Source organism: Prochlorococcus marinus XMU1419 (assembly GCF_017695955.1).
Classification (GTDB): domain Bacteria; phylum Cyanobacteriota; class Cyanobacteriia; order PCC-6307; family Cyanobiaceae; genus Prochlorococcus_A; species Prochlorococcus_A marinus_AD.
In genome coordinates this window covers 112737-169086 of sequence record NZ_JAAORO010000002.1, presented here as the reverse complement: position 1 = coordinate 169086, position 56350 = coordinate 112737, and the positions used below count along the sequence as shown (strand labels likewise).

The following is a 56350-nucleotide window of genomic DNA, read 5'->3' as shown; positions in this document are numbered from 1 at the left end:
CCATTTAAGTGGCTAATTGTTGTTAACTTTACGAGATTCTTATAGCCAGTATGATTTTTTGCTAAGACCACCAAATGATACCTTTTTTCTTTTTTAGGTTGAGGATCATCAATAGATCCATTAATTACATACATTTCATTACCAATAATTGGTTTTATTCCTTTCTCCTTACACTTCTTGACTAAATCAAGCACTCCATACATTACGCCATGATCGGTCAAAGCAATAGAATCCATCCCAAGATCAGAAGCTCTATCAACAATTTTAGAAATTTGACTTGCTCCATCAAGTAAACTGTAGTCACTATGATTATGAAGTGAAACGAAACCCATACCCTATCAATTTATATATATAAGATAGAGAAAATTTCAAAAAGATCTATAGTTTGTGATTACAAATTAATTATTAATACAAATTCATAACAAAGGTTTATTCTTTATTACCTGAGCATCAATTTCAAAAACATTGGCAGCATTTAATATTTTATCCTCTTCCAACACATTACCAATAAGTTGAAGACCAATGGGTAACCCTTTTTTATCAAAACCACAAGGAATACTAATAGCTGGGAGTCCAGCTAAATTGGCAGGAACAGTTAACAGATCAGACAAATACATTGAAAGAGGATCATTTGCAAAATCTCCTTTCAAAAAAGCTGTTGTGGGACAAGTCGGAGTTAATAAAATATCTGCTTTCATAAAAGCATTATCGAAATCCTTTCTAATTAGTGTCCTAACTTTTTGAGCTTTTTTATAGTAGGCATCGCTATATCCAGCTGACAAAGCATAAGTACCTATCAAAATTCTTCTTTGAACTTCATCACCAAATCCCTCAGCTCTGCTTTTGGAAGTCATATCTAGAAGATTAGAACCTTCGTTCGATCTGTAACCATATTTAACTCCATCATATCTAGCTAAATTTGCAGATGCCTCTGATGGCGCAATTACATAATATGTTGCAATTCCGTCATTAAATCTAGGACATTCAACTTCGATAATTTCGGCTCCTAAAGCCTTAAATCTCTCAACTCCAGAAAGCACAGATTCTTTAACTTCTTTATTAAGACCAGGATGTTCAAAGCATTCTTTAATGATTCCAATTTTTAAATTCTTTATAGATTTATTTAAATCAGTTAAATAATTTGGTACGGGTTTATCAAGACATGTTGAATCCAAGGGATCATTTCCAGATATTGAATAAAGGATTTCAGCAGCATCTGAGACAGAATTTGTAATTGGCCCAATTTGATCAAGAGAGCTAGCAAATGCTATCAGTCCCCATCTACTTACTCTTCCATAAGTAGGCTTAAGTCCAACAACACCACAAAAAGAAGCTGGCTGTCTAATTGATCCTCCAGTGTCAGAGCCTATAGCAGCTGAACATAATCCAGCCGCAACTGAAGCAGCACTCCCTCCTGAACTTCCTCCTGGAACTCTATTAATATCCCAAGGATTAGATGTAACGCCAAAGACAGATGTTTCTGTTGAACTACCCATTGCAAATTCATCCAAATTTGTTTTTCCTAAACAAATACCACCTGAAGACCATAATTTACTTGATGCAGTGGATTCATATGGAGCGACAAAGCTTTCAAGCATTTTGCTTGCACATGTAGTTACAACTCCTTTAGTACAAATATTATCTTTTATTGCTATTGGTATTCCCGCAAGAGGTGGAAGTATCTCTTCATTCTCTATTAATTTATCTATATATTTTGCTTGATTAATAGCATTATCTTTTGTTGTAGAAATGTAGGAGTTTATTTGGGTGTCATAAGAATCGATTTTTGAAAAAAAATCATTTACTAATTCTTTAACAGAAGCATTTTTACTATTAATTTCCTTTCTTAAAGATTTAAAATCCATTTCTTATCTTCGTATATATTAACTATTATCAAATAGTTAAAGGTTCTTCTTTTTTGCAACGAACAAAACTATGCTTAATATTTGTTGAACCTTCATCTGACAGATCTTTAATAAAAGAAAACATGTTTTCCTTTAAACTACGTTTTGTAATAAATGGGCCATACCAATACGTAACGTTTGGTTGATTTGTCTCAATTTTAGCCCACCAAGCTAAGCCGAGTTTGTTTCCAAAATTTCTAATCAATTTTTAGTTGGTTTTAAAAACCTTCGATTCTTGTCAAATTCTATACAATTTTGTAGTAAAAGTTCAATAAATTTTCATTAATCATATAAATATATTGAAACAACGATATTTTAATTAAATCTAAGAAAATTCAACTTTAACTAATAAATTTATTTACTTGTCAAGTGAAATAGAGATATTGCTGCTGCAACTGAGGCATTTAAGCTTGATGTTTTCCCTTTCAGAGGAATCCTTAATAAAAAATCGCATTTTTTTTGAGTAAGCAAAGAAATACCTTTATTTTCAGACCCGACTACCACTACCATAGGACTTTTTTCATGAAATTTTGAGATCGATAAATGACCATCTCCAGATAATCCAATAACAATAAAACCATTTCTCTTTAGCTCATCAAGTGCTCTATTTAAATTAACAACTCTACTTACTGGCAAATGCTCTATAGCGCCTGCAGCTACCTTGGCGACTGTCCCTGTTAAGCCAGCAGATCTCCTTTGAGGAATGATGATGCCCTTGCAATCAAATGCCTCTGAAGATCTTATGATTGCACCTACATTATGTGGATCAGTAATTCCGTCTAAGGCCAGGATAATTGGATTTGCTGAATTTTGCTTTGAAAAACAGATTAACTTTTCTAGGGATATTGTTTTAGAGCATGCTAATTGCAACGCGACACCTTGATGAGAAGCACCAAAAGTTAATTGTGAAAGCCTGTTCCATGAAACTTCTTCAATGAGGACTCCTTTTGATTTAAGTTCCTTCAGTAAAATATAGAATTTCTCTGAAGAAAAGATTTCTGATGTACACCAAATCCTATTTATAGCTCTTTCACTATTAAGTGTTTCATAAACTGAATGTTTCCCCCATATCCAATCATCAAAATTTTTTTTATTAAAGCGTTCTTGATTCATATTCTGGGCTTTATTAGAAGCCTCTTTATTATTTTTATCTTTTGGCTTTATTCTTTTATTAGATAAAAAGTTATTTTTGTGTTTATCAATTTTTTTTGAATTGTTAACATTCTCATTTTTAGTAGAATTGTTTAAAAGAATATTACTTTTTTTTGATGAACTTGTATCTTTATAGTAAGAATTAGAATAAGAATTTTTGTTGAAGTGTTTGCTATTTTTTTCAGAAAAATTCTTTTTAGAAGTATTTTTCATAGAGTCATTGCATTTTTAATTCAAGATAATCAAAAAGAGTTGATAATCTTTGAGGATCTTTTAGAAACAGCCACCCAATAAGAGTTTCAAAACCAGTTGCTTTAGAATATACGACAGGGTTTGAGGACTTTGGGTTTCTCTTCGTTTTATTTCTAGCACGTCTAATTAAATCCATTTCATTTGCATTTAATAAATGTTCAATATCATCTAAAGATTTTGATTGAGATATTGCCTTTACTTCGTTAACTACTGATAAATGGAGTTCTTTTGATTTTAATGGAAAATGAACATGTCTTAGTCTTTGATGAAGTTCCCATACCGCATCCCCAAGCCAAGCAAGTTGAATGACACCAATTTCATCAGGTGAGCCATGTGGAACTAAGTTTTGAATCCAATAATTCAATTTTTGAAAAAAGTTAATGCATCTTCAAGACTAGACTTTAAGTTAAGAAAATCTCCTAAACGTACAAGTTTAATTGTTTGAGCGACTCTCGAGTTTCCAACAACCGAGAAGCCTAACTTCAACTTTTTACATTCTTTAGCAGTTTGGACAAGAGCACCAAGACCCGAAGAATCTAGAAAATCAATTTTTGTAAGATCAATAACGAATGGTAACTCATTTTTTAAATTATTAGTAATAAAAGACTTAAATTGTTTTTCTGAGAAGGCGTCAAGCTGACCTTTAAAGGTAAAAACAATAATGTTTGTTTTTATATCTAGGTTTCCTCTTAAAGAAACCGTAAGCTTCTGGAAATCTTCTATGATCAAGTTCCTCCCAAAAATAATATATCAAATGTAATTATCAAATCAAAAGAAAACAATATGTCAACATCTATCTAACATTAGAGAAACAAATTTTTTAAATAAATAATCTGAATCATGCGGACCAGGTCCTGCTTCTGGATGATATTGAACACTAAATATTGGTTTATTATTTACCTCTAATCCAGCAACAGTATTATCGTTAAGATTGTAGTGAGTAATTTTCACTATTTCTTTTGAAAGAGAATTAGGATCAATAGCAAAACCATGATTCTGACTAGTTATCTCAATTTGATTATTATTCCCACAAGGATGATTTAGTCCGCGATGTCCGAATGGAAGTTTATAAGTTGAACCACCCAAGGCCAATCCAAATATTTGATGACCGAGGCAAATACCGAACATAGGTATTTCACCATGTTCAATAAGTGATCTCGCCAAATCTATGCCCTCAGTAACGGTAGAAGGATCGCCAGGCCCATTTGAGAAGAATATCCCATCAGGCTTATTAAATAAGACATCTTCTAAAGTAGAGCTAGAAGGTAACACTAAAATTTCACAACCATGAGAGACTAGTCGATTTAAAATTGATTTTTTTATTCCAAAATCAATGGCTACTATTTTTAATTTATTAGGCTTTTCTGAAAGTTTTTGTCTAATGTCAAAATCTGTTTCTGTCGTATTTTGCCAAAAATATTCTTGCTTTGTGGAAACTTCCTTTGATAGATTTAATCCCTCCATTTTTGGGGTTTCATAGATTATTTTTAAACAACTTTCTACAGTTTTATCTTCAGAGGTAAGAGCTCCATTCATCGAGCCATAAGATCTTAATACTTTAACAAGGGCTCTTGTATCAATTCCATAAAGACCTATTATATTTTTCTCAACTAACCATTGATTAAGATTCTTTAGTGATCTCCAATTACTATTATTTGATGAATAATTTCTAACAATTATCCCTTTAACAGTAATATCAGATTCTGAATCTTCAAGATTAATACCGGTATTTCCAATTTCTGGATAAGTGAATGTTAATATTTGTCCATAATAACTTGGATCAGTAATAACCTCCTGATATCCTGTCATTCCAGTATTAAAAACTATTTCGCCAACAGCAGTACCAGAGGCGCCAAAAGAAAATCCAGGAAAAACAATTCCATTATTTAAAACTAATTTTGCATTTTTTTTATATGGATTAATCATTAATTCGTAATTGATTCATCAACGGTTAAATAATTTTTCAACAACAAAAATTTTTTCCAAGGAGTTCCTTGACTAATTGAAAGCAATGCTTTTTTAAATCCTTCGTGCAAATCATCCTCGATACTGGATACCCATAGGACTAAAGCTGTATTCAAAGCTACAACTTCCTTGTGCGACTTTTGTCCAGAACCATCTAAAACAGACTTTAATATTTCTTCGCTTGAATTAATATCAGAAACTACAAGGTTTTCATTAGAAATATTTTCATGATTAAATTCTGAAATATTTATTTTTGAAAATCTTAATTCCCCTTTCTCAACAAATATCAGTTTATTCTCTCCTTGAAGTGAAGCCTCGTCAAGACCGCCATGACCATGGACTACTACTGCTCTGTTCATACCCATTTTTAAAAGTGCATTTGCCATTGGCTCCAATAGATCCTCAGATGCAACCCCAAGTACTTGCGCATTGGGTCTTAACGGATTTACCAATGGTCCAAGTTGATTAAATACAGTTCTAATTCCTAGAGACTTTCTCAGTGGTGCAAGCTTTATTAAAGATTTATGCCATACGGGTGCAAATAAAAAAGTTATTCCAATTTCACTGACGGCAGAAATTACTTTTTCTAATGAACAATTTAAATTCAAACCAAGATTCATTAAAACATCTGCAGACCCAACTTTTCCACTAGCACTTTTATTCCCGTGTTTAGCTATATTTGCACCACAAGATGAAGCTACAAATGCTACTGCAGTGGAGATATTAAATGTATTTGCCCCATCACCTCCAGTACCACAAGTATCTACCATATATAAATTTGGTCTTTTTAAAGGCAACTTGCAAACATTTAAGAGTTCCTCAGCCATAGATGATAATTCAACACCAGTGCAACCCTTAGCTCTCAAAGCACTTAAAAAAGCTCCTGTTTGAACATCAGATATTTCATCATTAAGCCATCTTTGCATTAACGATCTAGAGTTTAAATCATCAAGGTTTTTCCCCTCCAACAAAATATTAAGAAGATCGGGGTTAGATAGTTTAGAAGACATTTAATTATTGAAGAAAACTATGTTGAAAAATTCAATTTGAAGTGTCAAATCCTGATCCAACTAAATCTTTATTTGTATTAGTGGGCCGGAAGCTTTTTGACCAAATAATTTTTGTTTTTGAAAAAAGATCATTTTTATTGATTTTCCAAAATTTTAAAATCTTTTCTATATCCTCCTTAATTTCAATTTCACCTGGGAAATTAGTATAACGATTTATTAATCTAGCTAAATTAATAAAGTCTAGATCTACTGGTTTATCTTTAGCGATAAGAGAATCTACTATATTCTTGTCTGTTGCATGTAGTGGATGAGTTTGTTCGTTACTCATGAATAAATACTGAATCATTTATAAAATTAGCTCACATATTTAAAAATGAAACATTATCTTAATCATATTGGCAAAATTAAATGGAAAATTTAAAGTTAAATATAATTATAAAATACTTGAAACCTTACAAAAAAGAATTTTTGTTAGGTGCTTTAGCACTACTTTTAGTTAATATTTTAAGCGTCGTAATCCCCTTAGAAGTAAAAAATATAATTGATAAATTACAAAATGGGTTCTCCACAGATTTTGTAATTTCTAAATCTTTGTTGTTAATTATTTTGGCAACATCCATGGGTTTAATAAGATTATTTTCAAGGCAAATTGTATTCGGAGTAGGTAGGAAGGTTGAGGTAAATCTTCGTCAGAAACTATTCGATCACTTACTTATCCAGGACCCAGATTGGATACAAAAGAAAGGAAGTGGAGACATTATCACTAGAGCCACGAGTGATGTTGAAAACATAAGAAGGCTTTTGGGTTTCACGGTATTAAGTTTGTGCAACATAGTTCTTGCTTATTCATTTACAATTCCATCAATGTTTTCTATAAATAAAATTTTAACTATATCTGCATTATTGATCTTTCCATTAATCCTTGGAATTGTAAGCTTATTTGGGGGTAGAATGGTCAAACAAAGAAAAGCTCAGCAAGAATCATTATCCAAACTTAGCGATCTTATACAAGAAGATCTTTCTGGAATAAGCGCAATCAAAATTTATGCTCAAGAAAATGCTGAGAAGCAAGAATTTAATATTTATAATAATGCTTATCAAAATTCAGCGATAAAACTTGCAAGAACAGCAAGTACTCTATTTCCTTTGCTGCAAGGTATTTCTTCAATTTCTTTATTAATCTTATTAGGATTAGGAACATTTCAACTTGAAAGTGGATTTATTACTATAGGTGGTTTAGTAGCTCTAATTCTTTACGTAGAGAGGCTTGTTTTCCCAACTGCTCTCTTAGGTTTTACCTTAAACACTTTTCAACTAGGCCAGGTAAGTTTAGATCGCGTAGAAGAAATCCTTGAGAAAAATCCTAATATTGTAGATAAATTAAACACAAAATATTTGAAGAAAAAGATAAAAGGATTATTAGAAGCAAAAGGTTTAACAATAAAGTATCCAGGATCAAAATTCAATTCTCTAAATGGATTAAATTTTAAAATTTATCCAGGAGAACTTATTGCAATAGTAGGACCTGTTGGTTGTGGCAAAACAACATTAGCAAAGTCTCTCGGCAGGACAATTGAAATCCCCGACGGACAATTATTTTTAGATGAAATTGACGTAAAAAATATTAAATTAGTAGATCTTAGAAAAAGTATTGCAATTGTACCGCAAGAAGCATACTTATTTACTTCTACAATCTCAGAAAATCTACGTTTTGGAGAACCAACAGCTTCTAATGGACTTGTTAAAAAAAGTGCCAAAAAGGCTGGTATGATTGATGATATCAATAATTTCCCTCTAAAATTTGAAACAATTGTTGGTGAAAGAGGCATTACACTAAGTGGTGGCCAGAGGCAAAGAACGGCACTTGGAAGAGCTTTACTTGTAAATTCTCCAATTGTCGTTCTTGATGATGCTTTAGCAAGTGTTGACAATAAAACAGCCGCAAAAATAATTGATGAAATGCGAGAAAGAAGTAATAAAACAATTTTGATGATTAGTCACCAACTATCTGTTGCTGCGACTTGTGACAGGATTTTAGTTATGGATAAAGGAGAAATAGTACAACAAGGTAATCATAAAGATTTAGTAAAAAAGAGAGGGCTATATAAAAAACTTTGGGAAAGAGAATTAGCCACTAAAATTGTTAAGAGCTAAACGTGATTCCTTAACTTATGATGTGTAAAAATTTAAAACATGTTTGAATTTCTTAAAAAGATTATGAATAATACTGAGCAAAGTTTAATTAAAGATTTAAATTCAGTTCATAAAATACTAAAGACAGATATTAAAAAAAATCCTAATCCTCAAGAAGATGAAATAATATTTGGATGCGGTTGCTTCTGGGGAGCTGAAAAATGTTTCTGGAAACTTCCAGGAGTTGTCACAACTTCTGTTGGATATGCTGGTGGAGAAAAGGTCAACCCAACTTATTATGAAGTGTGTTCAGGTCTGACTGGACATTCAGAAGTTGTAAGAATTATTTGGAATAAAAATGAAATAGATATAAGTGATTTATTAAAAATGTTTTGGGAATGTCATGACCCTACACAAAAAAATAGACAAGGTAATGACATAGGGACTCAATATAGGTCTTCAATATATTATAAAAATGAGAATAATAAAAAAATTATATTAGCGAGTAAAAAGCAATATCAAAAAGAACTAAATAAAAAAAATCTTGGTTTAATTGAAACAGAAATTAAAATGATTGATACTTATTTTTTTGCCGAAGAGTATCATCAACAATACCTTGCTTTACCTGGCAGTAGGCAATATTGTTCTGCTTCACCTACAAAAGTGAAGTTAGGAGAATTTCCTGGAAATAACTATAAATTAAAAGACTATATTTGGGAAAACTTTAATTGGGAAGTTGATAAATGTGTATTGAGATCTGATAACAAACCTATAAAGAATAACATTTAAATCAATCTTATAATTATAGTAATAATACGGGGCGTAGCGCAGTTTGGTAGCGCACCACTTTGGGGTAGTGGGGGTCGTGGGTTCAAATCCCGCCGTTCCGATCAATTATCATCATTTATGAGGGATTTATAAAGTTTATATGAGCTTATCCCGACAGCAATGAAAGTAAAAGATGAAAAAAAGGCTAACACCATTATGGTAAGGTTTGAAACTTCAACTTCACCTAATTGAAATGAGATAAAAATGTTCATCTGATGCTAATTTTGAGACTTTAATATAATAGAAAAATTTTTCATAACCAACTATAAATTCATAAGAATGACAATACTAAAAACAACCCGATAGATAATAAATAATTTCAAACCATTTGTAGAAAAATACTTTAATAAAAAATCGATAGCAAATAATGAAGATAAAAATGTTGTTAAAAGACCAACTATAAGCGGTATAAATCTCAATGAAGAAAACTCATTAAAAGAAAAAATTAACTCAACGATAGCTGCAAAAGAGATTGCCGGTATACCTAAAAGAAAAGAGAATTTTGCAGCATCTCCTCTTTCCCAACCTGATACTAGACCAGTAGAGATTGTAATACCAGATCTTGAGACGCCTGGAATAATAGCAAACGCTTGAGAAAGACCTATCAAAAAACTATCATAATAAGAAAAGTTTTTTAAGTTTATATAACCTTTTTTCGATGTGTCCGCTAAATACATAAAAATACTCATTAATAAAGAAACTATTGCTATTGAAAAATTTGAACGAAGAACCCTATCAAAAAAATAAGGGAAAAAAAGTTTTATGCTCCCACCAAGAAAAATAATTGGGATAGTTCCTAACAAAATTGACCTTAATAATCTTCGATGTGATAAATAATTAAAAGATTTTCTTGAATATAGACTTCTTAATTTGAAGAAATCATTCCTAAAATACCAAACCAAAGCTAAAACACTTCCAACTTGAATTATTGCAGATGTAGAAGTTCCGGGATCATCAATTCCAAAAAAAAGTGATACAACCTTTAAATGAGCAGTACTACTTACGGGAATAAATTCAGTTAAGCCTTGAATTAAGCCATATAAAATAAATTCTAAATATTCCAAAAACTAATATTAATTACCTTTTTTATTAATAGCAATTTAAAAAATATAATTTACATTTAATAAGTAAAAGCTAATATAAAAAAATGAAGAAGAGTTCGATCTTAATAGCATTATTTTTCTTTTCATTTTTCTCTTTCTCAGATTATGTAAAAGCCAGTTACTGGTTAATAATTGGAACTTACAGACAAGGACCAGGGGGTAGACCAGAGGTTAGTGGAATAACAAGTCCCTCATTACACTCAATTCCCATGAAGGATTTGGATACTTGTAAAAAGGCAGGAGAAAAAATTACTAATGTAATATATAAACCAGTTTGGCAGTTTGATAGCAGGTGGACATGTATATTTAGCGGCGAGACTAAATAAATCTACCTTTTTACGTCGTGGGCACAACCATCACCTTTATAATTTTCACTTTCGTAAAAATCATTTTTTGTCCCAAAGTATACTGTTAGCAATACAAATGGCAAACTCAAAATAAATAAAATAGTTGTTAAATCCATAATGAAATACTTAATTTAATAAAACTATAAAAAATTTAAATAACCAATAATTAAATGCCGCTTCAATAATCTGTAGGACCTTTTATACCAAGATAAAAGAAGGCACCTAAACCAACTAAAAGTAAAACTCCAGCAATAGCTGCAGAAGGAACAAAACCTCCTATCGCAAAAGAGGAAAAATAATTCATCACTAGAAACTAAAAACTAGTTTGATAATATCAATAAAAAAATGGTATTTGTAAAAAATTTTGACTCGAAGACAATTAAATTTTATGTCGTTTATGCTACTAAGGTTGAATCTTCACTATCAGCCGATACTCTTATTCTTTCTTCTAACTTAGGGCCATATAATTCATTTCCCCAAATTTCAACTCTAGAATCAACAGGAGCCATAAATGTAAGTATGTCAGTAGGAAACAAAACTCTCTCCAAAAAAAAGTTTGATGGCCCAATGCATCTTAAAACTACCATCCTATTACCTTCATTTTTGTATGAAAACTCAACCATTCCTTAAAAATCAAAAAATAATTACTATTTAACACCATCTGTTGCCACTAATAATGTATAAAAAATAACTAAAAAACTTTTTAAAAAATAACTAGAAATTTAATCCAGCTTCAATTAAGTTTCTTTCTTGATCTATTAATAACAATGCATAGGGATTTAAAACATCAAAACTTTTATGAGGAATAGAAACGTTGAGCATTCTTAAGAAATCAGATAATTTTTCTTCTTGGAGTGCATTTCCTTTTTGTAAAAACATCTCTTGTTCTTGATTTGACTTCCACATATTCATATATTCAAACTCCAAAGGCTTTAATTGCCAAATATTATCTATTAATTTCCAAACATCTAAATATTCTTTTAAATTTCTTTGTATTTTTAGCCTATAAGAGGATTCATGAGTGCTTAAATTCATATTAATTATTTGTTGATCATTAAGATCTATAGATAAAGGCTCGACTCCTAAAAACCATCCCTCAAGAATTAATAGATCAGGTTTATCAGATCTCCAATGAGATCTATCCCCTAAGCCATTTCTTAGAGATTTATCAAAAACAGGAACGTTTAATTCTCCATTTTTCTTCCAACTTAATAATTTTTCATACATTAAGTTAACTGAATGACTTCCAGGAAAACCTCTTGAAACATTCCAAGGATTATTCTTAATTGCTAATTTCATTTCATCTGAGGGAAGATAAAAATCGTCAATTGAAATAACAGCTATCTTAAAATTTAATTTTAGTGATATTGCTTCAAGCCAATTACCTAATGTTGTTTTGCCAGTTCCGGGGAGAGCTGAGAGCCCAATTATTTTACGATCAAAGAAATTATTATGAAATTTATAGGCCTGAGATAAAAGTGGTAAAGCTAAACCCCAAATCCAATCATCATTTACCTTATTATTCCAGAATTTATTAATTAAAAGTTTATTTTTATGATTATTGCAAAAATCTATCCAATCATCCAGGGAGTCCCAACCAATATCAATAATTAACTTTTCAAATTTATCAAGAGGAAAATTAATATCTAAATCTTTCATATTTCTAATTTAGTTCTCGCTTATTTATTAATTTATTGATTTCATTTTTCCAACCATATCCATTTGGTTCGGAAGCCAGAATAAATTCCAAATCTTTTAATTGATCTAGTAAATTTAAGTTAGGTCCATCTATTCCTGGTATAACTATTTTAATATCTGAGTTTAAAAGTAAAGGCAAATCATTTGGAGAATCGCCTAGACCTATAATTTCAATATTATGAACATTTGAATATTTTTTAAGAGCATTTATTGCTTTACCTTTATTCGATTTTGTAGATAATAAGTGACTCATTCTATTGCCCTTAAAAATATCAACATTGAATTTTTTACAACAGATATTAATTTTCTCTTCTAAATAACTTGGCGGATTTAAAAAAGGCATGCTCCAGTGTCTATCACGCATTAAGTTCAATGAGTTGCCTACTAAACCTGTAAGCTGAGTGGCTTCTTGATCAGTGAGATTATTAAGAGGAGTAAGTTTGTAATCAATTTCTTTAGAAATAAAATTTAAGATTTCTTCAAGAGATTCGTATTTTATTCCCAGAATAATTTCTCCATTTACTCTTTTAAGAGATTCACCATATATTGCAGCACCATTCTCAACAATATAAGGATCCGTCAAGTTAAGTTCCTTTCTAATAACTTTTACTTCAGAAGCAGTTTTGCTTGTACAAAGAATTACGGGAATAGATAATTTTTGTAATTTTTTTATAGTTTCTTTAGCAGGTGATAAATCATATGAGTGATCCATTAAAGTACCATCTACATCACTTACTACCCAAATAGAAGAATTTTCTATCATTTTTATAAAGCACTAAGCCAAATTACTTGAAAAGGATCAAGACTAATATTTTTGCAATTGTATTTAGTGGATGTTAAAAAATCATGGGTATTGAAATCATTATCAATTATTTTTGGTAAATCATTATCATTCAATTGATAATTAATTTTATTTTCAGTCATATTATGGATTGCAAAAACTGACTCAGGCCCTTTGCCTCTTTTGATTACAACAATATCACTTCTACCATTAGACAAACATTTCATTTGTGAACAAGGGTGAAATTGCTTTAATTCTGATCGGACATCCATAGCATTACGAAGATATTTTAAGTTTTTATTAGCATTAGATTCAGGATTATTTAAAACAGCTGAAAGATTTTCTGATTTAAACTTTTCTCTGTTTAGATCTCTTCTTTGACCTGTCATAGAAAAACTTTTGATATCATTTTCTGAAGCTAGTAATGCTGGTAAATAAAATGCAGGAACCCCTTTCAGAGCCATTACTAATAGTTGACTCAAAATAAATCTCTCATATTGAAATCTTTTAGCATCTCTACTGGAGTCTTCCATTGCACTCCACCAACTAATATTCAATTCATAAGGTTTATCATCACCATTTGATAAACGTCTATGACTTACTAATCCTCCTCTTTTCTCACAATTAATTAATAAATTCTTAATTCTCTGCTCATTCATTAAACCCTCAAGAGCTCTTAAACCAACACCATCGTGCGATGCAGTGAAATTAAATAAAGTAGTATCTTCAGGTAATATGGGCCAATCAAAAATCCATGAGTTTAGAATATCAGCTCTTGAAGTAATAATTGCCTCTAGGAGAAGAGGAGGTAATGGGAAATTATATGCCATGTGGGCTTCATCATCAGAAATGAGATAAGATAGATTCTCCTTCTGAGGAACATTGGTTTCTGTTATTAAAACGCCATCATCAAGAAGATTATTTAAAAGAACTCTTAGGAGTTTCACAATTGAATGTGCTTTAGGTAAATGTAAGCACGTAGTCCCTGACTCTTTCCAAATAAAACCTACGGCATCAAGCCTTAACCATTTAATTCCATTAGATAAATAAGAAGTAATTAAATTTAAGAACTCAAGAGTCATTTTAGGATTATGCCAATTCAAATCAATTTGATCTGGCCCAAAAGTTGTCCAAACTTGTTTAGGGCCATCATCAGTATTTATTTGAGAAAACAAAGAGGAGCTTCTAGGCCTAACTACATTTGACCAGTCAAGATTTTGTTTCGGTGAAAAAACATTTGATATACCCGGTTCTTGGGATTTAATAAATTGCTGAACCCATGGATGAGATGATGAAACATGGTTTAGTACTAAATCAGCCATCAAATCATGATTTTTAGAAATACTTTTGAGATCATCCCAACCACCAAATTTTTCTTCTAAGGAATCATAACTTGAGACTGCGAAACCTCCATCGCTTGTGGATTTCAGAAAAGGAAGAATATGTACAACTTTAGAAAGACTGCCAAAATGTTTACTTAACAACTTTCCAAGAGTTATTAATGTTGCCTCGCCATTTTTATAAATACTATCTGCATAAGTTATCAAAACTGAATGAGATTCATTCCACCTTTCTTTATCTCTTATTTCTTCATAAGCAGATTTCTCTGAGAAATCATCTAAAATCTGCAATAATTGGTTTGAAATAAAATTAATTTCTTCTGTAGTATGATTTGAATAAATTGTTTTTAACAATTTATCAATTTTTAATCTATCTAATTTTTTCTCTGAATCAATTTGCTTCACTTTGAAAAAATCATCGAAGTATTAATACCATTCTGCACATCAATTAGAAAATGGACTTTCAACAAGGTTTAATCACAACAATACATGAATATGGAGTTACAGGAAATTTACTTAAAGAATTAAACAAAAGTCTTAAAAGAAGATCAACTAGCATTTTAATACCTTGTTTATATGAAGAGTTTGAGCGTCCAGCATTAAAAGATATAAGAGAAGTTTTAAAAAACCTTACAGGCTTGAATGAACTAGTTATTGCTCTCTCTGCAAAAACTGTTGAGCAAGTTAAGTCAGCAAAATCTTTTTTTGACTCTATGCCATTCCCAGTTCACGTTCAATGGACTAATTCTCCCTCTGTAATTGAGCTATTAAAAAGCCAAGAAAAAAATGGATTAGAACTTTTAGGAACTCCAGGTAAAGGATGGGCTGTATGGCAAGGAATAGGAGTTGCGACTAGAAAATCAGAAGTTGTTGCTCTTTTTGATGCTGATATAAGAACTTTTAGTCCTTTATATCCTTCAAGAATGATCCTTCCACTTCTGGATGAATCATATGGAATATCATATGTAAAAGCTTTTTACAGCAGATTATCTCTAGAAACAAATCAATTGCAAGGTAGAGCAACAAGATTATTCGTGGGTCCCTTGTTAGCAAGTCTTGAGCAGTTAGTTGGTAAGGGTCCGTTTTTACAATATCTTCAATCATTTAGATATCCTTTGGCAGGTGAGTTTGCTTTTACTAAAGACCTTGCTATGAATTTAAGAATACCCTGTGATTGGGGTTTAGAGATAGGTTTATTATCAGAGGTTTATAGAAACGTAAGGACCTCCAAAATAGCCCAGGTTGACCTAGGTTTATTTGATCACAAACATAAGAATATTGGAGATTCTTCTAAAGAAGGATTGCAAAAAATGTGTACAGAAATACTTTCAAGTGTTCTAAGAGGTCTCATGGAGCATCAAGCCGAGACCTTAACTAGCACTCAACTTGCAACTTTAGAAGTTCTCTACAAAAGAGTTGGAGAAGATCGAGTAAAACAATTTGGATTAGATTCAGCAGTTAATCAACTTCCATACGATAGGCACGAAGAAGAATTATCAGTACAAAAGTTTGCGAAACTATTAAGACCTGCTACGGAAGATTATTTGGCTTGTCCTACGACACTTCAATTACCAAGTTGGTCAAGAGTTCTATCTTGCGAGAACAAACTGCAAGAAGATTTAGCTTTGGCGGGGTCAAAAGACATAAAGATAAATGAAAAAGAATTAATTAAAAACTTCTAAAGCAAAAAATACCTCTGAGCCATTGGGACTTCATCAAGTGGTTCACAAGTAAGAAGTTCTCCATCAGAAAAAACTTCATAAGTTTGAGGATCAACTGAAATATTTGGTAGTTTACTATTTAGTTTTAAGTTTGATTTATTGATATTTCTTGTATTTTCTACGGCTATACATTTCTTTTGTAAGCCTAATTTATTTGGAATATTTTGTTGAATTGAATTTTTACTTAAAAAGGTAAAAGAACTCCTAATTAGAGATTGGCCGAAACTTGCAAACATAGGTCGACCATGTACGGGACCTGGAGTAGGAATTGAAGCATTTGCATCACCCATTTGGGACCAAACTATAGATCCTCCCTTAACAACTAATTCAGGCTTTACCGCAAAAAAGGAAGGTTTCCATAGTACCAAATCCGCAATTTTACCCTTTTCTATAGACCCAACATGTGTATCAATACCATGAGCTATTGCAGGATTAATTGTGACTTTAGAAATATATCTCTTTACTCTATAATTATCGTTTCTATCAGAATCCTGAGTTAGAGGCCCCCTTTGGACTTTCATTTTATGTGCGGTTTGAAAAGTTCTTGTAATTACTTCGCCAACTCTTCCCATAGCTTGAGAATCACTAGCAATAATTGAAAAGGCACCTAAATCATGCAAGATATCCTCAGCTGCAATAGTCTCTCTTCTGATCCTTGATTCAGCAAATGCAATGTCTTCTGGGATTTTAGAATCTAAATGATGACAAACCATTAACATGTCAAGATGTTCTTCTAATGTGTTCCTTGTATAAGGTCTAGTTGGATTTGTACTACTAGGAAGAACATTTTTTTCTCCACAGATTTTTATAATGTCTGGAGCATGACCTCCACCTGCTCCTTCGGTATGAAAAGTATGAATAGTTCTTCCTGCAATAGCGTTAATGGTATCTTCAACAAAGCCTGCTTCATTCAAAGTATCAGTATGGATACATACTTGTACGTCAAACTTATCTGCAACATTTAGACAAGAATTTATTGTAGAAGGAGTGGTTCCCCAATCCTCATGAAGCTTCAATCCACATGCACCAGCCTCGACCTGATCAATAAGATTGCTCTCGTTTGTTGAGTTTCCTTTTCCAAAAAAACCTAAATTCATGGGAAATGCTTCTGCAGATTGAAGCATTCTAGAAATATGAAAAGAACCCGGAGTACAAGTAGTAGCATTTGTGCCAGTTGCAGGTCCAGTTCCTCCTCCTAACATGGTTGTAATTCCAGAGGCAAGTGCTGTCTCAATTTGTTGGGGACAGATAAAGTGAATATGGGTATCTATTGAACCTGCAGTAAGAATATGCCCCTCTCCGGCTATTACTTCTGTTGATGCACCAATAACAATATCAACATTATCCTGGATATCAGGATTGCCAGCCTTACCAATTTCAAAAATCATTCCATCTTTTATACCCACATCAGCCTTAATTATTCCCCACCAATCTACGATCAAAGCATTAGTTATTACGGTATCTACAGCTCCATCAGCTCTTCTTACTTGAGACTGTCCCATCCCATCTCGAATAACTTTACCTCCACCAAATTTAACTTCATCTCCGTATGTGGTTAAATCCTTTTCTACTTCTATAAAAAGTTCGGTATCAGCCAGCCTTACTCTATCTCCGGTAGTGGGTCCGTAAGTTTGGGCATAAGTTTTTCTATCAATTTTATAAGACATAATTTTAACTATTTAAAGAACCATTAACTAATGAATTAAAACCATATGCATTTCTTAAACCTGCAAATGGCACTAATTTGACATCTGTTGTATCACCCGGTTCAAATCTAATGGCTGTTCCTGCAGGAATATCGAGACGCATACCATATGCTATTTTTCTATCAAAAATTAAAGCCTTGTTTGCTTCATAAAAATGATAATGAGATCCAATTTGCACTGGTCTATCTCCAGAATTAGAAACCGTTACTGTTTTAACTTGCTTACTAAGATTAAGTTCGATTTCACCTTGTTCAGGAATTATTTCACCAGGAATTAAATTACTCATAACTAATTAATCGGATTGTGAATAGTAACTAATTTAGTCCCATCGGGGAAAACTGCTTCTATTTGAACTTCATCAACCATTTCAGGAATGCCCTCCATTACTTGTGATTTTGAAAGCCAGGTAGTTCCCTCTGACATTAATTGACTTACACTTTTACCATCTCGTGCTCCTTCAAGAACTTGAAAACTTAAAAAAGCAATTGTTTCAGGATAATTAAGCTTAAGACCTCGACTAAGCCTTCTTTCAGCTAAGAGTGCAGCAGAAAAAATCAATAATTTATCCTTTTCTTGAGGTGAAAGATGCATAATAAAAAATTAAACTATAAATTCTTAAAAAAGGTTCTTTCTGAACATAATTAATAATTCATAGAATCTTGTAAAGGCCATACACCTTGATATTTTGGCTCACAAAATCCACAAACAGACCTAATTTGTTTCCAAATACAAAAAAAACATTTTCTAGCATCTTGAGAAGAACTCCCTAGGAAACGTACAGAAATTCCATTTTCAAGGATTCCAATTGATAAATTATTAGTTTCATTGAAAATTTTTTTTATATTTCCGACAAGATTATTTATTTTTGACTTGGAAAAATCTTTTTCGCAAATCCAAATTAAGGATCCAAAAACGGGCATGTAATCCATACCTGACTTGGCCACAAAACTTGCATTAGATAATTCAATCTGATCAACATATTCCCAATCATCAAGCAAATCATTATTTCTCATAATTTCTAATTTAGATCTAAAAACTCCACTCTCAATAGATTCTCCAGAAGATGATCTTCCAAGTCTTATTAAATCAGTAAATAAAAAACTTGAAGTTTCTGAAATAGATACTTTAAAAGTTTGCTCATATAAAGCATTTGCAAAGATGATTGTTTCTTGGGGAAGATACTCTAAATGAGAATTGTCAAGAATATTTATGAGATTCTTTTGCTTTGAAAAAATTCCTTTTGGATTGATTTTTGATCTTCCAACTGATCCATATACTTTCTGAGCTGAAGAAGTCGTCAACAAAACCTTAGAGTTTTTTTCAAGATTAACCTCAAAATCAAGTAAATCACCTCCTACCAATCCCCCTGCAGTATGTAGAACAGGCAAAATGCATCTGCCCTCTTGATCATGAGTAGACTTTAATAACTTATAAGGAGAAGTTGATTTAGATTTAAAGATTGTTTTATCAACATTTCCTAAACTTGCTTTATTATTGAAAAAATTTAAGAAACAATTACCTTCCCATGAAGTTTTAATCATAAATTGTTTTCTTTAATTACTAAATTAAAGTAACCAAAAATTTTGATTATGAGAATGAATAAACAAATTGTTGTAACTGATTGGATTAAGGAAAAACCGAAATTAGGTTTATTTTTAAAACTTACCTTAAGTTCAGATGAAAGAAGAATTTTAAGAGGTAAAAGATTAACCGATTGTGATCAAGAAATAATTTTACAATTACCTAGAAAAGGGAAATTAAATGATGGAGATATTCTTTCAACTAATAAGTCCAATTTTTATGTAGAGATAATTGCCAAAACAGAAGATTTAATTGAAATAAGTTCAAATTCTAAAATTGAGCTTATTAAAACTGCTTATCATCTTGGAAATAGGCACGTGGAAGTAGAAATCGAAGAAGGCATTCTTTTAACAAAAAGTGATTATGTTATTAAAAATATGCTTCTTAATTTTAAAGTTGATTTAAAAAATACGAAAAAAAAGTTTTTTCCGGAAAGAGGTGCACATAGTCATGAGTAAAAGTCACTTACTAAAATATTTATTAATAAGTCCGAACTTACCAGTTGGAGGATTTTGTTATTCGGAGGGTATGGAGAGTTTTCTTCATAATAAAAATTTAACAGATTCAAATTCGGTAAAAGACTTAATAATAAGTGAACTAGAAATTGGTCAGATAAGACTAGATGCAAGACTTTTACTAGAATTTTTTGATATTTTCAATGAGATAAAGGAAAGCAAAAATTTAAAAGGTAATTTGCAAAAGCTAATGAGTTTGGATAAATGGATCCTCTCATCAAAGGACTCTCTCGAAATGAGAGAACAACAAATTCAAATGGCAAAATCTCTCTTTGATTTAACCAAAGAATTTGGATTTGAATATCTATATGAAAATAATAAAAAAAGCTCCTGGTCATTAGCGTGGAGTTGGGCTTGTTATTGTTTTGAAATTACCAAGCTAGAAATGGTTGAAAATTTTTTCTACTCATGGAGTGCAAACCAACTTAGTGCAGCATTGAGGATTATTCCTATTGGTTCAACAAAAGCACAATTAATTCAGAGAGATTTATTAACAATAATTTCCAAAGTTTCTAAAGAAATTATGGACAAAGAAATTAATGACATCTATTTTGGCAATGTAGGTTTAGCTATGGCACAACAAAATCATAATGACCTTTATACAAAACTTTTTAGAAATTAATTTATGAGCAGCAAATTGAGAGTGGGAGTTGCGGGTCCTGTAGGCTCAGGAAAAACTGCATTAGTAGAGACTCTATGCTTAAGTTTGAAAAAAAATTATGAGATAGCTGTTGTCACCAATGATATTTATACCAAAGAAGATGCTAACTTTTTAATAAATAAAAAAGTTTTAGAGGAAGGAAGGATTATTGGTGTTGAAACAGGAGGTTGTCCTCATACCGCGATAAGAGAGGATTGTTCCTTAAATAAAAACGCAGTTTTAGATTTAGAAAATAAATATAATCCTTTAGATTTTGTTTTTGTAGAAAGTGGAGGTGATAATTTAGCATCTAGTTTTAGTCCAGAACTTGTAGATTTATCAATATATGTGATTGATGTATCTGCCGGAGACAAAATCCCTAGAAAAGGGGGGCCAGGCATAACAAGGTCAGATTTATTATTAATAAACAAAATTGACTTAGCAGATATGGTTGGTGCAGATTTAAATATTATGAAAAGTGATACTGAATTTATGAGAAAAGGGAAACCTTGGTTTTTTACCAATCTCAGTAGCGGCAAAGGAGTTGAAGAAATAACTCAATTTTTAGAGTCACATATACCCAACAATCCCAACTAGAAAATTGTTCATTATTTATATATTGGATTCAACAAAAAGTTACGACTGATACAAAACGAATCCTCACTCGTTAATAACTTTTATTTTATCCCCCTAAAGAGGGTCAATTACCTAATTTATCCTAATTCATGAGAATTTCAAGGCGTATTTTGGCAGGATTAGCTACTGCCTCACTTGCTGTCACAGCAACTTCATGCGGTGGAGGCGGTACCTCCGGAAGTTTCGATGACACAGTAACCGTTGGTATTTTGCATTCGTTATCTGGAACAATGGCGATTTCTGAATCAACCCTTGTTGATACTGAAAAAATGGCTATTGAAGAGATAAACGCCGCTGGTGGTGTTAAAGTTGGCGGTAAAAGCTACAAAATAGAATACATAGTTGAAGATGGTGCATCTGACTGGCCTACTTTTGCTGAAAAATCTAAGAAACTTATAGACCAAGACGGAGTTCCTGTCGTATTTGGTGGTTGGACATCTGCTAGTAGAAAGGCAATGTTACCTGTGTATGAATCAAAGGATGCTTTCCTTTACTACCCAATTCAATATGAAGCTCAAGAATGTTCAAATAACATTTTCTATACAGGAGCCACACCAAACCAACAGTCAGAACCCGCTACAGATTTCATGTATAAGCGTTCTCCTGCAGCCGGTGGAGATTTCTTCCTTGTAGGTTCTGATTATGTTTTCCCAAGAACTTCCAACACAATCACTAAAGCTCAGGTAAAACAGTTAGGAGGTAAAGTTGTTGGAGAAGATTACCTTCCATTAGGAAATACTGAAGTTGCTCCAATTATCTCAAAAATCAAAAAGGCTCTTCCTGAAGGTGGAATAATCATTAATACACTTAATGGTGACCAAAACGTTGCATTCTTCAAACAGATTCAAGACGCGGGTATCACTCCTTCAAGTGGTTACTACGTAATGAACTATTCAATTGCTGAAGAAGAGATTAGTACAATTGGTCCCGAGTTCCTTGAAGGTCATTACGGCGCTTGGAACTACATGATGTCAATTGATACTCCTGCATCTAAGAAATTTGCTAAAAGTTTCAAAAAAAGATGGGGAGCTGATCGTGTTGTAGCCGATCCTCAAGAATCAGCTTATAACATGGTTTATCTTTGGAAGCAGGCAGTAGAAGATGCTGGAACATTCGACGACAACGCAGTAAGGGAAGCCCTTGTTGGACAAAAATTTGATGCTCCACAAGGTCCTGTTGAAGTAATGCCTAATCACCACTTATCTCAAACAGTAAGAATTGGAGAGATTAATTCAGAAGGTGGATTTACAATTCTTGAAGAGACAGGTGTTGTTCTTCCTCAAGCATGGAACCAAAAGCATCCTAGTTCAAAAGGATTTGCATGCGATTGGACAGATCCTTCAAAAGGAGAAAAGTATAAGCTTTAATTTATTTAAAACCTATACTTCAAAATAAAAGGAGGTTAACACCTCCTTTTATTTTATATAATCAAATATTTTCTTTTTCTAAATTGGAGTTACTTCTCGATAGTCTTTTTAATGGTGTTGCAATTGGATCTGTGCTACTTGTTGCAGCATTAGGTCTTGCAATTGTTTTTGGTCTTATGGGTGTAATAAATCTTGCCCATGGAGAACTTATGATGCTTGGGGCTTATACAACATATGTAACACAATTAATTTTCAAATTACCAATATTAAAACCTTTCTACAATTCGTACATATTAGTTTCAATTTTCCTTGCTTTTATTGTTAGTGGCGTAGTAGGCATTTTACTGGAAAAAACTATAATAAGAAAGCTTTATGGAAGTCCACTAGAAACACTTCTAGCAACTTGGGGTGTAAGCTTAATTCTTCAACAATTCGTCAGAAGTGTACCTTTAGCTTATGGGACCGGTCTTGTTATAAGTCTGTTAATTGGTCTATTCTTACCAACTACATTCTCTTCAAAAATAAAAGAATCAATAAATTTCAAATATTTTAAATTTAGTTCTTGGATATTTGCTGCTTTAACAGGAGTCCTGACAGGTAGCGTAATATCATCATCTGTAAGCAAACTTAGTAGAGCAAGCGCTCGAAATGTTGATGTAACAGCTCCCTCATGGATGAGAGGTCAAGTAGAAATTATTGGCACCGCATTTCCTAAAACAAGATTAATGATAATTGTCATTACTTTAATTTCTGTGATAGCAATAACATTATTTCTTAATCAAAGTGCTTGGGGGATGCGCATAAGAGCAGTTACTCAGAACCGACAAATGAGTGATTGCCTTGGTATATCTACTGAAAAAGTGGATATAATCACATTTGGAATTGGATCTGGCTTAGCAGGAGTTGCCGGGGTAGCAGTATCACTATTAGGTTCTGTAGGACCAAATGTTGGCGGAAATTATATAGTTGGTTGTTTTATGGTTGTAGTGCTGGGAGGAGTAGGAAATTTATTAGGCACAGTACTTGCTTCATTTGGAATAGGAATAATGACTGATTTAATTGGAGCTGGAAGGCTCTTATCAATATGGCCAGATATGCCTTTACCTTTATCAAACACAATCAACTTTTTTGCGACAACAAGTATGGCAAGAGTAATGATATTTGCACTAATTGTTATATTTTTACAATTTAAACCTACAGGTTTATTTCCTCAAAAAGGAAGGATGGTTGAAAACTAATGTCCTTAAGTAAAATTAAATTTGATAAAAAAATAGTATTATCATTTTGGATAATATTAATAGCCTTAATTATTGCAGCACCAACTCTGCTCCCTGTATTCAGACTTAATCTTCTAGGTAGATATTTATCCTTATCCATAGTTGCTCTTGGTGTTGATCTTATCTGGGGATATACAGGTTTACTAAGTCTTGGACAAGGTATATTTTTTGCACTAGGTGGATATTGTGCAGCAATGTATTTGCAAATAACCAGCTCCACAGAATTTCCAAATAATATTCCTGAATTTTTTGCTTTATATGGTGTTGAAAAATTACCTTTTTTCTGGGAACCGTTTAGATCGCCTGTTTTTACCTTCTTCGCTATCTGGATAATTCCAGCATTAGTTGCAGGTTTAATTGGATTTCTTGTTTTCAGGAATAGAATCAAAGGAGTTTATTTTTCTATACTTACTCAAGCTTCTCTCCTTGTATTCTTTAACTTTTTTAATGGGCAACAAAAACTTATAAATGGAACAAATGGATTAAAAACAGATGTTACACAACTATTGGGTCAGATGGTAGGTTCTGAGTCCATGCAAAGAATATTCTTTTGGATAACCGCCATACTAGTAATAGCAGCATGGTTTTTTGCAAAGTGGGTAGTTAAAGGTAGATTTGGAAATATTCTTATAGGAATACGAGATGATGAACCAAGAGTAAGGTTTACAGGATATAACCCAGTTATATTCAAGACGATAATATTTTCTATTGCTGGAGGTCTCGCTGGAATTTCAGGAGCTTTATATACTGTTCAGTCTGGAATAGTTTCACCTCAATTTATGACAGTTCCCTTTTCTATAGAAATGGTTATATGGGTTGCTGTTGGAGGTAGAGGAACTTTATTGGGGGCGATACTAGGAGCGGTTTTCATCAACTATGCGAAAAGTTTAGTAAGTGAAGCTTTACCTGCTAGCTGGATGTTTATTCAAGGAGGGTTATTTATCTTAGTTGTAACAGCTCTGCCAGAAGGAGTTTTAGGATGGATTCAAGGAGATGGACCTAGGAATCTTCTTCAAAGATTTGGTTTGAAAAGGAGGATAGAAACCTATCCAAGTTTAGAAGTTAATAATAAGGAGGGAAATAATGAATAATAATGATCTTCTAAATTTAATTGATATTACTGTAAGCTTCGAGGGTTTTTTAGCTCTCAACAAACTTAATTTAAATTTAAAGAAAGGAGAATTAAGAGCTGTTATAGGACCCAACGGCGCAGGTAAAACAACATTTCTTGATGTAATAACTGGAAAAGTTAAGCCAACAAAAGGTGAAGTAATATTTAAAGGGAAATCTTTAGTGGGTAGAAAGGAACATAAAATAGCCAGACTTGGAGTTGGAAGAAAGTTCCAAAGTCCAAGAATCTTTGAAAATCTAACAGTCAAAGAAAATCTTGAAATATCGGTGTCAACTCCTAAAAGTCCCTTAAACCTTATAAACAAAAGTATTAAGGATGAGCAGCTTAATGAGATTGAACGTCTCATGAAGATTGTTAATTTAGCTCAAAAAGTTGATTCTAAAGCAGGATCCTTATCACATGGCCAAAAACAATGGCTTGAGATAGCCATGTTAGTAGGACAGAAGCCAGATTTAATGTTAGTAGATGAACCTGTTGCTGGTTTAACTGATGAAGAAACTGATCTTACAGCTGATTTATTAAAATCATTATCAGGAGAAAATACTGTAGTAGTAATAGATCACGATATGGAATTTATAAGAAGACTTGATAGTAATGTTTCAGTATTAAATCAAGGAGCATTATTATGCGAGGGGACAATGGAAACTATACAAAAAGACCAAAAAGTTATTGATGTTTATCTAGGAAGGCCTGAGGATTAGTTATGAAAAATTTACTAGAAATAAAATCATTGAATACATATTATGGCGAAAGTCATATTCTCAGAGATGTAGATTTAAATGTTCAATCAGGAGAAATGGTTTGTTTGATTGGAAGGAATGGAGTTGGCAAAACAACTTTATTGAAATCACTTATTGGTTTATTAAGACAAAAAAAAGGCGATATTTACTTGATTGGCGAAAATATAAATAGAAAAGCACCTCATCAGAGGGCGAGGAAAGGAATGGCTTACGTCCCACAAGGGAGAGAAATAATTCCATATCTATCAGTTGAAGAGAATCTTATGTTAGGAATGGAGTCACTGCCAGGTGGATTATCTAAGAATAAGAAAATAGATCCATTTATTTATGATCTCTTCCCAATCCTAAAAGATTTTCTACAAAGGAAAGGCGGAGATCTTAGTGGAGGACAACAACAGCAACTAGCTATCGCAAGAGCATTGCTGGGCAAACCTAAACTTCTATTACTTGATGAACCAACGGAAGGCATCCAGCCAAATATAGTTTTAGACATAGAAAATGCAATCAATCAGATAATTAGAGATACAGGAATTGGAGTTTTATTAGTTGAACAACACTTGCATTTTGTAAGGCAAGCCAATAGATATTATGCGATGCAACGAGGAGGTATTGTTGCTAGCGGAAATACTAGTGAGTTAAGTCAAGCAGTTATAGATAAATTCTTAAGTGTTTAAATAGATTATTATTTTTAAATTACTAAAAATTTTATTCATTTTTCGCATCTTATTAGGTCAATACTGTTTGGATGTTCATTTATATACTTATTAAATTCCATTGCGAGGGTTCTAGCCTCGTAAGCGTCTGCAGCATAAAAACAATTTTCTAATCTTATATTTTGAAAATCACGGTAATGCACTGTATATGGCTTCAACAAATTATTTTTGTTCATTTTAATATGCTAAAAAGCAATTGCTATATATCCCAACCATGCATATGTTCTTAAATTCAAAGCACTACTTTTGTTGTTTTCAAAATATATTGACTTAGATTATGTATTTAAAAATACCTTATGAAGAAAAAAGTAATTAATCTATTTTTTTTTATTTTTACAGTCTTGCTTTTTACCTTCTATTAAAAAAACAAATTTCGATAAAATATAACCAAAAACTGGAACCCAAAACTTTTCATAAAAATATTTCATAAAAAATTAAGCAGCTATTGATTCGTCATTTTTAATTTCAATTTTGTACATAATATTCAAATCTATAGAATTAAACAAATGTTGCATAAGCAGAAAATCAAGTTCCGCTTTCAACAAATGCACATCAGATAAAAGAAGGTCGTCAACAAAATCATCAAATGTATCTAAAAGGAGGCTCACAATTAAAAATTTTTTTTTGTTATTATCATCGCGTTGACAATAAAAGTCAACCAAATTTGAATATAAATTTTTGAAAAATTTTGAAAAATTAATAATTTAAAGATTAAAAATTTAAATAATTAATATAAACAAGCAAAATAATAGATTTAATATCAAACTAAGCGTTTTTGAATTAAATTTCATTTATCTCGCTTTTCTTAATTTTATATCTCTCCTGATAAGTATTATCAAAACAACAATACACATATTTGCTAAAAAGAAATTTAAAGAAATCATTATCAAACCTTTTAATATATTTATAGCAATACTTTTAATGTGTCGATACGAAAAGGATCACTTAAAAGTTTTAGACAATCAATTTTGATACTAAAAAAAGCTAACTTTAAGAATTATTTTCTGATCAGCTCGAAGTAACCATTTTTATTTAATAAATACTTATCGAACCAGAGACTTAATAGATTGTCTAATCCTATTCCATTCATTTTATTTATTTGAGAAGTCTTATAGTCTGATAGTGCAAGTAATAAATACGGAAAAATCATATCAGAAACTCCTTTTGGCAGTTTTTCTAAAGGTACTCCATGAGCTCTATCCCATAAAATTTGCATATCCTGAGAAAACAAAGAACTCCAATAACTAAAATTACAATATAACTTGTCTGGAGGGAGTAGATTTACAGATAAAATTGACGGTGATGAATTCATAGCAATAAATATTTTACGGATAAATTGAACTTAGGATTTTGAAATGGCGATAAATAATTTCTAATATGTAAATCTCCCGTAAATACAAACTAAATTTAACGCACAGTACAGCACTTAGCAACACTATTTAAGTGTTATATTTATCCATCATTTCTTGAAATTTAAGAAATGATAAAAACTTTTTATAAGTTTGCAAGTCAAAATCCTCCTGATTTGCTTCATCTAGATGAGTTGATTTATCAGGATTAAAATGATTTCCTAATTTACTATCAATTGAAGATTTTGTATTGTCTATAAAGTCAGCAGCCTTATTAGATAAGTTTGGTGAATTATTTTTGAGGATTTGATATGCTTGATTTACTTTAACATTTTTTTTATTAAATATTCCTCTCATAGAAAGTGCTTCTTCCACTAAAATACTTATTATTTTTGAATTACTTAAATTGTTCTCTATGCTAAGCTTATCAATTATTCTCAAAACATCTTCTCTAGGAATAAAACCAACTCTTTTTTTCTTAGTAGGCATTTAAAAATTTAAAAAGTTCAGCACTTGACTGTAATTAGTGTTGCACTATATTCATTATAAGTCAATTAAATGCAAATGATTTTGCCAACAGCCTTACTTTTTGGAGCCCTTGGATTTCTTTTCTACAACTCAAAAAAAGAACTTTCACTAGATCACAATAAATATATAGAAAGCCAAAAAGAGACTGACGACTTATATAAAGATTTGGAAGATCTATTTATTTAAAAACTAAATCCACAGTAAAGAACTTTGTTTCTTGACTAAAGATATACAAAACCTTAAACATTATTAGAATTAAATAAAAAATACAAAATCAATGACTGTCCATCAAGATTACGAAATTAAAATCAATCTTAATGAATTGATTGAGAAGAGAATTCCATGCTGTGATTTACTTCATCCAGATCATTGTTTAACTGAAAAACAAGTCTCTGAAATTGCTCATGATATTCGTATGGATTTAAATTTGCATGATCTTTATAAGCAAGTAGATCAACACATAATGAATTATGTAAATGCAGCTGGTATTGATAACAAAGATCATTGGGTCGAACCGCATCTTCCAGATTTGGAAAGAGATTTAAAGGAAGAAGTTGGTATAGAATTTGATTAATTTTTTTTCTTTCATAAAAGATTAATAAATGTATTTTTTTTCTAAATCATCTATTAATTTATAAATATTTTTAGCTGATCTCTTTCTTTTTTTAAAAAATGTAAAAACTATAAATCCAATTAATATTCCAAAAATAGGTGTGAAAATAATAATTTCATGATTCATAACTATCAAATACAAAGCATATTATTAAAATTATTAAATAACTTACTTAAAAAAAATAGGTACTTTATACAAATATATTTCGATATAAAAAATTAAGATTTTTTATAAAAAAGTTAAAGAATAAGAAGTTTTTTTGTAAATTAAGTACAACTAAACTTTGATTAAATATACGTAATGATTAATTGTTTTGCCTTAACATTTACTGAGATGGGAATTGGTAAAATAGAGTTAGTAATAATTGGAGCAGTAATTTTAATATTTCCAATTTTGTTTATTTATGCCTCAAAAAACCTTGATGCTAAGGGAGTTTTCGAATGGATGATGGAGAAACCCAATGATTGGATAGGTAAGAAATAGACTTTAACAAATTATATTCTTCTAGAATAATTTTAAATTTTCTAAATTACTAACATTAAAATCATAAATCTGACAATTATTTTCTAAATCATTAACTATTGAATTTTTAAGTAGAGAATAATCTATCAACCTATTAAGTTTATTATTTTTAAATTCCTTATTAGTCTCTCCAATAGCAAATGACAAAGCTCCTTCATAAGAAATACCGAATTTAGTTGTATTGCAATAAGTTCTTGTGAACTTATTAGAAATCTTTTTAGTATACTTTTCAAGAGTTTTAGATGAAGTATCTAATGAGTAAACCGGACTACTAAACAGAAGAATTAGAGTTAAAAAGAATATTGTGAAAATTCTTTTGATCATAATATTTCTTAATTTGCTAGTTTAATATATATTAGAATTTAACATTACTGACTTATTTTATTATTTATTAAAAATATAGAAATTAAAAATTTATTAAACATAAAAAATATTTCATATTTTGGAAGATAAAAATTCTCTTAATGAGTATTTAATAGTTTGAATTTTTTTGGGTATTTTTTTAAAAAAACGCCTTAATGCTTTTGGCATAATTAAAAATCCATATCAATATTTAATAAATAACAAATAACACTTAGGTATTCAATAAATAATTATCCAAAGATAAGTAAATTAATTATTAAATATATGGATTTAGATATGGAAATGTATTAGAACATGAATTATTGTTTTATTAACCATTTAATACAAAATTAATAAATATGGCATTACCAGAACTTATTTATGCTCCTATAGATGGCGGAACAATACATAAGTATGAAATTAGTGGTGGCAAGAGAAAATTCCTGAGATTTATAGGTTGTTATTTGGGCCAGTGCAACTTCCACAAAAATATTGATGATGCTATTGATTACATAAAAAATTTGAAAGAATCACAAAAGATACAAAAAACATGAAATAAAGATACATAAATACATTAGAGACTCAATATTTTTCAAGAACTACATAATTATTGCTACAAATAATAGAGAATTTTCTTTTTATAAGAAATTGATTATTTACTTGAGTTATAGTTCCGAAAGATAAACAGTCAATTAAAAAAGAAATTAATTTATGGAAAACAGACAAATTAATTTTTTTAAATCAAAAGACTTTAATACCGTTCTTAAGCCATTTAAAAAAGGAACGGTAGTAAAAATTGACTCGTTTGATATTAGAGAAAATCAAAATGAATTAAAAATAGGTTTATTTGGTTGGTATGCAATTTGTCCTTCACAAGAACTAAAAAAAAATAAGCTTTATTATTTTTCATTATATGATGAGCCTCTACTTCTTTATAAAGATGAGAATGAGGATGTTAGATGTATAAAAAATATTTGTCCACATAGGGGGGCTTCCTTTCTTGGAGGATCATTATCAGATGGAGTAATAACCTGTCCATATCATGGAGCTAAATTTTCGTCTGTTGGAAGTTGTCAAAATCTTGACAGAATAACATGTAGTCACATTGTTGATAATAACTACGATAACTACGCCAAAAGAATTCACTTATCTCAATACAAAGCTTTAGAAAGAAATGGATATATTTTTGTACATTTTTCTAAAAAATCTGACATAGATTTAAATAATATAAATGAAGATTCACCTATAAGTAACTACGATTTATCAGATAATGGTTTTTCAGATAAGGATTATGTATCTGAAGAGGTATTAGTTGACTTTAAATGTGATTGGTCAAGGATAATTGAAAATCACTTAGATATCCTTCATCTTTTTTGGGTTCACGGCGATACAATCCCTGATAAAGATGTTAATAAAAACGTACTAGTTAGTTTTAACCAAAAAATTAATGTTACTCCTAAATTCATTGAAAGTATTTATTACTACAAGAACAACCCTACAAAAGAATTTATCAGGATAAAATACATTCCACCTGGAAGAATATTAATATATAAAGGTGATCCTTCAGCAGCTAGATATTTACAAGTTTTAGATCATATTCCACTAGGAGATAACAAAGCAAGAGTAATAGTAAGACATTACAGAAAATTTTTAAAAAATAAATTTCTTAATAATCTCATGTTATTTAAAGAGACTCAAAGAAAGATTTTTTATAAGATATTTGATGAGGATTATATGATTTTAAAAACGCAAACATATAATCACAATATGGGATTTATAAGTAAAGATGAAATAAAATTATTGGGAGAAGACAGAATAATAAATTATTTTTGGAAATGGTATAAGAAGTCTGAAGATAAAGATGAACCATGGAAACTTTTTAATAAGACCCAAAATCTAGATGTATACGACAAAGTTATATTGAAATATCCTCCAGAGATAAAAAAACTAGAAATTATAAATAATATACATATTATTAGAAAAACATTCTTAAGATTTGCGGCACCACTTATATTTTTTCTGTTGATAATATAATTTATGAAGAAAGTAAATAGACCTTCATGGTTGAATTGGCTTTATCTTCTTATATTTATTTTAAGCTCAGTTCAATTGATTATATTTTGGAGTAATAAGTTTTAGTGATTAGTAAGTTTTGGTTTGAGGCACAAAATATAAATTGTTTTAAGGGTGGTTTTAGAGTAATTAAGGATTTAAATTTAAAAATATCGTATTCAGAGAATGTAATATTAATTGGACCAAATGGTTCAGGTAAATCATCTTTAATTGAAGTAATTAATCGAAACATATACCCAGTTAAAACTAAAAAATCAAAACTAAAAATACTTGGCAGTGAACTTATAAATTTATGGGAACTGAGAAAAAGAATAAGTACCGTAAATAATGATATTAAAAATAGAATAAATCCAAATCTGCATGTTTATGACTTAATTTTAAGTGGACTATATGGAAGATATTGTTACATACCAAATAAATCTGAAAGAGATCTTCATGAGGTGGAAAATATCATGAAAAATATGGATATATCATATTTATCAAAAAAAAATTTTTCATATTTATCAGATGGAGAAAAACAAATTTCTCTTATTGCAAGAGCTTTAATCAAAAAACCAGATATATTAATCTTAGATGAGCCAACTGCAAACTTAGATTATAAATCAAAGTTTTTTGTAATTGATAAGATTAATGAATTATCAAAATTAAACACCAAAATATTATGTGTAACCCATAATATTTCAATGATTACTCCAATTTACGATAGGGTCATAATGCTAAAAAGTGGTAGGGTAATTGCCGAGGGAAATCAAAATAAGGTTATAAATAATAAAAATCTAAATAAGTTATATGGAATTAATCTTGAGGTAGTTAAAGAAAATGAATTTTGGACTATAAAAAGATTACCTAAAGAATAATTATAAAAATAGCTATCCCAATAGCAAGAAAAATAAAGTATTTCCCTTTTAAAAATGAAGAGGATCTATTTTTAAATGAAGAAGAACCACATTTAGAACAAACTATCTTACCTCCTAATGATCGATCTGACACAAATGAAGAACTTCCACAATTAAAACAAACCTTATTTGCGCTCATCTAAAATAAAAAAATTTTTGAAACTCTATCTAAATTATATTCATAAAAATTATGTAAAGAAAAGCTTCAGTATAGATGATGATAATGAGAATCTATTGCAATAAGACTATTTGTAATACATAATTGATAATAATTCTCATTATCATATTTAATTTAATGAATTTCCACGGTTATGGAGAATATCCTTCTAAAACAGTAAGGGTAGTAACTGGGCAATCCGTTTTAATTGACCCTGCATCTAGACCAAAAGGCACATGCTTAGAAGTTGAAAGTGGAATAGCTAGAGTTTATTGCCCTTGCGAAGAAACTGAAGGGATGACACTTGCGTTTTTACAATCAGGTGACCAATTAAGAACGGACCTTTTGTGTAGTGAAGGTGTCTGTGTTGAAGCACTTACAGATTTATCTTTTCATAGCAATACAAATATTGATGATAATATTGGCTTCGATGCAGTAAATGAGTGGACTTTGCAACTCCTTAAAATCAGACATCTAGGAAATGCGGAACAAAGATTGCAAGCTTTATTTTCAATATTAGTAAATCGGTTAGGAAGAAGATGTGGTAATTGGTGTGAACTACCTTTTAGGCTAACTCATGAAAGGATAGGTGAATTAATTGGCTCAACACGTGTAACATCAACAAGATTAATTTCAAAATTAAGATCAGCTGAGTTATTAATATCACCAATTGGCACACAAACTGTAAGTGTTGCCCCTTCTTTTATTGAAACATCACTACTATAAAAACATGAATGAATCTCAATCAATAACGAACAACTTGTTAATTGAAGTTGATGTATTAAATAATAGACTAAGAAACATAAGGAAATCCTTCAAGGATACTCATAATAAAGCATTAAAAGAAAGATTAATTTCTGAAAACAAAAATATTTTTAAAAGAGTAAAAGAGATTTCTAAAATAGCTCATCTCTTAAATAAAAAAACCAATGATAAATTAAACTTTTCTAATTTACTTGTTGAAATAACGAAAAGGGCATTGAATGAAAATAAATTTGAAAGTAATTTATTTTTTCTTTAAATCACTATCTATCAATAAGATTGCGGAAGGTTGATTAGATGCAAACTTAACTTTACCAAGTATATTTGCAAATTCATCTTCTGATTTAGTTTGAGCCTCAACAATTGGATCTAAAAAAACGTTGGTTCTTGTATCTGAAATTCTTTCTGAAATAGCATAAAGTTGTTGTAGAGATGCAGTTAAATCAGCTTCCATATTGAAAGAATAAGAAATTAAATCCTCAATTGAATCCCATGCTTGGACTGGTGCAGGGAGTTCATCTAATTTTACGCTTTGTCCTCTAGCAATTAGGTAATCTGCAAATTTTTGAGCGTGCTCCATTTCACCTTGTGATTCACTTAAAAAATGTGAGGCAAAACCATTTAAATCCCGCTCTTGAAACCAGAGGTAAATAGAAAAATATTGCACATTTGCATATCTTTCCATTGTAAGATGCTCAAAAATATTATCCAACAAACTATTGTCCATTGGTTGTGCGATTGCTCTTCCAGATGGACCAAAATTAATTAATTTCCTTGTTTTTAAATTATTTTCGTTCATTACTCAAAAAGAAACTATATAAATAATACAACATTTTGTATAAATTAGTAATTAATTAATCCTTTAAATTAAAAAAAATAATATGATAATGAAAATCAATCTCAATACTATAAATGAATTTAGAGTACGGTTTTTATGAGCTGCTATTAACTAATAAAATATATTTAAGTAAAAAAAAGAAATGTAAAAAGAAAAAATGCTCAAATTGGAAGGGGGGGAAGTGTAATTGCCTATAATTAAAGTTTATAAATACACCTTATAAGCACCAGGATATAAAAAATAGTAACTATTTTTACTTATAGAAAGAGAACATTTATCTCCGTTATTCAGAAGATTATTAATATTAGTTCTAACCCTCAAAATGCTGTCATTAATAGATACTTTATAGATAAGATATTCGCCAAAAAATTCTTTAGATATTACATTTGCATTGCCATATCTTGATTTTTTTATTGAAATAAATTTAGGCGAAATTGACATTATTTTGATATTTGCATTATTAAATAACCCTGAACTATTTATTTCACCTAAACAAGACATAAATGAATTTCCAGTTTTTTTAAGATTAATAATATTATTTCCTAAGATAAAACTACTTACGAATATAGTTTTGGGATTATTTAGTAGGTTAATTGGGGTATCAATTTGATGGATTTTACCATCATTCATAACTGCAACTTTATCGCAAATAGACATAGCTTCTTGAGGATCGTGAGTAACCATCAATCCGCTTGCATTGCAACCTCTTAGAATATTTGGCAATTCACTTCTCAATTTAAGTTTGACATGCATATCAAGACTACAAAATGGCTCATCTAATAAAATAAAATTTGTATCTGGAGCAAGAGCCCTCGCTATTGCAAGTCTTTGTTTTTGGCCTCCAGATAATTCATGTGGGTACCTCTCAATAAAACTATCAAGACCAACCATATTTAATAAATAGTTAACTCTAGATTTATCTTTTTTGTTTTTCAAACCAAACATGACATTTTCCATAACGGTTAAGTGAGGGAAAAGTGCATAATCTTGAAAAACCATCCCAATGTTTCTTCTCTCAGGGCTAAGAATTTTTTTCCTACTTGAAATTTCGATATTATTTAGAGAAATTCTTCCTTTAGAGGGATATTCGAAGCCTGCAATTAATCTCAAAAGAGTAGTTTTTCCGCAACCAGAAGGTCCAAGCAAACCTAATAGTTTGCCATTTTCAATTCTCAAGTTGATTTTATTTAATATCCAATTTGAATTTTCTCGCTTATCATATTTATGATGCAGATCATCAATTATTAATGCATCATTTTTCACAAAACTCTTCTTCTTTAAATATATTAAATTAGCAGAAAATATTAACCAAAAATATCGCTTGTATAATTTTATACACCATTTAATTTTTAAATTTAATGAAAAAGTCTGAAAGAGCAGAAATAATACGCAAGGAACTCAAAAAGCTTTATCCATCGCCTCCAATACCTCTTGATCATGTAAATGCATATACACTTCTCATCGCAGTAGTTTTAAGTGCTCAATCAACAGATAAGAAAGTTAATGAATTAACAAAAAGCTTATTTAAGGTTGCAGATAATCCAGAAAAAATGGTGAAGCTAGGTATTAATGGCATATACGAATACATTAAATTTTTAGGTCTATCTAACCAAAAATCAAAGAACATCTATAACCTATCTAAACTGTTGATTGAGAAGCATAAAGGTGAAGTCCCAGATTCTTTTGAGAAGCTTGAATCTCTTCCCGGAGTAGGTCATAAAACAGCATCAGTTGTGATGTCACAAGTGTTTAAAATTCCCTCATTCCCAGTAGATACTCACATACACAGGTTGGCACAAAGATGGGGTCTATCAAATGGAGATAGTGTAGTTCAAACAGAAAAAGACCTAAAAAAAATATTTCCTGTTAATGATTGGAATACCTTACATTTGCAAATAATCTTTTATGGCAGAGAATATTGCACAGCAAGAGGCTGTGATGGAACAAAATGTTATTTATGTCGCACTCTTTATCCCAAAAGAAAAAAGAAATTTATATGTAAAAAGCCTTAAGAAATTTATATAATATCTAAATTAGTTTTTAATCATGAAAATAGCAATTACTGGTGCATCTGGGAAAACAGGTTATAGAATTTCCGAAGAGGCAGTTAAAAAAGGGTATAAAGTTAAGCAAATTATTAGAAAGAATTCAAAAATTTCAGAAGGACTAGAGAGTTTGGAAACAATTAGAGTTTCATTAGATAATAAAAAAGAACTTGATAAAGCATTAAAAGGTATTGATGCTTTGGTAATTGCTACTGGTGCGCGAGCATCAATAGATTTAACCGGTCCCGCAAAGGTTGATGCATTAGGAGTATATAGGCAATTGGAGAGTTGCAAAAGAGTGGGCATTAAGAGGGTAATTTTAGTGAGTTCTCTTTGTACTGGAAAGTTATTTCACCCATTAAACTTGTTTGGTTTAATTCTTATTTGGAAGAAATTAGGTGAAAACTTTCTACGAAATTCAAATTTCGAATGGACTATTATTAGACCTGGAGGATTAAAGGAAAATGAAGATATTAAATCAGAAAATATAAATTATTCAAAGGAGGATACTCAAATTAATGGATCAATCCCAAGAAGATTAGTTGCGCAATGTTGTATAGATTCTCTAAAAAACAAAGAATCCATAAATAAATTAATAGAAATTACAAGTTCGAATGATACTAAAAAGATTTCTTTTAAAAAAGCTATGCAAATGATTTAAAAGATGTAAATATATAAATTAAAACTATGAAAATAAATCCCAAAATTGACGCATTACAATTAATGCTTACTGATTTAAGAACTAGAAATGAGCCAATAAGACATAAAGCGGCATTTAAAGGCTGTCAACCAGAATTTCAAAGTCTTGTATCAAGATTAATAAAGCAGTTAGAGGACGAATTAGTTGCTGAAAAGCTTACAAATCGTGATAATTAAAAATTTAGATTACTTAAATGAAATTAAGTTATCCAATTTTGCTTGTTCTGAAAGTTCATCATATCCTCCAATAAATTTATTATCCAAAAATATTTGAGGGAAAGTATTATGGTTACTTTGAGCCATTATTTTTTGAAAGCTCTCATCATTGTCTATTAAAGTAACTTCATGAGGGATAGATAAAGAATTAAGCAACCTAATTGCTCTTTTAGACCAAGGACAATCCTTTAAAATATATGCTTTTACACGTGATTCATTAGCGATAAAATCATGATTTGAGATATTAATAATTTTCTGTTCAAAAGAAAGTAATAATATATCAGTACCTTTTTTTACAATACATCCCTCCTCAAGATGGCCGCCAAAGACATTGCATCCCTCATCTGCAAAACTCAAATGTAAATGAACATCTCCTTTATTAAAATGTCCGTTTAAAGAAACTATCTCTAGATTTCCTTCAAATTTATTTATCTCTTGATTAACTGGGCATTGAATACAAACTGTTCTAAGATTACCGACCACTCCAGAAACATACCCGTATAAATTATTCGATAAAGAATATTCTTTAATTGAATTTATCAAATCAGATTCTGGAGATAGCTTTAGGCTATGAGGCTGCATTAGATATAAGGAATAATTTTTTAATATAAAACATCATCATTCATAAAGAGAAGTTGAGTTTATAATCTTTAGGATTCAGATTTTAATTAAATTTAAGAATCTATCATCAAAAACCATTTATAGTTTTTTACTAAAAATTTAAGCTTGTTGAGAGTGTAATATATTTTTTATATACAATAACTAATTTTGGTATTAAGAAAAAATCTTAAAAATTTGGCATTGAATATTCCCAATTTATTATCTACATCTCGCCTTTTCCTTGTATTTCCATTAATACTTTTTTTAGAAATTAACAGGCCTTTTTATGTCTTTATATTGATTATTATTGGAGGTTTAACTGATTATTTTGACGGGTTAATTGCAAGGAAATTCAATCTTAAAACCAGATTAGGAGCTATCCTTGATCCCTTAAGCGATAAAGTATTCTATTTAATTCCTTTGACCTTCCTTTGTAAAAATAATTTTATACCCTTTTGGTCTTTGTCATTAATTTTATTTAGAGAATTAATTATCTCTGTCCTAAGGAACTCTACAAAAGACGGTTTACCAGCATCAATTTTAGGAAAATATAAAACATTTTTCTTTTTTATTTCAGTAATTACATTCTTTACACCATTAGAAATTAGCTTATTGAATAATTTGGCTTTAATTTTTTATTGGTTAGGATTCATCCTGACTTTTGTTACTTTATTAGGCTATTTAAGAATTAAAAAGAATATTATCTGAATTTTCATCAAACTCCTCACTCTTTTTATTATTAAAATCATTCACAAAACTATCTTTTAGACCATTAAGTAAATCAAAAGTTGGCGTCCACTCTAAATCACGTTTTATCTTAGAGATATCAGTCTGATAATGATTTAATCTAATTGGAAATCCCTTTCGAGACTTAGGATCTAATTTTTGATAATCAAATGTTCTTAAAGAAATCTCATTTTGGTTTAATCCAAGAACCTTCGCACAGAAATAAATTAAACCCTTGATTGATACTCCTTTTTCACCTGAACAGTTGTAAATATTATTTTTGGAATTTTCAAATTTTATGCATCTAATCATTACATCAGTAAGATCCGAAACATGGCCTAGCTGAGTAATTAAAGATCCGTCACCAGGGATTGGTATAGATTTTTTATTAAATAACCTTTCAAAAAACCAATTTTCAATTTTATTATAATTTCCTGGTCCATAAATATAAGTAGGTCTAAAACTTGTAAAAGGAATTTTTTGTTTTTTTAACCAATTTTCTGTCTCAAACTTTCCTTTGTGCCTACTTTCTGGATCAATTGGATCAACTTCGGATAAGGGTAGTTCACAACTATCTTTATAAACACCTGCAGAGCTGACATATATATATCTCTGGAAAGAGTTATCTAAATTTTCTATAAGAAGTTTGGTTTGTTCTAACTCTCGTCCAGAAATATCAAAAACAACATCATACTTTTCATTTCTTAGCTTGACGATATCTTCTGAATTATTTCTATCACCCTTAATTAAGTTTGTTTTTTTAGGATTACTTTTATTACCTCTCGTAAAAATATCAATATCATAATTCTTACTTAATAACTTTCCAACCAAAGACTTACCAACAAATCTAGTGCCGCCCATTACAAGAATTTTCATATTCAAAAAATATTTAACTGAAGTAGTAATCTTAAATAGAATTACATATTGAATAGTACTACTAATAAGTAATTAATGAAAAGGATGATTCTATGGACCTAATTCCAGCAATTGATTTAATGAATGGTAAGTGTGTGAGGCTTTTTAAAGGTGACTTTAATAAAAGAAAAGACTTCACCAAAGAGCCTCATGAGCAAGCTAAATTTTGGGAAAGCGAAGGGGCAAAATATATTCATATAGTTGATTTAGATGCTGCAAAATCTGGATCCCCAACAAACGATGACTCAATAAAAAAGATTGCAAAAACAGTTAATATACCAATTCAAATAGGTGGGGGGATAAGGTCTCAAGAACGGATAGAGCAATTATTTTCTTATGGTATTGAGAAAGTTATCATGGGAACCTCTGCAATAGAAAATAAAGAGCTAGTTAAAGACTTATCAAATAAATTTCCTGGAAGGATAATTGTTGGGATAGATGCAAAAGATGGAAAAGTTAGTACAAGGGGTTGGCTTGAGCAATCTAATATTTTCGCCACAGATCTAGTAAAGGAGTTTTCTTCATTTAAAATTGCTAGTTTTATTGTTACAGATATAAATACAGATGGGACGTTAGAAGGGACAAATGAAGAATTCATAAAAAGCATACTTGAAATTACAGATATTCCAGTAATAGCCTCAGGAGGTGTTGGTTCAATTTCTGATTTATTATCATTAGTAAAATTTGAAAACTGTGGACTTTTTGGAGTAATTGTAGGTAAAGCTCTTTATGAAAAAAAATTCACGATCAACGAGGCGAATAATGTATTGTCATCAGAGAGATTTAATGACTTTGATTTAAACAGAAATTACTACGCCTAAAAGAGTATAAAAATTGATTTAAGGCTGGTATTTGCAGTAATTGTTAGTTAATTTTGTATAAGAGATAAGAAATCTAGTCTTGGAATTAATTTCAAAAAAACCGATATTGATTATTGCTCCAAGCTTAATAGCAGAATCTTTATCGCTTAAGTTAACATCACTAGACCAAAATTTAGACATTAATTTTAATAATGGAACAGGTGATAAAACTCCTGATTTAGTTATATGGAATGTTCTTAATTTCCAATCAGAAGATCTTATAAGGTTAGAATTATTAAAATTAAAAGAAAGATATGATGAGTCAAAGTTTCTTATAATTCTCTCTGGCGAATTTGTTTATGAAGCAAATACCTTTCCATCGTTAAATGCTGAAGGTTTTCTTTTAAATCCCAGTGCAGAAAAAGTTCTTGAATCTATTGGTACCATTTTAAATGGAGGAAGGGTATTTGATATTGAAAATAATCCCCAAGTTAAGCTTAACAAAAATAAACCTCTCTCCTTTAGTCAAAAAATTCTAACTTCAGGTCTCAAACAAATAGATTCTGAAATTAACTATATATTCAAATATGTCAACTCTGATTCAACACCAGAATTTTATAAATTCATTTTAAAAGGAAGATTAAGAGAACTTATTACTGCAAAATCTTTTCTAATTTTCTTATGGGGTAATTCACTAGAACTTTATACAGAGGCAGTTTATACTGAAAATAAAATTAATCTTGAAAATAAGAACACTGTATTTATTAAAGATAAAAATACTACAGAAATATGGAATTTAATTTTAGATAGACTAAAAGAAAGGTATAGCTCAACTAACTTAGAGGTTGAATTCAATAATTCATCAATAATTCTCTCTGGGATAAAGAAAGAATTCATTTCACGACTAATTTGCAAAATGTTAGATGAGTTAGATAATTTAGTTAAAAATATTAAGGAAAACTATAAGGAGAAAGATTTTAAAGATGATTTAAATTCTCTTATAAAAGAACTTAAGGTTAATACAATTTCAAACATCACAGACAGCTATTTTCGATTAAAAAAAGGAGGCGAATCTATTTCAATAAATGATTTTATTTATAATGAAGTAAGTTGCGAAGAGATAGATAGAGAATCACATGAATCAATTATGTTTATTGAGCCAATTATTAAAAATGAAGCTCTTGACTATGATGGAAAATTACTCCCTCTATATGAAACAGAATCGTTTTTGATCCTTGAAAATATTATTTCAAACTGGACAATAAGGAACTGTAATTTATTAGCTTCTGAAATCTTTAATATTTGTTCTTCTTGGCCTGAATTAAGAACTGTACTTATAAATCCCGAATTACAATCGACAAGAAATTTTGAAAGATTTAGAAATAATATTAATAACTACAATCGCTGGCATGACTACATTTATATGCCTATCTACTTGTATGAGAGTAAAAGAGAATATATTGATATTATCGATAAAAAATTTACCCGTTACTTTAAAAATGAAAATAGGGAGAAAGAATTAGAGAATCTAGAATGGCTACAAAAACAAGTTACATTGTTAGTTGAGATAAGAGATGCCGTAGCACCTCAGTTAGAAGTTGCTGTAAAATATATCGGTAATCTTTTCGTAACTTTCCTTACAAAGGTCGTTGGTAAAGCTATCGGTTTAGTGGGGAAAGGAATCCTTCAAGGATTAGGAAGATCAAGTTCAAAGTAAGTTATTAAACTTTAATGAAAATAATTCAATGGATCCTTATAGCATTAATTTTCTTAAGCCCATTTAAAGCAAATGCCTCTAGAGATACTGATAGTTACGATGGCAACATTTTCCCAATATACGCAGGTAATGGGGCTATAGTTCCTCCCCAGACAACTCTTCAGGAATCATTAAAAAATAAAAGAGTTGCAGTTTTATTTTTTTATCTTGACGACAGCTCGGATAGTAAAGCTATGGCTCCGATAATATCCGGTTTAGATTTGATATGGAGAAATAATATAGATATCATTGCTCTAACTACTGATGAATTACAGGATAAAGAAAAGTCTGATCTTAGAAATGAACCTAATTATTATTGGAACGGATTAATTCCACAAACCATTATTTTAAATAGTGATGGTGAAGTTAAATTTGATAAAAATGGAATGATTAATATCGATGAATTAAACAAAGTTATTGGAGAACTAAAGGGAATTGATATAGAAGAAACGACATTTTCTGTAGAAAGTTTTAATGAATACAACAGTATCATTTCTGAAAAAGAAAAAAAAAATAAAAACAAAAATTAATTAAAAAAAATGATATTAATAAATATCTTCCTAGTTCTTTTAATTTTTTTAATTATTTCAGATTTATATATTAAAAACTCACCCAAATCAAAGTTAAATCTGGTACCTATAAATTACAAAATCAAAAAAAAGGATGGTTTAAACGAATTAATTATTGATTTAAAAATAACTAATAAAAGTAAAACTAAAGAGACTATGGTTTCTAATATAAATTTTGAGTTAGATTGTTTTAAAAGTAAAGGTAACGAATATTGCCAAAATTTTAATTATCAACAAGATATTTACATATATGAAAATAATAAAATTAAGAATTTAAATAATTACTGGCCAACAACAATTATCAAGTCAAATTCAGAATTATTTGTAAGAATCATATATAAATTTAGCAATGATAATTTTAGAAAAAAAATAAAATATCTATGGTTAAAAATATATTGGGAGAACTATGGACATTTTGGTATTTCAAATAATAAGGATTGTTTCTTAATTAATTTAGATGGTCAAAAACAAAGGCCGAAAGAAGTTTTTGAAATTCCAATAAATAATAAATATAAAGCACTTGCTATTAAAACTGATTTACTTGGTTGCTTTGATAACCCAGTAAATACTGTGATTGAATACTGTAAAGGAATTATAGAAGAAAATGATATTTTAACTATCGGTGAGAGTCCGCTAGCGATTATGCAAAATAGATATATTTCCCCTCAAAATTTAAAATATAGTTTATTTTCGAAAGCTTTATGTTATTTTTTTCACCCTACAAGCAGTCTCGCAACAGCTTGCGGGATGCAATTATTAATAAATAGAATCGGAGTCACAAGAATAACCTTTGCACTATTTGTTGGATATCTCTTCAAATTAGTTGGGATTAAAGGTATGTTTTATAGGTTAACTGGTTCAGAATCATCCCTCATTGATGATATAAGCGGTACAGTTACACCTTACGACAAGAGTATAGTTATGGGTCCTCTCAATGCGGATTTATTTTGTAAGGAGGTCTCGAACTATCTAAATATAGATGTTGCAGTTGTCGATGTTAATGATCTTGGAGGTGTGAAAGTTTTAGCAAGTTCAAATAAAAAGGTAAATAAAATACTCAAAAAACACTTATTATCAAATCCAGCTGGCAATGGAGATGAAAAAACCCCTATAGTATTAATAAGAGAAAAAAAGTAAATGAAAAAAGATACCTCTTATTCTTTTCAATCTAAAAAAGGAATGGAAGTAACTTTTGAAGAACTCCATATACGGCACATTAATCTTTTAATAGATATTAAAAATAAGGAATTGAATAATTGGTTTTTAAAGATGGCAATTATCAATACCTTTGATGACTTAAAAATCTTCTTGAATAATCTTAAGAAAAATAAAAATAAATGCATAATTGCTATATATGGAAACGAAATTATTGGTTATTTGAATATTTTTCCTTTAAACAAAAAAGAGACTTGCTTAAAAATATCTAAGCCCAAGTTGATTAAAAGCAAGTGTTCTTTAACCGATAAACAATTAACTTTAGGATTGATAAAAAAATCCATCTCAATAAAAGAAATCAAAACTTCAAGTTGGATAATTAATTCAGATATAAATAATGTTGACCTCATATCGAACGCAAGAGAATTAGGCTTTCAACCTTTAGGAGAGATAATCCTTTGGGATGGTTCTGATCTAAATAAACCTAAAAATCAAAATACCAATGCCTATACATTAATTAATGAATTCCAAAACATTAATAAACAAAATATATTAAAAATAGTTAATTTCATAAGATCAAATCAATCTCCCTTAATAAGAAATATTTTAGATTTTGATCAAGACGACATTCTTAAAAGAAATAATTCTAAGAGTGGTGCCTTAATATATGAAAATTCAGTTTTATGTACAATTTTAAAAGATATTAATTATCAAAATGAAGAAATTTATACTTTAACTATTAGTAGATATTGGGATAAGAGATTCAATTCTATTTTAAAAGAATTTATAAAAAGATTTTTTGAAAAATCACCTGTTTCATATTTAAAAACCTATAAAGAAAATTCTCAATTAAATGTTTTTCTTGAAGAGTGTAATATCAAAGAAAAAAATCAAGAAATAATTCTTATTAGGAACACAATAATTAAGAATGAAGCCAAACAAGTAAATATAATAAATCAATCTTTGGAATCAATCTTTGAAAAATTAAGTCCACAAGGTAATCCATATCCATCTCCTTTTCCATTAAAAACAAAGTGAAATTTTGCAAACCCAAGCCCAAATCAATTTTGAGTTTGGATATAGGTTCCAAAAGAATAGGATTAGCTTATTGTGATCCCCTCTGCATAACATCAAATATACTTCCAGCAGTAAAACGATTTGAAAATAATCAAGAGATTAAAATCATTAGAAATTATATAAATGAATTTAATTTGACTGGTTTTATTGTGGGTATTCCGCTAGATGAGAAAGGTAAAATGACCACTCAAGCTATTGACTGTAAAAATTACGGTCAATTACTTTCAAATGAATTAAAGCTTCCATTTTCTTATGTCAACGAACATAGTTCAACTTGGGAATCTTCAGAAAGATTTGGAATAAAAAAAGATAAATCCGGATTAATTGATAGTTTTTCAGCAAAAATAATACTTGAACAATGGATCGAAGAAGGTCCTGAATTAGAAGAAAAAGCTGGTAAACGTCAGATAAAATATTAGTATTAAAAAGGATAGATAATTTTTAAATGAAAGAAGCCAATTCAAATGATAATTATGATGCACAGACTCTTTTATTAAATGACTCAAATGGAAACGAGCTATTTTGTTATCTTGAACAATTAGTAAGTGTTGAAGGCCAAGAATATGCTTTATTAACGCCAGTTGATACACCAGTAAGTCTTTTTAAGATAAATGAAAAAGATGAACCTGAACTAATTGAGAAAATAGATAAAAATGAACAAATACTAAAAAATGCTGAAGCAGTCCTTCAAGAACATGATTTAAGACTTGTCAGATCAGCAGTTACATTAACAGTATCAGGAGAACTTGAAGAACCAATTTACGATGAATTAGAAGAAGATTACGTCGATGATGATAGTGAGAGTTATGAATTGCTAGTTAACTTTAATCTTTTTGACCAAGAATATGGCTTATATATACCACTAGATCCTTTTTTTATTGTTGGTAAATTAAAAGACAAAGGTGCCTTATTAGTTGAAGATGATGAGTTCGATAAAATTCAACCTTTGATTGAAACTGAGCTTGAAAAAAGTAGTTCTTAAAATAAATGAGATCTATCCTAAATATTAATTGGGATTCAAACTTACCAATATATAATATTTCTCAATCTGAGTTGCAAAAAAAAGGAATTAATTCTTTATTGCTAGACGTGGATGGGACTCTAGTAAATAGAAAATCAAATATGATCCCAAAAGCTGTAAAAAATTGGATCATAGAATCTAAAAAACTTTTCTCCTTATATCTAATAAGTAATAATCCATCAAAAAAAAGAATCGAAAAAATAGCGAAAGAATTAAATTTAAGTTATAAATACAATGCATCAAAACCTAGAAAAAAAGTAACTTTGTCTGCTATCAAAGAAATTGGCAGAGAGCCAAAAAATATAGCCATTATTGGCGACAGAATTTTTACAGATATTATTGTTGGGAATAGATGTGATATAAAAACAATATTAGTTAAGAGATTAAATAGAGATGGCCTGCCTATAAAATTTAATTTAACTTTGACAATAGAAAAATTAATTTCTCATTTTATAAAATGAAAACTTGGGTTATAAAAATTGGTACTAGTATTTTAAGAGGTACAGAGGAAACATCTACAGAAGAAGTTATTGAAAACCTTTCTAGATCCTTTACAAGTTTTCTTTCAAAAGGAAACAAGTTAATTTTAGTAACTAGTGGAGCCGTTGGATTAGGTTGCCAAAAGTTAAATATTAAAACAAGACCAAATGATTTAAGTACCCTTCAAGCTACTGCTGCAGTAGGTCAAGTTAATTTAATGTCCTTATACGATAAAGTATTTAATAAATTAGGTCTTAATATTGCTCAAATTTTAATAACTAAAGCTGATTTTAATTCACGAGAATCCTTTAATAACGCTTCTAAAACTTTAAAAAGATTAATCGATTTGAATGTTATTCCAATAGTAAATGAAAATGATACCGTAGCAAATGAAGAGCTTAAATATGGAGATAATGATACCCTCTCTGCTTTAGTTGCCTTGGCTATAAATGCTAACAAGCTTATTTTATTAACCGATATTGAAAATCTATACTCAAAAGATCCACGTAATAATAAAGATGCGCAACCTATTAAAGAAGTTCATAATAGTGAATTAAAGGAAATTAAAGATAAAAATATTCAAAACTCAAATAATGAATGGGGAACAGGAGGAATTTCTACAAAATTAATTTCTGCAGAAATAGCAACAAAAGGAGGAGTCGAAGTCCAACTAGTTGATGGAACTAATAAAAAAAACTTAATTGAAATATTTAATGATAATAAAATTGGAACTTTATTTTATCCAGTAGAAAAACCTATTGGAAACAAAAAAAGTTGGCTTTCACACGCAATTCAAACAGTAGGGAAAATTACTTTAGATGATGGCGCTTCTTTTGCAATTAAAAAAAAAGGTGCCTCACTTTTAGCGGTTGGTGTTAAGAATGTAGAAGGAAACTTTACGATTAATCAGGCAGTTAAAATCGTAAATACAAATGATAAAGAAGTTGCAAAAGGTTTAGTATCAATAAGTAGCGACAAATTAAGAAGTATCTTAAATAATAAAGAAAATAACAACTCCTCGATAATTGTCGTTCATAGAGATGTTCTTGCTCTCTCTTAGAAAAAATTAAAATTGAAAAATGCTTTTAAGTGATTTAGTTGATCTAATAAAAAAAGGAAATTCAAATTTTATTAGTGCCAATATTTTCGAAGATTTAAACATAGATGATGCTGCCTCATTAGATGCTGCAGTTAAACATCAAATATCTTTTTTAGAGGAAAATAATATCCTTAAAGAAAAATTAGATCAAACTAAAGCCTCAGCAATAATAACTACTAACAACGATGAAATTGTTAGTGCCCTAAAAAAACTCAATATATCTAACATAATCGTTAAAAATCCAAGAATTGCATTTGCAGAAGTATTGGATTATTTATATAAAACTATCAATTTCAAACCAGGAATTCATGCTTCAGCAGTTATAGATAAAACAGCAATAATTGGAGCAGATTGCCATATTGGACCTAATGTCTATATTGGAGAAAATACCGTAATTGGAGACAATAATCATATTCTTCCTGGATCATCAATTTTAGGCAATGTTCAAATAGGAAATAATAATATAATTCATTCTAATTGTGTTATTTACGAAAATACCATTCTAAAAAATAATTGTGTAATTAATTCAAATTCTGTTATTGGATCAGAGGGATTTGGTTTTATTCCTGAAAATGGCAAATGGGTAAAGATGCCGCAAAAAGGTGGTGTAAAAATAATGAGTTTTGTAGAAATTGGAACTAATTGTTGTATTGATAGACCCGCAGTTGGATTTACTTTTATTGATGAGGGAACAAAGTTGGATAATTTAATACAAATAGGTCATGGCGTAAAAATTGGAAAGAATTGTGCATTTGCAGCTCAAGTTGGTATCGCTGGAGGCGCAAATATTGGAGATGGTGTTATTTTGGCAGGGCAAGTAGGAGTCAATAATAGAGTAAAAGTTGGTAATAATGTCATTGCGAGTTCAAAATGCGGAATACATTGTGACATTGAAGATGGCAAGGTAATAAGTGGTTTCCCCGCGATGGAAAATAAATCATGGCTAAGGAGTTCAAGTATTTTTAAAAAATTACCAGAATTAGCAAAAAAACTTAGACAATTAGACAAGCAATAATTTATTGTTCTATTAAACAAAAATTTAAATGAAGAAATATAAGATTGTTTTATTGTCAGGAGACGGAATTGGACCAGAGATTTCAGAAGTTTCAAAAAAAGTTTTAAAAAAGCTTTCAAAAAATCATAATTTCGATATTGAGATTATTGAAAAATTATTTGGAGGGATAGCGTATGAAAAATATGGTACTCCTGCTCCAGATGAGACACTAGATCAATGTAAAAAAAGTGACGCAGTACTTTTAGCATGTGTTGGAGATATTAAATATGATTCTCTTGCAAGAGAATTAAGGCCAGAAAGTGGGTTACTAAAGTTAAGATCTGCCCTAAACCTTTTCGCAAATATCAGGCCTGTCAAAATAAGAAAATCTCTATTAGATGCAAGTACATTAAAAAAAGAAATCGTTGAGCATGTAGATCTTATTGTCGTAAGAGAATTAATAGGAGGAATTTATTTTGGAAAACCAAGAGGCCACATAACAAATACAAAAATCCCAAAAGCTTTCAATACTATGGTTTATGATTCGGCAGAAATAGAGAGGATTACAGAAATAGCAATAAAAATTGCTAACCAAAGAACTAAAAAAATATGTTCAGTTGACAAATCAAACGTTCTTGAGGTTAGTCAATTATGGAGAGATACAGTTTTAAATATCACCTCAAAAGATAAAAAAATATCTCTAAACAATATGTACGTTGATAATGCAGCAATGCAATTAGTTAGAGATCCTGGTCAATTTGATGTAATTTTAACTAGTAATTTATTTGGGGATATTTTAAGCGACTTAGCTGCAATGTTAACTGGTTCCATTGGTATGCTTCCATCTGCTTCTCTAAACAATAATGGGCCAGGAGTTTTTGAACCTGTTCATGGTTCGGCTCCTGATATAGCTGGTAAAAACATAGCCAATCCTATAGCAATGCTTTTATCTGCTTCCATGATGTTAAAAATTGGATTAAATGAAGAAGAAGCTGCAGAAAATTTAGAAACTGCCATTGATAAAGTTTTATCAAAAGGATTTAGAACAGCAGATTTAGCTGATGGGTCTTCTGAAGTTTTATCTTGCAGTGAAATCGGAGATAAAATAATGAATGAAATTTAAAAAAAAATTAATAAATAAAAAAATATTTTTAAGTAAAACATAAAGTTGGCATATGACCTGTCAGAATCATTAGATATTGTTTTTAAAAAATGTCAAAACGTCATCCAGTAGTTGCTGTAACAGGATCTTCAGGAGCAGGAACAAGTACCGTAAAAAGAGCCTTTGAGCATATTTTTGCCAGAGAAGATATTGTTCCCGCAGTTGTAGAAGGTGATAGTTACCACAGATTTGAGAGAATGCCTATGAAAAAAGCTATGGCGGACGCTCTTTCAAAAGGTGAAAATTTCTCTCATTTTGGTCCAGAGGCTAATCTTTTTGACAAGTTAGAAGAACTTTTTAAAATCTATGGTGAAACTGGAGGAGGAAAGAAAAGATATTATCTACATAGTCTTGAAGAAGCAGAAGAGCATAATACAAGACTTGGGACATCCTTGGAACCTGGACAATTTACTCCATGGGAAGATATTCCTGAAGGTACAGACGTACTTTTTTATGAAGGTTTGCATGGCGGGGTAGAAGGTGATGGATACAATGTGGCATCTTATGCTGATTTACTTGTTGGTGTTGTTCCGATAACAAATTTAGAGTGGATTCAAAAAATCCATAGAGATAACGCAGAAAGAGGTTACTCAGCGGAAACCATTGTGGACACTATATTGAGAAGAATGCCTGATTATATAAATCACATTTGCCCACAATTCAGCAAAACCGATATTAATTTCCAAAGAATTCCCACAATTGACACTTCTAATCCTTTCATATGCAGAAATATCCCAACTCCTGATGAGAGCTTTGTGATCATACATTTCAGAAAAGGGGCAAGAGAGAAATGGGGGATTGATTTTCAATACTTGCTTGGAATGATTAACGATTCATTTATGTCAAGTCCAACAAGTATCGTTGTAAATGGAGGGAAAATGGGTTTCGCAATGGAACTAATTCTCACTCCAATAATTCATAAAATGATTGAGGAGAAAAATAAATAATAATTAATTTTAGATTATCAATTCAAATCATTATATTTTTAACTTTGAGAAGTTTTTAATCTAGAGGATCTCAAATTTTTATATATCTTTCTTGATAAAAGTACCTTACTTAGATTTAAATAGAAAAAACAGGAAAAGTTGTGTCATTAATCGACTGGTTTGCCGCAAGGCGTAAAGATCAATTTGTTGGGAAAGTTTCCCAAGATACTGACGAGGGAGATGGTTTATGGGTTAAATGTTCAGAGTGTTCGCAAGTAGCCTATAGAAAAGACCTAATTTCAAATTTCAATGTTTGTAGTAATTGTGGACACCACAATAGGATTAATAGCGATGAAAGGATAAATATAATTGCTGATAAAAATTCATTCAAAGAATTTGATAGTTCACTAAGTCCTACAGATCCTTTGGGTTTTAAAGATAGAAGAGCGTATGCTGATCGAATTAAAGAAAGTCAAGCAGGTACAGGTTTAAGAGATGGAGTCGTAACAGGTATCTGTTCTGTGAATTCAATGCCTTTAGCATTAGCTGTTATGGATTTTAGATTTATGGGAGGATCCATGGGTTCAGTAGTTGGTGAAAAAATTACAAGGATAATTGAGAGAGCAACTTTAGAAAATTACCCAATTCTTATTGTTTGCGCATCAGGAGGAGCAAGGATGCAAGAAGGTATGTTAAGTCTCATGCAAATGGCAAAAATATCTGGAGCACTAAAAAAACATAAAGAGAAAAATCTTCTATATATGCCCTTGTTAACTCATCCAACTACTGGAGGGGTAACAGCCAGCTTTGCGATGTTAGGTGATTTAATTTTGGCGGAACCTAAAGCACTTATTGGATTTGCTGGAAGAAGGGTTATAGAACAAACATTAAGAGAAAAATTACCCGATAATTTTCAAACAGCTGAATATCTACTTGAGCATGGTTTTGTTGATGTAATAGTGAAAAGGAAAGATCTCAAGGATACTCTGACTAAAATTTTAAAAATTCATGGTGTAAAAGAACTTGCAGAATCAAATATATAAAATGAGAATAATTTCTAATTTATTTTATTTTTCTTTAAGCCTTCTACTCTTTATTTTAAACTTTGCTTCCTATTCATATGCCATAGGAAATGTTGATTGGGTTCTCCTTAAAGAGAATGATGATGGGAAAGAATGGCTTGATAAAGGGAGTATTAAGTCGCTGCCAAATGGTGAAATAAGTGTATTAACAAAGTTCTTTAAGAATCCAACTAATTCTGATGAAGATGGAGAGTTATCACTTTATGTAATGAGAATTAATTGCAATGAAAAAAAGTTCAAAGATACATCAATAAATGGAATTCCTCAATTCAATTCAAAATGGCAAACTTCTAATAATGATGAACTTATAGATGTTGTTATTGAAAATAGCTGTTCAGAGTTTATTAATAGATAAGAATGAATATTAAAAATAAAAAATTAAAAATAGCAATCGCTGGACTAGGGTTTGGGAAAAAAGTTCATTTAGAGGCATTAAAAGAATCTGATCACTTAACTCCTGTAGCTATTTATCATTACGAGAAAAAGCAAAAATCGATATTAGAAAAAGAAACGGGCTTAGATTTTTTTCATAATTGGGAAGACTTAGTTAAATCCCCAAAGATTGATGGAATTATTATTGCCACCCCCCCTGAATCAAGATTTAAGTTAGCAAAACAAGCTCTTGAGAATAATAAAAATTTGCTCCTAGAAAAACCCGTTTCAATATCCTCCTCAGAAATTGAAGAGCTTCAGAGAATATCTTTGATTAATAATTTAAGCGTATGTGTTGATTTTGAATATAGAGCAGTACCTCTTTTCCTTCAGACAAAAAAACTTATTGATGAAAATATCTTAGGAGATATATATTTAGTCAAATTAGATTGGTTAATGGGCAGTAGATCCGATCCCAAAAGGTCCTGGAATTGGTATTCATTGGAAGAAAAAGGTGGAGGAGTTATTGGCGCCCTAGGTACTCATGCATTCGATATGTTGAATTGGTTTTTTGGAGAATCAATAAATGTATCTGGTAAGTTAGCTACATCAATCAAAAAAAGACCTTTACCTAATTCATCTGATTTAAATGATGTTACAAGCGAGGATGTTTGTCTCGCTAATATAGAAATATCAAACTATGGCTCCAATCTTATTCCTTGTCAGGTATCCTTATCATCGATTTCAAAAAACGGTAGAGGATTTAGTTTAGAAATATATGGAAGCGAAGGTTCACTTATTCTTAAAAGCGAAAACCAAAAAGATTATGTCCATGGTTTTAATTTGAAATATTCAAACAACGAAAACAAAGTACAAAATCTAACTGCAGATTCAAGCTTTAATTTTGAAAAAACATGGACTGATGGGAGGATTGCTCCAGTTTTGAGAATTCAAAATTTATGGGCTCAGAGTATAATTAATAGAACACCTGTAATCCCAGGCTTATGCGAGGGACTTGCTAGTCATAAAGTTTGCGAAGCCATAAGAGAATCTTCGAAAAGTGGATTAAGTATCAAAATTTAAGGGTATACATTTATAAGTAGCAATTATCACCCGATAAAGTATTCGATTGATTTTATTTTTTTTTCATATTCTGGAAAAATCAATTGAACTGAACTTTTAAAGAATGGCTTTAAATTATTACAAAAATGAGCTTAAAGAAAATGCTCAATTACTAGCTTCTAAAGGAAAAGGAATATTAGCGGTAGATGAATCCACTAAAACAGTAGGGAAAAGACTTGCTGGAATAGGCGTTGAAAATACTGAAGAAAATAGGAAAGCGTATAGAGGAATGCTCTTTACTACAAAAGATCTTGGAAAATACATAAGCGGAGCAATCCTCTTCGAAGAAACTCTTTATCAGAATCACCAAGATGGTGAGTCAATGGTTAAGAAACTAAATGATCTAGGTATTATTCCAGGTATAAAGGTCGATAAAGGTCTAAATCCACTTCCTGGAGCAGGAGATGTAGAAACTTTTTGCTCTGGCCTAGATGGATTGGTTGAAAGAGCAGCAAAATATTATGAACAAGGTGCAAGATTTGCAAAGTGGAGAGCAGTTCTGCAGATTACAAATGATGGTTGTCCTTCAAAACTATCAATTCAAGAGAATGCTTGGGGATTAGCAAGGTATGCAAGATCAGTTCAAGAATCTGGTTTAGTCCCTATTATTGAACCTGAAATCCTAATGGACGGCGATCATACTATTGAAAAAACTGCTGAAGTCCAAGAAGAAGTAATAAAGCAGGTTTATATTGCCTGTCAAGCAAATGGAGTTTTTCTAGAAGGCACTCTATTAAAACCCTCTATGACTGTTAATGGAGCAGATTGTCCAACAAAGGCTGATCCTATAAAAGTTGCTGAAATGACAATCAGAACTATGGAAAGATGCGTTCCAGCTTCTGTTCCTGGAATAGTTTTCTTATCAGGGGGGTTAAGCGAAGAAGCCGCTTCTGTTTATTTAAATAATATGAACACTCTTTACAGGAAAGCTTTATGGAATGTTTCATTCTCCTATGGAAGAGCATTACAGCACTCATGCTTAAAGGCTTGGAAAGGAAGCGACGTTGAAGGAGGTCAAAAAGCGTTAATAGCAAGAGCTCAAGCAAACTCTGAAGCTTCAAAAGGTGCCTATGTAGCAGGATCTCAACCTTCATCTGATGAGCAATTATTTGTGGCAGGCTACACTTACTAAATAAAAAATTTTAAAAATATACTCTGGGTCATAAAATTAGTTTCTTCAATTTAGTATTTTGTATATCTAATGACGTGACATTTGATACCTCTTTATACTAAACTCTCGGAAACATGTGCTTTATATAGCATTTAACTTATTTTAATTATGGCCCTCGTTCCACTAAGACTACTTTTAGATCACGCTGCTGAGAATGGTTACGGTATTCCAGCTTTCAATGTTAATAACCTTGAGCAAGTTCAAGCAATCATGGAAGCAGCATATGAAACTGATAGTCCTGTAATACTTCAAGCCTCAAGAGGGGCAAGAAATTATGCAGGAGAAATTTTCTTACGTCATCTAATCCTTGCTGCCACAGAGACATATCCAAATATTCCAGTTGTGATGCACCAAGATCATGGTAATGAGCCATCAACATGTTATTCAGCGGCAATAAATGGTTTCACATCAGTAATGATGGATGGTTCTCTAGAGGCAGATGCAAAAACACCCGCAAGTTACGAATATAATGTTGCAGTTACTAAAAAGGTTGTAGATTTTGCTCATTCAGTTGGGGTTAGTGTTGAAGGAGAATTAGGTTGCTTAGGTTCATTAGAAACAGGGAAAGGAGAAGCTGAAGATGGTCATGGTTTTGAAGGTGAACTTTCTACAGATATGCTTTTGACTGATCCTGAAGAAGCGGCAGATTTTGTTGCTAAAACAAAAGTTGATGCATTAGCAATTGCTATAGGTACAAGTCATGGTGCTTATAAATTCACAAGGAAACCTACAGGAGAAGTTCTTGCAATAAGCAGAATTGCTGAAATCCATAAAGCACTTCCAAATACACACCTTGTAATGCATGGATCTAGTTCAGTTCCTCAGGAATGGTTGGATATCATAAACAAATATGGTGGTGAGATTCCTCAAACATATGGAGTTCCCGTTGAAGAGATTCAAGAGGGAATAAGAAATGGAGTTAGGAAAGTCAACATTGATACAGATAACAGACTTGCTTTCACTGCAGCGGTTAGAGAGGCAGCATTTGCTGATAAGGCAAACTTCGACCCAAGACATTTCAACAAACCTGCTAGAAAATACATGAAGCAAGTTTGTCTTGACAGATACAAGCAGTTCTGGTGCGAAGGTCAAGCAAGTAAGATCAAACAAAACAGCACCAATTACTTTGCTGATCTTTACGCTAAAGGTGATTTAGATCCAAAAGTAAAAGCTACTGTTTAATTTCTTCCCAAATTAAATAAAAAAAAGACCTCCAAAATTGGGGGTCTTTTTTATTTCAATATTAATGATTTTAATGTAAAGAGACCATCAGTCCCACCAATTGTCTCGTCACATGCACGCTCTGGATGAGGCATTAAACCTAGAACATTTCCCTTTTCATTAGTTATGCCTGCAATATCGAATGAGGATCCATTAGGATTATTTTTATATCTCAAAGCGATCAATTCATTATCTACAAGTTTTTTTAAAGTATCAGAATCACAATGATATCTTCCTTCCCCATGCGCTATTGGCAACTTAATAGTTTGTTTTTCACCTCCATTATTAAACCAACCTCCTTTTGAAGAAATGATATCAAGTTCAACATCATCACAGATGAAATTAAGATTTTTATTTGCAGTAAGAGCACCAGGCAAAAAGCCTGATTCTGTCAAAATTTGAAACCCATTACAAATTCCTAAAACTCTTTTCCCGCTTTTAACAAACTCATCCAAGGCATTTATTAATGGAGAGAATCTCGCAATTGCTCCGCATCTCAAATAATCACCATAGCTAAATCC

71 protein-coding genes and 1 tRNA gene (2 of these 72 only partly in view) are annotated in these 56350 nt (G+C 30.6%); 42 read left to right on the top strand and 30 right to left on the bottom strand.

Annotated features, from left to right (window positions below; translation table 11 throughout):
* The 9 genes from HA151_RS04530 to HA151_RS04490 form a co-directional block, all read right to left on the bottom strand.
* A protein-coding gene (locus HA151_RS04530; protein ID WP_209106318.1) for a DNA polymerase III subunit alpha crosses the window boundary here: on the bottom strand, nucleotides 1-332 show its 5' portion. It extends 3166 nt beyond the left edge of the window; only the first 332 of its 3498 coding nucleotides appear in the window; its start codon is at nucleotides 330-332; the stop codon falls past the left edge of the window.
* 84 nt (nucleotides 333-416) lie between these two features.
* A complete protein-coding gene (gatA, locus tag HA151_RS04525; protein ID WP_209106317.1) occupies nucleotides 417-1865 on the bottom strand; it encodes an Asp-tRNA(Asn)/Glu-tRNA(Gln) amidotransferase subunit GatA in 1449 nt (482 codons plus the stop codon).
* 28 nt (nucleotides 1866-1893) lie between these two features.
* Entirely contained in the window at nucleotides 1894-2109 is a 216-nt protein-coding gene (locus HA151_RS04520) for a DUF1816 domain-containing protein (protein WP_209106316.1), read from the bottom strand.
* A 149-nt stretch (nucleotides 2110-2258) separates the two neighbouring features.
* A complete protein-coding gene (rlmB, locus tag HA151_RS04515; RefSeq protein ID WP_209106315.1) occupies nucleotides 2259-3269 on the bottom strand; it encodes a 23S rRNA (guanosine(2251)-2'-O)-methyltransferase RlmB in 1011 nt (336 codons plus the stop codon).
* A gap of 4 nt (nucleotides 3270-3273) precedes the next feature.
* Nucleotides 3274-3672, bottom strand: a complete 399-nt coding sequence (locus HA151_RS04510; RefSeq protein WP_209106314.1) for a ribonuclease III domain-containing protein — start codon at nucleotides 3670-3672, stop codon at nucleotides 3274-3276.
* On the bottom strand, nucleotides 3669-4037 hold the full coding sequence (locus HA151_RS04505) for an STAS domain-containing protein (protein WP_245151590.1): 369 nt from the start codon (nucleotides 4035-4037) through the stop codon (nucleotides 3669-3671). Before HA151_RS04505 ends, HA151_RS04510 begins: the two co-directional genes overlap by 4 nt.
* Nucleotides 4038-4094: 57 nt before the next feature.
* Entirely contained in the window at nucleotides 4095-5234 is a 1140-nt protein-coding gene (gene carA / locus HA151_RS04500; protein ID WP_209106313.1) for a glutamine-hydrolyzing carbamoyl-phosphate synthase small subunit, read from the bottom strand.
* A complete protein-coding gene (trpD, locus tag HA151_RS04495; protein ID WP_209106312.1) occupies nucleotides 5234-6283 on the bottom strand; it encodes an anthranilate phosphoribosyltransferase in 1050 nt (349 codons plus the stop codon). The genes carA and trpD overlap by 1 nt, the downstream gene beginning before the upstream one ends.
* 31 nt (nucleotides 6284-6314) lie before the next feature.
* Nucleotides 6315-6611 (bottom strand): DUF3288 family protein, encoded by a 297-nt coding sequence (locus HA151_RS04490; protein WP_209106311.1) that lies wholly within the window; start codon nucleotides 6609-6611, stop codon nucleotides 6315-6317.
* 80 nt (nucleotides 6612-6691) lie between these two features.
* Here HA151_RS04490 and HA151_RS04485 point away from each other — a divergent pair, with 80 nt between their 5' ends.
* From HA151_RS04485 to HA151_RS04475, 3 genes are all read left to right on the top strand, one after another.
* Nucleotides 6692-8437, top strand: a complete 1746-nt coding sequence (locus HA151_RS04485; protein WP_209106310.1) for an ABC transporter ATP-binding protein — start codon at nucleotides 6692-6694, stop codon at nucleotides 8435-8437.
* A 39-nt stretch (nucleotides 8438-8476) separates the two neighbouring features.
* Nucleotides 8477-9205: a peptide-methionine (S)-S-oxide reductase MsrA gene (gene msrA, locus HA151_RS04480; RefSeq protein WP_209106309.1), complete on the top strand. Its 729-nt coding sequence runs from the start codon at nucleotides 8477-8479 to the stop codon at nucleotides 9203-9205.
* 27 nt (nucleotides 9206-9232) lie between these two features.
* Nucleotides 9233-9306, top strand: a tRNA-Pro gene (locus HA151_RS04475).
* 201 nt (nucleotides 9307-9507) lie between these two features.
* Here the strand turns inward: HA151_RS04475 and HA151_RS04470 are convergent.
* The gene (locus tag HA151_RS04470) at nucleotides 9508-10308 is read right to left on the bottom strand and encodes an undecaprenyl-diphosphate phosphatase (protein ID WP_209106308.1); all 801 of its coding nucleotides are present in this window, start codon (nucleotides 10306-10308) and stop codon (nucleotides 9508-9510) included.
* 83 nt (nucleotides 10309-10391) lie between these two features.
* Between HA151_RS04470 and HA151_RS04465 the strand changes: the two genes are divergently transcribed.
* Entirely contained in the window at nucleotides 10392-10673 is a 282-nt protein-coding gene (locus HA151_RS04465; RefSeq protein WP_209106307.1) for a hypothetical protein, read from the top strand.
* 199 nt (nucleotides 10674-10872) lie between these two features.
* On the opposite strand, the gene HA151_RS09345 is transcribed toward HA151_RS04465, so the two are convergent.
* The 5 genes from HA151_RS09345 to HA151_RS04445 all read right to left on the bottom strand — a co-directional run bounded on the left by HA151_RS09345 (nucleotide 10873) and on the right by HA151_RS04445 (nucleotide 14918).
* Nucleotides 10873-10998 carry a hypothetical protein gene (locus HA151_RS09345; protein WP_257473241.1) on the bottom strand — a complete coding sequence of 42 codons (126 nt, stop codon included), beginning with the start codon at nucleotides 10996-10998 and terminating at the stop codon, nucleotides 10873-10875.
* A 91-nt stretch (nucleotides 10999-11089) separates the two neighbouring features.
* A complete protein-coding gene (locus tag HA151_RS04460; RefSeq protein WP_209106306.1) occupies nucleotides 11090-11317 on the bottom strand; it encodes a DUF1830 domain-containing protein in 228 nt (75 codons plus the stop codon).
* A 91-nt stretch (nucleotides 11318-11408) separates the two neighbouring features.
* Complete coding sequence (locus HA151_RS04455) at nucleotides 11409-12353, bottom strand: kinase (RefSeq protein WP_209106305.1); 945 nt, start codon at nucleotides 12351-12353, stop codon at nucleotides 11409-11411.
* A gap of 4 nt (nucleotides 12354-12357) precedes the next feature.
* On the bottom strand, nucleotides 12358-13155 hold the full coding sequence (gene yedP, locus HA151_RS04450) for a mannosyl-3-phosphoglycerate phosphatase-related protein YedP (RefSeq protein ID WP_209106304.1): 798 nt from the start codon (nucleotides 13153-13155) through the stop codon (nucleotides 12358-12360).
* Between the two features lie 2 nt (nucleotides 13156-13157).
* On the bottom strand, nucleotides 13158-14918 hold the full coding sequence (locus HA151_RS04445) for a sugar phosphorylase (protein ID WP_209106303.1): 1761 nt from the start codon (nucleotides 14916-14918) through the stop codon (nucleotides 13158-13160).
* A gap of 50 nt (nucleotides 14919-14968) precedes the next feature.
* Between HA151_RS04445 and HA151_RS04440 the strand changes: the two genes are divergently transcribed.
* Nucleotides 14969-16195, top strand: coding sequence for a glycosyl transferase (locus HA151_RS04440; protein ID WP_209106302.1), 1227 nt, complete (start codon nucleotides 14969-14971; stop codon nucleotides 16193-16195).
* Here the strand turns inward: HA151_RS04440 and ureC are convergent.
* The 4 genes from ureC to HA151_RS04420 are packed head-to-tail and all read right to left on the bottom strand — an operon-like array spanning nucleotide 16192 to nucleotide 19481.
* Entirely contained in the window at nucleotides 16192-17901 is a 1710-nt protein-coding gene (gene ureC / locus HA151_RS04435) for an urease subunit alpha (RefSeq protein ID WP_209106301.1), read from the bottom strand. The two genes, HA151_RS04440 and ureC, sit on opposite strands and share 4 nt — an antisense overlap.
* A 4-nt stretch (nucleotides 17902-17905) precedes the next feature.
* Nucleotides 17906-18226 carry an urease subunit beta gene (locus HA151_RS04430; RefSeq protein ID WP_209106300.1) on the bottom strand — a complete coding sequence of 107 codons (321 nt, stop codon included), beginning with the start codon at nucleotides 18224-18226 and terminating at the stop codon, nucleotides 17906-17908.
* 2 nt (nucleotides 18227-18228) lie between these two features.
* Nucleotides 18229-18531: an urease subunit gamma gene (locus HA151_RS04425; protein WP_011818334.1), complete on the bottom strand. Its 303-nt coding sequence runs from the start codon at nucleotides 18529-18531 to the stop codon at nucleotides 18229-18231.
* A 50-nt stretch (nucleotides 18532-18581) separates the two neighbouring features.
* The gene (locus HA151_RS04420) at nucleotides 18582-19481 is read right to left on the bottom strand and encodes an urease accessory protein UreD (RefSeq protein ID WP_209106299.1); all 900 of its coding nucleotides are present in this window, start codon (nucleotides 19479-19481) and stop codon (nucleotides 18582-18584) included.
* A 48-nt stretch (nucleotides 19482-19529) separates the two neighbouring features.
* Between HA151_RS04420 and ureE the strand changes: the two genes are divergently transcribed.
* The 8 genes from ureE (at nucleotide 19530) to urtE (ending at nucleotide 26502) form a co-directional block, all read left to right on the top strand.
* Entirely contained in the window at nucleotides 19530-19979 is a 450-nt protein-coding gene (ureE, locus tag HA151_RS04415; RefSeq protein ID WP_209106298.1) for an urease accessory protein UreE, read from the top strand.
* A complete protein-coding gene (locus HA151_RS04410) occupies nucleotides 19972-20658 on the top strand; it encodes an urease accessory protein UreF (RefSeq protein WP_209106297.1) in 687 nt (228 codons plus the stop codon). Before ureE ends, HA151_RS04410 begins: the two co-directional genes overlap by 8 nt.
* A 3-nt stretch (nucleotides 20659-20661) precedes the next feature.
* Nucleotides 20662-21273: an urease accessory protein UreG gene (gene ureG / locus HA151_RS04405; protein ID WP_209106296.1), complete on the top strand. Its 612-nt coding sequence runs from the start codon at nucleotides 20662-20664 to the stop codon at nucleotides 21271-21273.
* Between the two features lie 128 nt (nucleotides 21274-21401).
* Complete coding sequence (gene urtA, locus HA151_RS04400) at nucleotides 21402-22679, top strand: urea ABC transporter substrate-binding protein (RefSeq protein WP_209106295.1); 1278 nt, start codon at nucleotides 21402-21404, stop codon at nucleotides 22677-22679.
* Nucleotides 22680-22762: 83 nt separating this feature from the next.
* The gene (locus tag HA151_RS04395; protein WP_209106294.1) at nucleotides 22763-23917 is read left to right on the top strand and encodes an ABC transporter permease subunit; all 1155 of its coding nucleotides are present in this window, start codon (nucleotides 22763-22765) and stop codon (nucleotides 23915-23917) included.
* The gene (gene urtC, locus HA151_RS04390; protein ID WP_209106293.1) at nucleotides 23917-25047 is read left to right on the top strand and encodes an urea ABC transporter permease subunit UrtC; all 1131 of its coding nucleotides are present in this window, start codon (nucleotides 23917-23919) and stop codon (nucleotides 25045-25047) included. The genes HA151_RS04395 and urtC overlap by 1 nt, the downstream gene beginning before the upstream one ends.
* Complete coding sequence (gene urtD / locus HA151_RS04385; protein ID WP_209106292.1) at nucleotides 25040-25789, top strand: urea ABC transporter ATP-binding protein UrtD; 750 nt, start codon at nucleotides 25040-25042, stop codon at nucleotides 25787-25789. The genes urtC and urtD overlap by 8 nt, the downstream gene beginning before the upstream one ends.
* 2 nt (nucleotides 25790-25791) lie before the next feature.
* The gene (urtE, locus tag HA151_RS04380; protein ID WP_209106291.1) at nucleotides 25792-26502 is read left to right on the top strand and encodes an urea ABC transporter ATP-binding subunit UrtE; all 711 of its coding nucleotides are present in this window, start codon (nucleotides 25792-25794) and stop codon (nucleotides 26500-26502) included.
* 35 nt (nucleotides 26503-26537) lie between these two features.
* Here the strand turns inward: urtE and HA151_RS04375 are convergent, their stop codons facing one another.
* The 4 genes from HA151_RS04375 to HA151_RS04360 all read right to left on the bottom strand — a co-directional run bounded on the left by HA151_RS04375 (nucleotide 26538) and on the right by HA151_RS04360 (nucleotide 28379).
* Nucleotides 26538-26717: a hypothetical protein gene (locus HA151_RS04375; RefSeq protein ID WP_209106290.1), complete on the bottom strand. Its 180-nt coding sequence runs from the start codon at nucleotides 26715-26717 to the stop codon at nucleotides 26538-26540.
* Between the two features lie 258 nt (nucleotides 26718-26975).
* Nucleotides 26976-27149: a hypothetical protein gene (locus HA151_RS04370; RefSeq protein WP_209106289.1), complete on the bottom strand. Its 174-nt coding sequence runs from the start codon at nucleotides 27147-27149 to the stop codon at nucleotides 26976-26978.
* A gap of 389 nt (nucleotides 27150-27538) precedes the next feature.
* Complete coding sequence (locus HA151_RS04365; protein WP_209106288.1) at nucleotides 27539-27853, bottom strand: hypothetical protein; 315 nt, start codon at nucleotides 27851-27853, stop codon at nucleotides 27539-27541.
* Between the two features lie 127 nt (nucleotides 27854-27980).
* Nucleotides 27981-28379 (bottom strand): hypothetical protein, encoded by a 399-nt coding sequence (locus tag HA151_RS04360; protein ID WP_209106287.1) that lies wholly within the window; start codon nucleotides 28377-28379, stop codon nucleotides 27981-27983.
* Between the two features lie 75 nt (nucleotides 28380-28454).
* On the opposite strand from HA151_RS04360, the gene HA151_RS04355 reads away from it, so the two are divergent.
* The 3 genes from HA151_RS04355 (at nucleotide 28455) to HA151_RS04345 (ending at nucleotide 29514) form a co-directional block, all read left to right on the top strand.
* Nucleotides 28455-28604, top strand: a complete 150-nt coding sequence (locus HA151_RS04355) for a hypothetical protein (RefSeq protein ID WP_209106286.1) — start codon at nucleotides 28455-28457, stop codon at nucleotides 28602-28604.
* Between the two features lie 91 nt (nucleotides 28605-28695).
* On the top strand, nucleotides 28696-28992 hold the full coding sequence (locus HA151_RS04350) for a hypothetical protein (RefSeq protein WP_012007619.1): 297 nt from the start codon (nucleotides 28696-28698) through the stop codon (nucleotides 28990-28992).
* Nucleotides 28993-29331: 339 nt separating this feature from the next.
* Nucleotides 29332-29514, top strand: coding sequence for a hypothetical protein (locus HA151_RS04345; RefSeq protein ID WP_209106285.1), 183 nt, complete (start codon nucleotides 29332-29334; stop codon nucleotides 29512-29514).
* 21 nt (nucleotides 29515-29535) lie between these two features.
* Here HA151_RS04345 and HA151_RS04340 read toward each other — a convergent pair whose 3' ends face one another.
* On the bottom strand, nucleotides 29536-29877 hold the full coding sequence (locus HA151_RS04340; protein WP_209106284.1) for an RNA-binding protein: 342 nt from the start codon (nucleotides 29875-29877) through the stop codon (nucleotides 29536-29538).
* Between the two features lie 377 nt (nucleotides 29878-30254).
* On the opposite strand from HA151_RS04340, the gene HA151_RS04335 reads away from it, so the two are divergent.
* The 3 genes from HA151_RS04335 (at nucleotide 30255) to HA151_RS04325 (ending at nucleotide 32825) form a co-directional block, all read left to right on the top strand.
* On the top strand, nucleotides 30255-30449 hold the full coding sequence (locus HA151_RS04335; protein ID WP_209106283.1) for a hypothetical protein: 195 nt from the start codon (nucleotides 30255-30257) through the stop codon (nucleotides 30447-30449).
* Between the two features lie 157 nt (nucleotides 30450-30606).
* A complete protein-coding gene (locus HA151_RS04330; RefSeq protein WP_209106282.1) occupies nucleotides 30607-31929 on the top strand; it encodes a Rieske 2Fe-2S domain-containing protein in 1323 nt (440 codons plus the stop codon).
* Nucleotides 31930-32033: 104 nt separating this feature from the next.
* Nucleotides 32034-32825, top strand: a complete 792-nt coding sequence (locus HA151_RS04325) for an ABC transporter ATP-binding protein (RefSeq protein WP_209106281.1) — start codon at nucleotides 32034-32036, stop codon at nucleotides 32823-32825.
* Here the strand turns inward: HA151_RS04325 and HA151_RS04320 are convergent.
* The gene (locus HA151_RS04320) at nucleotides 32815-33003 is read right to left on the bottom strand and encodes a hypothetical protein (RefSeq protein WP_209106280.1); all 189 of its coding nucleotides are present in this window, start codon (nucleotides 33001-33003) and stop codon (nucleotides 32815-32817) included. The two genes, HA151_RS04325 and HA151_RS04320, sit on opposite strands and share 11 nt — an antisense overlap.
* Nucleotides 33004-33159: 156 nt before the next feature.
* Here HA151_RS04320 and HA151_RS04315 point away from each other — a divergent pair, with 156 nt between their 5' ends.
* Together HA151_RS04315 and HA151_RS04310 are read left to right on the top strand one after the other, a co-directional pair.
* Nucleotides 33160-33747, top strand: a complete 588-nt coding sequence (locus HA151_RS04315; RefSeq protein WP_209106279.1) for a Crp/Fnr family transcriptional regulator — start codon at nucleotides 33160-33162, stop codon at nucleotides 33745-33747.
* A 4-nt stretch (nucleotides 33748-33751) separates the two neighbouring features.
* Entirely contained in the window at nucleotides 33752-34042 is a 291-nt protein-coding gene (locus tag HA151_RS04310) for a hypothetical protein (protein ID WP_209106278.1), read from the top strand.
* On the opposite strand, the gene HA151_RS04305 is transcribed toward HA151_RS04310, so the two are convergent.
* Both HA151_RS04305 and HA151_RS04300 read right to left on the bottom strand, forming a co-directional pair.
* The gene (locus tag HA151_RS04305) at nucleotides 34028-34582 is read right to left on the bottom strand and encodes a ferritin (protein ID WP_209106277.1); all 555 of its coding nucleotides are present in this window, start codon (nucleotides 34580-34582) and stop codon (nucleotides 34028-34030) included. The genes HA151_RS04310 and HA151_RS04305 overlap by 15 nt on opposite strands.
* A gap of 243 nt (nucleotides 34583-34825) precedes the next feature.
* On the bottom strand, nucleotides 34826-35884 hold the full coding sequence (locus HA151_RS04300) for an ABC transporter ATP-binding protein (RefSeq protein WP_209106276.1): 1059 nt from the start codon (nucleotides 35882-35884) through the stop codon (nucleotides 34826-34828).
* Between the two features lie 95 nt (nucleotides 35885-35979).
* Here HA151_RS04300 and nth point away from each other — a divergent pair, with 95 nt between their 5' ends.
* The 3 genes from nth to HA151_RS04285 are packed head-to-tail and all read left to right on the top strand — an operon-like array spanning nucleotide 35980 to nucleotide 37542.
* On the top strand, nucleotides 35980-36633 hold the full coding sequence (gene nth / locus HA151_RS04295; protein WP_209106275.1) for an endonuclease III: 654 nt from the start codon (nucleotides 35980-35982) through the stop codon (nucleotides 36631-36633).
* A gap of 34 nt (nucleotides 36634-36667) precedes the next feature.
* Entirely contained in the window at nucleotides 36668-37327 is a 660-nt protein-coding gene (locus HA151_RS04290; RefSeq protein WP_209106274.1) for an SDR family oxidoreductase, read from the top strand.
* A 26-nt stretch (nucleotides 37328-37353) separates the two neighbouring features.
* A complete protein-coding gene (locus HA151_RS04285) occupies nucleotides 37354-37542 on the top strand; it encodes a hypothetical protein (RefSeq protein ID WP_209106273.1) in 189 nt (62 codons plus the stop codon).
* Nucleotides 37543-37551: 9 nt separating this feature from the next.
* On the opposite strand, the gene HA151_RS04280 is transcribed toward HA151_RS04285, so the two are convergent.
* Entirely contained in the window at nucleotides 37552-38163 is a 612-nt protein-coding gene (locus HA151_RS04280) for a PCC domain-containing protein (RefSeq protein ID WP_209106272.1), read from the bottom strand.
* 186 nt (nucleotides 38164-38349) lie between these two features.
* On the opposite strand from HA151_RS04280, the gene HA151_RS04275 reads away from it, so the two are divergent.
* Nucleotides 38350-38889 (top strand): CDP-alcohol phosphatidyltransferase family protein, encoded by a 540-nt coding sequence (locus HA151_RS04275; RefSeq protein WP_209106271.1) that lies wholly within the window; start codon nucleotides 38350-38352, stop codon nucleotides 38887-38889.
* On the opposite strand, the gene HA151_RS04270 is transcribed toward HA151_RS04275, so the two are convergent.
* Nucleotides 38863-39783: an NAD-dependent epimerase/dehydratase family protein gene (locus HA151_RS04270; protein ID WP_209106270.1), complete on the bottom strand. Its 921-nt coding sequence runs from the start codon at nucleotides 39781-39783 to the stop codon at nucleotides 38863-38865. The genes HA151_RS04275 and HA151_RS04270 overlap by 27 nt on opposite strands.
* 92 nt (nucleotides 39784-39875) lie before the next feature.
* Here HA151_RS04270 and hisA point away from each other — a divergent pair, with 92 nt between their 5' ends.
* From hisA to fba, 17 genes are all read left to right on the top strand, one after another.
* Nucleotides 39876-40643: a 1-(5-phosphoribosyl)-5-[(5-phosphoribosylamino)methylideneamino]imidazole-4-carboxamide isomerase gene (hisA, locus tag HA151_RS04265; RefSeq protein ID WP_209106269.1), complete on the top strand. Its 768-nt coding sequence runs from the start codon at nucleotides 39876-39878 to the stop codon at nucleotides 40641-40643.
* A gap of 79 nt (nucleotides 40644-40722) precedes the next feature.
* A complete protein-coding gene (locus tag HA151_RS04260; protein ID WP_209106268.1) occupies nucleotides 40723-42339 on the top strand; it encodes a DUF3685 domain-containing protein in 1617 nt (538 codons plus the stop codon).
* A 14-nt stretch (nucleotides 42340-42353) separates the two neighbouring features.
* A complete protein-coding gene (locus tag HA151_RS04255) occupies nucleotides 42354-42908 on the top strand; it encodes a thylakoid membrane photosystem I accumulation factor (RefSeq protein ID WP_209106267.1) in 555 nt (184 codons plus the stop codon).
* A 9-nt stretch (nucleotides 42909-42917) separates the two neighbouring features.
* Complete coding sequence (locus HA151_RS04250; RefSeq protein WP_075440655.1) at nucleotides 42918-44084, top strand: hypothetical protein; 1167 nt, start codon at nucleotides 42918-42920, stop codon at nucleotides 44082-44084.
* Complete coding sequence (locus HA151_RS04245; RefSeq protein ID WP_025980417.1) at nucleotides 44085-45140, top strand: hypothetical protein; 1056 nt, start codon at nucleotides 44085-44087, stop codon at nucleotides 45138-45140.
* The gene (ruvX, locus tag HA151_RS04240) at nucleotides 45137-45598 is read left to right on the top strand and encodes a Holliday junction resolvase RuvX (RefSeq protein ID WP_209106266.1); all 462 of its coding nucleotides are present in this window, start codon (nucleotides 45137-45139) and stop codon (nucleotides 45596-45598) included. The genes HA151_RS04245 and ruvX overlap by 4 nt, the downstream gene beginning before the upstream one ends.
* 26 nt (nucleotides 45599-45624) lie before the next feature.
* Entirely contained in the window at nucleotides 45625-46161 is a 537-nt protein-coding gene (locus HA151_RS04235) for a DUF3727 domain-containing protein (protein ID WP_025980415.1), read from the top strand.
* A gap of 5 nt (nucleotides 46162-46166) precedes the next feature.
* The gene (locus tag HA151_RS04230; RefSeq protein WP_011818295.1) at nucleotides 46167-46661 is read left to right on the top strand and encodes a YqeG family HAD IIIA-type phosphatase; all 495 of its coding nucleotides are present in this window, start codon (nucleotides 46167-46169) and stop codon (nucleotides 46659-46661) included.
* Complete coding sequence (proB, locus tag HA151_RS04225) at nucleotides 46658-47740, top strand: glutamate 5-kinase (protein WP_011862823.1); 1083 nt, start codon at nucleotides 46658-46660, stop codon at nucleotides 47738-47740. The genes HA151_RS04230 and proB overlap by 4 nt, the downstream gene beginning before the upstream one ends.
* A gap of 19 nt (nucleotides 47741-47759) precedes the next feature.
* Nucleotides 47760-48794 (top strand): UDP-3-O-(3-hydroxymyristoyl)glucosamine N-acyltransferase, encoded by a 1035-nt coding sequence (lpxD, locus tag HA151_RS04220; RefSeq protein WP_209106265.1) that lies wholly within the window; start codon nucleotides 47760-47762, stop codon nucleotides 48792-48794.
* 28 nt (nucleotides 48795-48822) lie between these two features.
* Nucleotides 48823-49896 carry a 3-isopropylmalate dehydrogenase gene (gene leuB, locus HA151_RS04215; protein WP_209106264.1) on the top strand — a complete coding sequence of 358 codons (1074 nt, stop codon included), beginning with the start codon at nucleotides 48823-48825 and terminating at the stop codon, nucleotides 49894-49896.
* Between the two features lie 89 nt (nucleotides 49897-49985).
* A complete protein-coding gene (locus tag HA151_RS04210) occupies nucleotides 49986-50882 on the top strand; it encodes a phosphoribulokinase (protein WP_025881193.1) in 897 nt (298 codons plus the stop codon).
* Between the two features lie 140 nt (nucleotides 50883-51022).
* Entirely contained in the window at nucleotides 51023-51904 is an 882-nt protein-coding gene (accD, locus tag HA151_RS04205; RefSeq protein WP_209106263.1) for an acetyl-CoA carboxylase, carboxyltransferase subunit beta, read from the top strand.
* Nucleotide 51905: 1 nt separating this feature from the next.
* Complete coding sequence (locus HA151_RS04200; protein WP_209106262.1) at nucleotides 51906-52298, top strand: hypothetical protein; 393 nt, start codon at nucleotides 51906-51908, stop codon at nucleotides 52296-52298.
* A 2-nt stretch (nucleotides 52299-52300) separates the two neighbouring features.
* Complete coding sequence (locus HA151_RS04195; RefSeq protein WP_209106261.1) at nucleotides 52301-53398, top strand: Gfo/Idh/MocA family protein; 1098 nt, start codon at nucleotides 52301-52303, stop codon at nucleotides 53396-53398.
* Nucleotides 53399-53501: 103 nt separating this feature from the next.
* Nucleotides 53502-54569: a class I fructose-bisphosphate aldolase gene (locus tag HA151_RS04190; RefSeq protein ID WP_209106260.1), complete on the top strand. Its 1068-nt coding sequence runs from the start codon at nucleotides 53502-53504 to the stop codon at nucleotides 54567-54569.
* Nucleotides 54570-54716: 147 nt separating this feature from the next.
* A complete protein-coding gene (gene fba / locus HA151_RS04185; protein ID WP_011376344.1) occupies nucleotides 54717-55790 on the top strand; it encodes a class II fructose-bisphosphate aldolase in 1074 nt (357 codons plus the stop codon).
* Between the two features lie 50 nt (nucleotides 55791-55840).
* On the opposite strand, the gene purQ is transcribed toward fba, so the two are convergent.
* Nucleotides 55841-56350, bottom strand: the 3' portion of a protein-coding gene (gene purQ / locus HA151_RS04180) for a phosphoribosylformylglycinamidine synthase subunit PurQ (protein WP_025945869.1). 156 nt of this gene lie beyond the right edge of the window; the window shows 510 of its 666 coding nt (coding positions 157-666); its start codon lies beyond the right edge, outside the window; the stop codon is at nucleotides 55841-55843.

Bases quoted from the DNA above. Each gene is read 5' to 3' on its own strand.
- proB (WP_011862823.1), top strand. From the start codon at position 46,658: ATGAAAACTTGGGTTATAAAAATTGGTACTAGTATTTTAAGAGGTACA.
- HA151_RS04375 (WP_209106290.1), bottom strand. From the start codon at position 26,717: ATGAACAAAAATAATTTGTTGAAGCCATATACAGTGCATTACCGTGAT.
- HA151_RS04255 (WP_209106267.1), top strand. From the start codon at position 42,354: ATGAAAATAATTCAATGGATCCTTATAGCATTAATTTTCTTAAGCCCA.
- urtC (WP_209106293.1), top strand. From the start codon at position 23,917: ATGTCCTTAAGTAAAATTAAATTTGATAAAAAAATAGTATTATCATTT.
- nth (WP_209106275.1), top strand. From the start codon at position 35,980: ATGAAAAAGTCTGAAAGAGCAGAAATAATACGCAAGGAACTCAAAAAG.
- HA151_RS04245 (WP_025980417.1), top strand. From the start codon at position 44,085: ATGAAAAAAGATACCTCTTATTCTTTTCAATCTAAAAAAGGAATGGAA.
- fba (WP_011376344.1), top strand. From the start codon at position 54,717: ATGGCCCTCGTTCCACTAAGACTACTTTTAGATCACGCTGCTGAGAAT.
- HA151_RS04210 (WP_025881193.1), top strand. From the start codon at position 49,986: ATGTCAAAACGTCATCCAGTAGTTGCTGTAACAGGATCTTCAGGAGCA.
- HA151_RS04420 (WP_209106299.1), bottom strand. From the start codon at position 19,481: ATGATTAAAACTTCATGGGAAGGTAATTGTTTCTTAAATTTTTTCAAT.
- HA151_RS04330 (WP_209106282.1), top strand. From the start codon at position 30,607: ATGGAAAACAGACAAATTAATTTTTTTAAATCAAAAGACTTTAATACC.
- HA151_RS04465 (WP_209106307.1), top strand. From the start codon at position 10,392: ATGAAGAAGAGTTCGATCTTAATAGCATTATTTTTCTTTTCATTTTTC.
- HA151_RS04190 (WP_209106260.1), top strand. From the start codon at position 53,502: ATGGCTTTAAATTATTACAAAAATGAGCTTAAAGAAAATGCTCAATTA.
- trpD (WP_209106312.1), bottom strand. From the start codon at position 6,283: ATGTCTTCTAAACTATCTAACCCCGATCTTCTTAATATTTTGTTGGAG.
- HA151_RS04320 (WP_209106280.1), bottom strand. From the start codon at position 33,003: ATGAGCGCAAATAAGGTTTGTTTTAATTGTGGAAGTTCTTCATTTGTG.
- yedP (WP_209106304.1), bottom strand. From the start codon at position 13,155: ATGATAGAAAATTCTTCTATTTGGGTAGTAAGTGATGTAGATGGTACT.
- HA151_RS04270 (WP_209106270.1), bottom strand. From the start codon at position 39,783: ATGAAAATTCTTGTAATGGGCGGCACTAGATTTGTTGGTAAGTCTTTG.
- HA151_RS04425 (WP_011818334.1), bottom strand. From the start codon at position 18,531: ATGCATCTTTCACCTCAAGAAAAGGATAAATTATTGATTTTTTCTGCT.
- HA151_RS09345 (WP_257473241.1), bottom strand. From the start codon at position 10,998: ATGAATTATTTTTCCTCTTTTGCGATAGGAGGTTTTGTTCCTTCTGCA.
- HA151_RS04335 (WP_209106283.1), top strand. From the start codon at position 30,255: ATGGCATTACCAGAACTTATTTATGCTCCTATAGATGGCGGAACAATA.
- HA151_RS04315 (WP_209106279.1), top strand. From the start codon at position 33,160: ATGAATTTCCACGGTTATGGAGAATATCCTTCTAAAACAGTAAGGGTA.
- HA151_RS04280 (WP_209106272.1), bottom strand. From the start codon at position 38,163: ATGCAGCCTCATAGCCTAAAGCTATCTCCAGAATCTGATTTGATAAAT.
- HA151_RS04195 (WP_209106261.1), top strand. From the start codon at position 52,301: ATGAATATTAAAAATAAAAAATTAAAAATAGCAATCGCTGGACTAGGG.
- HA151_RS04365 (WP_209106288.1), bottom strand. From the start codon at position 27,853: ATGAATTCATCACCGTCAATTTTATCTGTAAATCTACTCCCTCCAGAC.
- urtA (WP_209106295.1), top strand. From the start codon at position 21,402: ATGAGAATTTCAAGGCGTATTTTGGCAGGATTAGCTACTGCCTCACTT.
- HA151_RS04230 (WP_011818295.1), top strand. From the start codon at position 46,167: ATGAGATCTATCCTAAATATTAATTGGGATTCAAACTTACCAATATAT.
- HA151_RS04350 (WP_012007619.1), top strand. From the start codon at position 28,696: ATGACTGTCCATCAAGATTACGAAATTAAAATCAATCTTAATGAATTG.
- HA151_RS04290 (WP_209106274.1), top strand. From the start codon at position 36,668: ATGAAAATAGCAATTACTGGTGCATCTGGGAAAACAGGTTATAGAATT.
- ureG (WP_209106296.1), top strand. From the start codon at position 20,662: ATGAGCAGCAAATTGAGAGTGGGAGTTGCGGGTCCTGTAGGCTCAGGA.
- ureE (WP_209106298.1), top strand. From the start codon at position 19,530: ATGAGAATGAATAAACAAATTGTTGTAACTGATTGGATTAAGGAAAAA.
- ureC (WP_209106301.1), bottom strand. From the start codon at position 17,901: ATGTCTTATAAAATTGATAGAAAAACTTATGCCCAAACTTACGGACCC.
- HA151_RS04485 (WP_209106310.1), top strand. From the start codon at position 6,692: ATGGAAAATTTAAAGTTAAATATAATTATAAAATACTTGAAACCTTAC.
- HA151_RS04410 (WP_209106297.1), top strand. From the start codon at position 19,972: ATGAGTAAAAGTCACTTACTAAAATATTTATTAATAAGTCCGAACTTA.
- HA151_RS04440 (WP_209106302.1), top strand. From the start codon at position 14,969: ATGGACTTTCAACAAGGTTTAATCACAACAATACATGAATATGGAGTT.
- HA151_RS04460 (WP_209106306.1), bottom strand. From the start codon at position 11,317: ATGGTTGAGTTTTCATACAAAAATGAAGGTAATAGGATGGTAGTTTTA.
- HA151_RS04235 (WP_025980415.1), top strand. From the start codon at position 45,625: ATGAAAGAAGCCAATTCAAATGATAATTATGATGCACAGACTCTTTTA.
- gatA (WP_209106317.1), bottom strand. From the start codon at position 1,865: ATGGATTTTAAATCTTTAAGAAAGGAAATTAATAGTAAAAATGCTTCT.
- HA151_RS04430 (WP_209106300.1), bottom strand. From the start codon at position 18,226: ATGAGTAATTTAATTCCTGGTGAAATAATTCCTGAACAAGGTGAAATC.
- HA151_RS04310 (WP_209106278.1), top strand. From the start codon at position 33,752: ATGAATGAATCTCAATCAATAACGAACAACTTGTTAATTGAAGTTGAT.
- HA151_RS04200 (WP_209106262.1), top strand. From the start codon at position 51,906: ATGAGAATAATTTCTAATTTATTTTATTTTTCTTTAAGCCTTCTACTC.
- HA151_RS04345 (WP_209106285.1), top strand. From the start codon at position 29,332: ATGATTAATTGTTTTGCCTTAACATTTACTGAGATGGGAATTGGTAAA.
- HA151_RS04340 (WP_209106284.1), bottom strand. From the start codon at position 29,877: ATGATCAAAAGAATTTTCACAATATTCTTTTTAACTCTAATTCTTCTG.
- carA (WP_209106313.1), bottom strand. From the start codon at position 5,234: ATGATTAATCCATATAAAAAAAATGCAAAATTAGTTTTAAATAATGGA.
- HA151_RS04305 (WP_209106277.1), bottom strand. From the start codon at position 34,582: ATGAACGAAAATAATTTAAAAACAAGGAAATTAATTAATTTTGGTCCA.
- lpxD (WP_209106265.1), top strand. From the start codon at position 47,760: ATGCTTTTAAGTGATTTAGTTGATCTAATAAAAAAAGGAAATTCAAAT.
- urtD (WP_209106292.1), top strand. From the start codon at position 25,040: ATGAATAATAATGATCTTCTAAATTTAATTGATATTACTGTAAGCTTC.
- HA151_RS04360 (WP_209106287.1), bottom strand. From the start codon at position 28,379: ATGCCTACTAAGAAAAAAAGAGTTGGTTTTATTCCTAGAGAAGATGTT.
- rlmB (WP_209106315.1), bottom strand. From the start codon at position 3,269: ATGAAAAATACTTCTAAAAAGAATTTTTCTGAAAAAAATAGCAAACAC.
- HA151_RS04355 (WP_209106286.1), top strand. From the start codon at position 28,455: ATGATTTTGCCAACAGCCTTACTTTTTGGAGCCCTTGGATTTCTTTTC.
- msrA (WP_209106309.1), top strand. From the start codon at position 8,477: ATGTTTGAATTTCTTAAAAAGATTATGAATAATACTGAGCAAAGTTTA.
- HA151_RS04285 (WP_209106273.1), top strand. From the start codon at position 37,354: ATGAAAATAAATCCCAAAATTGACGCATTACAATTAATGCTTACTGAT.
- HA151_RS04250 (WP_075440655.1), top strand. From the start codon at position 42,918: ATGATATTAATAAATATCTTCCTAGTTCTTTTAATTTTTTTAATTATT.
- hisA (WP_209106269.1), top strand. From the start codon at position 39,876: ATGGACCTAATTCCAGCAATTGATTTAATGAATGGTAAGTGTGTGAGG.
- leuB (WP_209106264.1), top strand. From the start codon at position 48,823: ATGAAGAAATATAAGATTGTTTTATTGTCAGGAGACGGAATTGGACCA.
- HA151_RS04490 (WP_209106311.1), bottom strand. From the start codon at position 6,611: ATGAGTAACGAACAAACTCATCCACTACATGCAACAGACAAGAATATA.
- urtE (WP_209106291.1), top strand. From the start codon at position 25,792: ATGAAAAATTTACTAGAAATAAAATCATTGAATACATATTATGGCGAA.
- HA151_RS04455 (WP_209106305.1), bottom strand. From the start codon at position 12,353: ATGAAAGATTTAGATATTAATTTTCCTCTTGATAAATTTGAAAAGTTA.